Annotated in this window: 41 protein-coding genes, 2 tRNA genes and 2 pseudogenes; 8 read left to right on the forward strand and 37 right to left on the reverse strand. The window is 70.5% G+C overall.

What is annotated here, in order from left to right; translation table 11 throughout:
* Positions 1-338, forward strand: a pseudogene (locus BIV25_RS23130) (UTP--glucose-1-phosphate uridylyltransferase); the annotation flags it as partial.
* Between the two features lie 71 nt (positions 339-409).
* Here the strand turns inward: BIV25_RS23130 and obgE are convergent.
* The 10 genes from obgE to BIV25_RS23180 form a co-directional block, all read right to left on the reverse strand.
* The gene (gene obgE, locus BIV25_RS23135; protein ID WP_071374312.1) at positions 410-1,855 is read right to left on the reverse strand and encodes a GTPase ObgE; all 1,446 of its coding nucleotides are present in this window, start codon (positions 1,853-1,855) and stop codon (positions 410-412) included.
* A 125-nt stretch (positions 1,856-1,980) separates the two neighbouring features.
* Positions 1,981-2,235 carry a 50S ribosomal protein L27 gene (gene rpmA / locus BIV25_RS23140; RefSeq protein WP_071374313.1) on the reverse strand — a complete coding sequence of 85 codons (255 nt, stop codon included), beginning with the start codon at positions 2,233-2,235 and terminating at the stop codon, positions 1,981-1,983.
* A gap of 14 nt (positions 2,236-2,249) precedes the next feature.
* Positions 2,250-2,570, reverse strand: a complete 321-nt coding sequence (gene rplU, locus BIV25_RS23145) for a 50S ribosomal protein L21 (protein WP_030749991.1) — start codon at positions 2,568-2,570, stop codon at positions 2,250-2,252.
* A gap of 189 nt (positions 2,571-2,759) precedes the next feature.
* The gene (locus BIV25_RS23150) at positions 2,760-3,821 is read right to left on the reverse strand and encodes an iron-containing alcohol dehydrogenase family protein (protein WP_071374314.1); all 1,062 of its coding nucleotides are present in this window, start codon (positions 3,819-3,821) and stop codon (positions 2,760-2,762) included.
* 113 nt (positions 3,822-3,934) lie between these two features.
* Positions 3,935-8,041, reverse strand: a complete 4,107-nt coding sequence (locus BIV25_RS23155; protein ID WP_177235389.1) for an Rne/Rng family ribonuclease — start codon at positions 8,039-8,041, stop codon at positions 3,935-3,937.
* A 262-nt stretch (positions 8,042-8,303) separates the two neighbouring features.
* A complete protein-coding gene (locus BIV25_RS23160; RefSeq protein WP_071374315.1) occupies positions 8,304-9,080 on the reverse strand; it encodes a TIGR03936 family radical SAM-associated protein in 777 nt (258 codons plus the stop codon).
* A gap of 46 nt (positions 9,081-9,126) precedes the next feature.
* Entirely contained in the window at positions 9,127-9,996 is an 870-nt protein-coding gene (locus BIV25_RS23165) for a hypothetical protein (protein ID WP_071374316.1), read from the reverse strand.
* A gap of 85 nt (positions 9,997-10,081) precedes the next feature.
* The gene (locus tag BIV25_RS23170; protein ID WP_071374317.1) at positions 10,082-10,609 is read right to left on the reverse strand and encodes a peptidylprolyl isomerase; all 528 of its coding nucleotides are present in this window, start codon (positions 10,607-10,609) and stop codon (positions 10,082-10,084) included.
* A 182-nt stretch (positions 10,610-10,791) separates the two neighbouring features.
* Entirely contained in the window at positions 10,792-11,067 is a 276-nt protein-coding gene (locus BIV25_RS23175) for a hypothetical protein (protein WP_071374318.1), read from the reverse strand.
* Between the two features lie 79 nt (positions 11,068-11,146).
* Entirely contained in the window at positions 11,147-11,683 is a 537-nt protein-coding gene (locus BIV25_RS23180) for a hypothetical protein (RefSeq protein WP_256256022.1), read from the reverse strand.
* 721 nt (positions 11,684-12,404) lie between these two features.
* On the opposite strand from BIV25_RS23180, the gene BIV25_RS23185 reads away from it, so the two are divergent.
* The 3 genes from BIV25_RS23185 to BIV25_RS23195 all read left to right on the forward strand — a co-directional run bounded on the left by BIV25_RS23185 (position 12,405) and on the right by BIV25_RS23195 (position 13,885).
* Positions 12,405-12,872: a hypothetical protein gene (locus tag BIV25_RS23185; protein ID WP_071374320.1), complete on the forward strand. Its 468-nt coding sequence runs from the start codon at positions 12,405-12,407 to the stop codon at positions 12,870-12,872.
* 208 nt (positions 12,873-13,080) lie between these two features.
* A complete protein-coding gene (locus BIV25_RS23190) occupies positions 13,081-13,368 on the forward strand; it encodes a hypothetical protein (protein WP_071374321.1) in 288 nt (95 codons plus the stop codon).
* A 235-nt stretch (positions 13,369-13,603) separates the two neighbouring features.
* On the forward strand, positions 13,604-13,885 hold the full coding sequence (locus tag BIV25_RS23195) for a hypothetical protein (RefSeq protein WP_071374322.1): 282 nt from the start codon (positions 13,604-13,606) through the stop codon (positions 13,883-13,885).
* Positions 13,886-13,996: 111 nt separating this feature from the next.
* On the opposite strand, the gene BIV25_RS23200 is transcribed toward BIV25_RS23195, so the two are convergent.
* The 20 genes from BIV25_RS23200 to BIV25_RS23295 all read right to left on the reverse strand — a co-directional run bounded on the left by BIV25_RS23200 (position 13,997) and on the right by BIV25_RS23295 (position 41,684).
* Entirely contained in the window at positions 13,997-14,341 is a 345-nt protein-coding gene (locus BIV25_RS23200) for a hypothetical protein (RefSeq protein ID WP_079176848.1), read from the reverse strand.
* Positions 14,342-14,675: 334 nt separating this feature from the next.
* Positions 14,676-14,930, reverse strand: coding sequence for a hypothetical protein (locus BIV25_RS23205; RefSeq protein ID WP_071374323.1), 255 nt, complete (start codon positions 14,928-14,930; stop codon positions 14,676-14,678).
* 111 nt (positions 14,931-15,041) lie between these two features.
* The gene (locus BIV25_RS23210) at positions 15,042-15,413 is read right to left on the reverse strand and encodes a hypothetical protein (protein WP_071374324.1); all 372 of its coding nucleotides are present in this window, start codon (positions 15,411-15,413) and stop codon (positions 15,042-15,044) included.
* 28 nt (positions 15,414-15,441) lie between these two features.
* The gene (locus tag BIV25_RS23215) at positions 15,442-15,687 is read right to left on the reverse strand and encodes a hypothetical protein (protein WP_071374325.1); all 246 of its coding nucleotides are present in this window, start codon (positions 15,685-15,687) and stop codon (positions 15,442-15,444) included.
* 259 nt (positions 15,688-15,946) lie between these two features.
* Entirely contained in the window at positions 15,947-17,359 is a 1,413-nt protein-coding gene (locus BIV25_RS23220) for a condensation domain-containing protein (RefSeq protein ID WP_071374326.1), read from the reverse strand.
* A gap of 183 nt (positions 17,360-17,542) precedes the next feature.
* Positions 17,543-18,409 (reverse strand): tyrosinase family protein, encoded by an 867-nt coding sequence (locus BIV25_RS23225; protein WP_071374327.1) that lies wholly within the window; start codon positions 18,407-18,409, stop codon positions 17,543-17,545.
* Positions 18,410-18,608: 199 nt separating this feature from the next.
* Positions 18,609-21,263: an amino acid permease gene (locus BIV25_RS53105; RefSeq protein WP_371273057.1), complete on the reverse strand. Its 2,655-nt coding sequence runs from the start codon at positions 21,261-21,263 to the stop codon at positions 18,609-18,611.
* A gap of 91 nt (positions 21,264-21,354) precedes the next feature.
* Positions 21,355-21,951, reverse strand: coding sequence for a hypothetical protein (locus BIV25_RS51295; protein WP_071374329.1), 597 nt, complete (start codon positions 21,949-21,951; stop codon positions 21,355-21,357).
* Between the two features lie 123 nt (positions 21,952-22,074).
* Positions 22,075-25,113, reverse strand: a complete 3,039-nt coding sequence (locus tag BIV25_RS23240) for a SpoIIE family protein phosphatase (RefSeq protein WP_256256023.1) — start codon at positions 25,111-25,113, stop codon at positions 22,075-22,077.
* Between the two features lie 1,100 nt (positions 25,114-26,213).
* On the reverse strand, positions 26,214-28,175 hold the full coding sequence (locus BIV25_RS23245) for a TIGR03960 family B12-binding radical SAM protein (protein WP_071374330.1): 1,962 nt from the start codon (positions 28,173-28,175) through the stop codon (positions 26,214-26,216).
* Positions 28,176-28,245: 70 nt separating this feature from the next.
* On the reverse strand, positions 28,246-29,769 hold the full coding sequence (locus tag BIV25_RS23250) for a CYTH and CHAD domain-containing protein (RefSeq protein ID WP_071374331.1): 1,524 nt from the start codon (positions 29,767-29,769) through the stop codon (positions 28,246-28,248).
* A 91-nt stretch (positions 29,770-29,860) separates the two neighbouring features.
* Entirely contained in the window at positions 29,861-31,054 is a 1,194-nt protein-coding gene (rodA, locus tag BIV25_RS23255; RefSeq protein ID WP_071374332.1) for a rod shape-determining protein RodA, read from the reverse strand.
* Entirely contained in the window at positions 31,051-33,309 is a 2,259-nt protein-coding gene (mrdA, locus tag BIV25_RS23260; protein ID WP_071374333.1) for a penicillin-binding protein 2, read from the reverse strand. Before mrdA ends, rodA begins: the two co-directional genes overlap by 4 nt.
* 116 nt (positions 33,310-33,425) lie before the next feature.
* A complete protein-coding gene (gene mreD, locus BIV25_RS23265) occupies positions 33,426-34,103 on the reverse strand; it encodes a rod shape-determining protein MreD (protein ID WP_071374334.1) in 678 nt (225 codons plus the stop codon).
* Positions 34,104-34,117: 14 nt separating this feature from the next.
* A complete protein-coding gene (gene mreC, locus BIV25_RS23270; protein ID WP_071374335.1) occupies positions 34,118-35,059 on the reverse strand; it encodes a rod shape-determining protein MreC in 942 nt (313 codons plus the stop codon).
* Positions 35,060-35,221: 162 nt separating this feature from the next.
* Positions 35,222-36,241: a rod shape-determining protein gene (locus tag BIV25_RS23275; protein WP_071374336.1), complete on the reverse strand. Its 1,020-nt coding sequence runs from the start codon at positions 36,239-36,241 to the stop codon at positions 35,222-35,224.
* Positions 36,242-36,577: 336 nt separating this feature from the next.
* On the reverse strand, positions 36,578-36,991 hold the full coding sequence (ndk, locus tag BIV25_RS23280) for a nucleoside-diphosphate kinase (RefSeq protein ID WP_071374337.1): 414 nt from the start codon (positions 36,989-36,991) through the stop codon (positions 36,578-36,580).
* Between the two features lie 63 nt (positions 36,992-37,054).
* Complete coding sequence (locus BIV25_RS23285; protein WP_071374338.1) at positions 37,055-37,417, reverse strand: DUF4233 domain-containing protein; 363 nt, start codon at positions 37,415-37,417, stop codon at positions 37,055-37,057.
* A 10-nt stretch (positions 37,418-37,427) separates the two neighbouring features.
* Complete coding sequence (locus BIV25_RS23290) at positions 37,428-38,942, reverse strand: folylpolyglutamate synthase/dihydrofolate synthase family protein (protein ID WP_071374339.1); 1,515 nt, start codon at positions 38,940-38,942, stop codon at positions 37,428-37,430.
* A gap of 117 nt (positions 38,943-39,059) precedes the next feature.
* Complete coding sequence (locus tag BIV25_RS23295) at positions 39,060-41,684, reverse strand: valine--tRNA ligase (protein WP_071374340.1); 2,625 nt, start codon at positions 41,682-41,684, stop codon at positions 39,060-39,062.
* Between the two features lie 137 nt (positions 41,685-41,821).
* On the opposite strand from BIV25_RS23295, the gene BIV25_RS23300 reads away from it, so the two are divergent.
* Positions 41,822-42,826, forward strand: a complete 1,005-nt coding sequence (locus tag BIV25_RS23300) for a hypothetical protein (protein ID WP_071374341.1) — start codon at positions 41,822-41,824, stop codon at positions 42,824-42,826.
* Between the two features lie 166 nt (positions 42,827-42,992).
* Positions 42,993-43,359: pseudogene (locus BIV25_RS47535) on the forward strand (Uma2 family endonuclease); the annotation flags it as partial.
* A 67-nt stretch (positions 43,360-43,426) separates the two neighbouring features.
* Here BIV25_RS47535 and clpX read toward each other — a convergent pair.
* The 5 genes from clpX to BIV25_RS23330 form a co-directional block, all read right to left on the reverse strand.
* Positions 43,427-44,713 carry an ATP-dependent Clp protease ATP-binding subunit ClpX gene (clpX, locus tag BIV25_RS23310; protein ID WP_071374342.1) on the reverse strand — a complete coding sequence of 429 codons (1,287 nt, stop codon included), beginning with the start codon at positions 44,711-44,713 and terminating at the stop codon, positions 43,427-43,429.
* Positions 44,714-44,883: 170 nt separating this feature from the next.
* Positions 44,884-45,549 (reverse strand): ATP-dependent Clp protease proteolytic subunit, encoded by a 666-nt coding sequence (locus BIV25_RS23315; RefSeq protein WP_071374351.1) that lies wholly within the window; start codon positions 45,547-45,549, stop codon positions 44,884-44,886.
* Positions 45,550-45,616: 67 nt separating this feature from the next.
* Positions 45,617-46,222 (reverse strand): ATP-dependent Clp protease proteolytic subunit, encoded by a 606-nt coding sequence (locus BIV25_RS23320; protein ID WP_071374350.1) that lies wholly within the window; start codon positions 46,220-46,222, stop codon positions 45,617-45,619.
* A 352-nt stretch (positions 46,223-46,574) separates the two neighbouring features.
* Positions 46,575-47,951, reverse strand: a complete 1,377-nt coding sequence (tig, locus tag BIV25_RS23325; RefSeq protein WP_071374343.1) for a trigger factor — start codon at positions 47,949-47,951, stop codon at positions 46,575-46,577.
* Positions 47,952-48,141: 190 nt separating this feature from the next.
* Positions 48,142-48,218 (reverse strand) — tRNA-Pro (locus BIV25_RS23330).
* A gap of 191 nt (positions 48,219-48,409) precedes the next feature.
* On the opposite strand from BIV25_RS23330, the gene BIV25_RS23335 reads away from it, so the two are divergent.
* Positions 48,410-48,480: transfer RNA gene (locus tag BIV25_RS23335), tRNA-Gly, on the forward strand.
* Positions 48,481-48,549: 69 nt separating this feature from the next.
* Here BIV25_RS23335 and BIV25_RS23340 read toward each other — a convergent pair.
* Positions 48,550-48,744, reverse strand: a complete 195-nt coding sequence (locus BIV25_RS23340; RefSeq protein ID WP_071374344.1) for a hypothetical protein — start codon at positions 48,742-48,744, stop codon at positions 48,550-48,552.
* 431 nt (positions 48,745-49,175) lie between these two features.
* Between BIV25_RS23340 and BIV25_RS23345 the strand changes: the two genes are divergently transcribed.
* Positions 49,176-50,369, forward strand: a complete 1,194-nt coding sequence (locus BIV25_RS23345; RefSeq protein WP_177235390.1) for an acyltransferase family protein — start codon at positions 49,176-49,178, stop codon at positions 50,367-50,369.
* Position 50,370: 1 nt separating this feature from the next.
* Here the strand turns inward: BIV25_RS23345 and BIV25_RS23350 are convergent, their stop codons facing one another.
* Positions 50,371-50,844: an HD domain-containing protein gene (locus BIV25_RS23350; protein ID WP_071374352.1), complete on the reverse strand. Its 474-nt coding sequence runs from the start codon at positions 50,842-50,844 to the stop codon at positions 50,371-50,373.
* Positions 50,845-51,119 lie beyond the last annotated feature (275 nt).

Raw genomic sequence — 51,119 nt, forward strand, 5'->3', positions numbered from 1 at the left:
CCCCGTCCCACTACGCGGTCATCGGCCGCTATGTCCTCGACCCGCACATCTTCGACATACTGCGCCGGACCGAGCCGGGCCGCGGCGGCGAGATCCAGCTCACCGACGCCCTCCAGCAGCTCGCCCAGACGCATTCATCAGCGGCTACCGCCGCGGGGAAGGCCGGCGGACCCGTGCACGGCGTCGTCTTCCGGGGCCGCCGCTACGACACCGGTGACCGCAGCGACTATCTGCGTGCCATTGTCAGACTCGCGTGCGAACGTGAAGACCTGGGCCCGGACTTCCGGACCTGGCTTCGCAGTTACGTGGCCGAAGAACTGACGGACGCGGACAGCTGACGCCGGTACGGAACGCGAGAGGGCGGGCCCGGAGGGAAACCTCCGGGCCCGCCCTTCTGTCTGTCCGTCGCCTAGAACGGCTCGAAGTCGTCGAACTCCCGGCCGGCCTCGTCCCGCTCCGCCTGCTTGTCCCTGCGGCGCTGCGCCGCGGGCCGCTGCGCGTCGAAGCGGTGGTCCTCACCGCGGCGGCCCAGCATCTCCGCGCCGGCCATGACCGTCGGCTCCCAGTCGAAGACGACCGCGTTCTCCTCGGGGCCGATGGCGACGCCGTCGCCGTTGCGGGCGCCCGCCTTCATCAACTCCTCCTCCACACCGAGGCGGTTGAGGCGGTCGGCGAGGTAGCCGACGGCCTCGTCGTTGTTGAAGTCGGTCTGACGGACCCAGCGCTCGGGCTTGTCGCCGCGCACCCGGAACAGCAGCTCGCCGCCGACCTCCTCGCGCGTGACGGTGAAGCCGGCGTCGTCCACGGCCTTGGGCCGGATGACGATCCGCGTCGCCTCCTCCTTCGGCTTCGCGGCACGCGCCTGGGCGACCAGCTCGCCGAGCCCGAAGGACAGCTCGCGCAGCCCGATGTGGGCGACGGCCGACACCTCGAAGACGCGGTAGCCGCGGGCCTCCAGGTCGGGGCGGACCATCTCGGCGAGGTCCTTGCCGTCGGGCACGTCGACCTTGTTCAGGACGACGATCCGGGGCCGGTTGTCGAGGCCGCCGTACTGGCGCAGCTCCTCCTCGATGATGTCGAGGTCGGAGACCGGGTCACGGTCGGACTCCAGCGTCGCGGTGTCCAGCACGTGCACCAGCACGCTGCACCGCTCCACGTGCCGCAGGAACTCCAGGCCGAGTCCCTTGCCCTGGCTGGCGCCCGGGATCAGACCGGGCACGTCGGCGATGGTGTAGACGGTCGAACCGGCCGTCACGACACCGAGGTTGGGCACGAGGGTCGTGAAGGGGTAGTCCGCGATCTTCGGCTTGGCCGCGCTGAGCACCGAGATCAGCGAGGACTTGCCGGCGCTCGGGTAGCCGACGAGGGCCACGTCGGCGACGGTCTTCAGCTCCAGGACGACGTCCTGGAGGTCACCGGGCTCGCCGAGCAGCGCGAAGCCGGGGGCCTTGCGGCGGGCAGAGGCCAGCGCCGCGTTCCCGAGCCCGCCGCGGCCGCCCTGCGCGGCGATGTACGACGTCCCGTGCCCGATCAGGTCGGCGAGGACGTTGCCGGCCTTGTCGAGGACGACGGTCCCGTCCGGCACGGGCAGGACCAGGTCCTGGCCGTCCTTGCCGGACCGGTTGCCGCCCTCGCCGGGCTTGCCGTTGGTGGCCTTGCGGTGCGGCGAGTGGTGGTAGTCGAGCAGGGTGGTCACGGACTGGTCGACGGTGAGGATGATGTCACCGCCACGTCCGCCGTTGCCGCCGTCCGGGCCGCCGAGCGGCTTGAACTTCTCGCGGTGGACGGAGGCACAGCCGTGGCCTCCGTTACCCGCGGCGACGTGCAGCTCGACGCGGTCCACGAAGGTGGTCATGGTTCAGTGCCTCCAGAAACTCACGGGTATTACCTATGTCAACACGCGAAAGGCGGACCCGCCTTCCCGACCGGGAAGTGAGGTCCGCCTCGCGAAGTGAAGCGTTCGGCGCTGAATCAGGCGATTCAGGCGACCGGAACGATGTTCACGACCTTGCGGCCGCGGTGGGTACCGAACTCCACCGCACCGGCCTCGAGGGCGAACAGCGTGTCGTCGCCGCCACGGCCGACACCGGCGCCGGGGTGGAAGTGGGTGCCGCGCTGGCGGACCAGGATCTCACCAGCGTTCACGCGCTGACCGCCGAAGCGCTTCACGCCGAGCCGCTGGGCATTGGAGTCGCGACCGTTCCGGGTGGACGATGCGCCCTTCTTGTGTGCCATGTCTCCTCAGTCCCTTACTTCGCAGCCGCGGGGATCGACGTGACCTTGATCGCCGTGTACTGCTGGCGGTGGCCCTGACGACGGCGGTAGCCGGTCTTGTTCTTGTAGCGCAGAATGTCGATCTTCTGGCCCTTGTGGTGGTCCACGACCTCGGCCTGGACCTTGATGCCGGCCAGCACCCACGGGTCGCTGGTCACGGCGTCGCCGTCGACAACGAGCAGGGTCGAGAGCTCGACCGTGTCGCCAACCTTGGCGGTGGAAATCTTGTCAACCTCAACGATGTCGCCGACAGCAACCTTGTGCTGGCGACCACCGCTGCGCACGATGGCGTACACGCGGATCTCTCTTTCGCTCGTTCAGAACCGGCACCCCCGCAGGCCAGCCGCCCGACAACACACGGGCGACCTCTCCCGGCCCGCACTGCGCCCGGGAGGATGAGGTTTACGGGGATGTGGCGTGCTCAGTGACACGCCGACGGTCAAGGTTACGGGGCCGGGCTGTGGGGGTCAAACTGGACGGCTCGATCAGCCCGTGACCGCGGTGACGTACTCGGCGTACACCGTCCTGATGTCGCTCGGCGACAGCGCGAGATGCTCCAGGATCGTGTACCGGCCGGGCCGGGTCTCCGGGGCGAACCCGACGGCCCGGACGAACTCCTCGTCGCTGAAGCCGAGCTCCTGCGCCACCACGGGCAGACCGTGCCGGCGCAGGACACCGGCCATCAGCCGGGCCGTGCCGTGCTCGCCCCGCAGGTACGTCGCGAAGGCGGCGCCGACGCCCACCTGCTCGCCGTGGTTCGCCGCCCGGCGCGGATACAGGTGGTCGAGCGCGTGGCTGATCTCGTGGCAGGCGCCCGAGCAGGGGCGGGTGTGCCCGGCGATCGACATGGCGATTCCCGAGAGCGCCAGCCCTTCGGCCAGCACGGTCAGGAAGCCGTCGGCGCCGCATCCGCCCGGGTGGCGCAGCACCGCTTCACCGGCCTGGCGGGCCATGGCCGCGGCCAGACCGTCGAGCTTCTCGCCGGTGACCCGGTGGGCCAGCTCCCAGTCCGCGATTGCGGAGATGTTGGACAGGGCCTCGCCGATGCCCGAGCGCACGAACCGGGCCGGCGCCTCCCGTATCACCGTGAGGTCGACGAGGAGGGCGATCGGCGTGGGCACCCCGTACGAGCCGCGTCCGGCGTCGTTGTCCAGGTTGGAGACGGGCGAGCAGATGCCGTCGTGCGCGAGGTTCGTCGGCACGGCGACCAGGGGCAGCCCGATGCGCGCCGCGGAGTACTTCGCGCAGTCGATGACCTTGCCGCCGCCGATGCCCACGACCGCGTCGTACGCGCCGGACTTCATCCCGGCGGCCAGCCGGATCGCGTCGTCCAGGGTGCCTCCGCCCACCTCGAACCAGGCGGCGCCGGGCAGCGAGGGGGCGATGCGCTCGCGCAGCCGGGCGCCGGAGCCGGCGCTGACGGCGACGGCGAGCCTGCCGGACTGCGCGATGCGCTCGTCGGCGAGCACGGCCCCCAGGTCGTCCAGGGCACCCGGGCGGATGTCCACGACGACCGGCGAGGGCGTGAGCCGGGTCAGCACGGGCACGCGATCTCCCTCCTTACGTCTCGCGGGACCCGCCGGGAAACAGGCGGGAAGACAGAAAAACAGGTGTGACCCTGTCTGCGAACGGACAGGGCCACACCTGGTACGGCGACTGATCAGTCGTCGGCGGTGGCGACCGTGGTGGTCTTCTTCGCCGTCGACTTCGCGGCGGCCGTCTTGACCGCCTTCTTGGCCGTGGTCTTCTTGGCCGCCGTCTTCTTCGCGGCGGTCTTCTTCGCCGCGGTCTTCTTGGCTGCCGTCTTCTTCGCCGGGGCCTTCTTGGCGGTCTTGCGGGCCGTCTTCTTGGCCGGAGCGGCCTCCTCGACCGGAGCCTCGGCCCCGGCCTCGGGCGCCTCCACGGCCTCCCCGGCCTCCGTCGCCGACGGGACGACCACGACGGCCGTCTCCTCGGACGCGGTCGGCGCGGTGGCCTTGCGCACGGCACGGCGGCGCGGGCGGGCCGGGGCGGCGCTCTCGGCGGGCGCCTCCTCGACCGGGGCCGGCACAGCGGCCTCGGCCTCGACCGCGGTCTCGGACACCGTCACCACGGTCGCCTCCGCCCCCGCCGGGGAACCGGCCGGCGCGGACACCTTCCGGGTCGCACGACGGCGCGTACGGCCCTTGGGCGCGGCTTCCTCGACGGCCTCGACGGCCTCGGCCTGCGGCTCCACGACGACCGGCTCGGCAGCGGGCACCTCGGCGACCGGCGCCGCGGCGGCCACGGGGGCCTCCTCGACCGGCTCGGGCTGCTCGGCCTTGGGGGCCTTCTCGGACCGCTGGGCCTTCTCGGCCTTCGGCGCGCCCGCCGGAGCCGACGCACGGCGGCTCGCCCGGCGCCGCGAACGGCCACGGGTGGCCGCCGCCTCCGCCTCGGCGACGCTGCTGTACAGCTCCTCGTCCGGCGCGAACTCGGGCGCGGGCAGCGCGACCGGCTCGGCGGCCTCGGCAGCGACCTCGGCGGCGGTCTCCGTCTCGGGCTCGACGGCCTCGCCGGTCTCCACGGCCACGGCGGCGGTCTCGTGCACGTGCTCCGCGGCCGCGTGCTCATGCACGTCACCGCCCTTGCCACGCTTCTTGCGCTTGCCGCCACCGCCGCCGGCGGGCACGCTCGGCTGCTCCATGTGCACGATGACACCGCGGCCGTTGCAGTGGACGCAGGTCTCGGAGAAGGACTCCAGCAGGCCCTGGCCGACGCGCTTGCGGGTCATCTGGACCAGCCCCAGCGAGGTCACCTCGGCGACCTGGTGCTTCGTACGGTCCCGGCCCAGGCACTCCAGCAGGCGCCGCAGCACCAGGTCCCGGTTGGACTCCAGCACCATGTCGATGAAGTCGATGACGACGATGCCGCCCAGGTCGCGCAGCCGCAGCTGACGCACGATCTCCTCGGCCGCCTCCAGGTTGTTCCTGGTCACGGTCTCTTCGAGGTTGCCGCCCTGGCCGGTGAACTTGCCGGTGTTGACATCGACCACGACCATGGCCTCGGTCTTGTCGATCACCAGCGAACCACCGCTGGGCAGCCAGACCTTGCGGTCCAGCGCCTTGGCGAGCTGCTCGTCGATCCGGTACGTGGCGAAGACGTCGACCTCGGAGGTCCACTTCGACAGCCGGCCCGCGAGATCCGGCGCGACGTGCGAGACGTACCCGTGGATCGTCTCCCAGGCGTCGGCACCGCTGACGACGACCTTGGAGAAGTCCTCGTTGAAGATGTCGCGCACGACCCGGACGGTCATGTCCGGCTCGCCGTACAGCAGCGTCGGGGCGTTGCCGTTCTTCGCCTTCTTCTGGATGTCCTCCCACTGCGCCTGGAGCCGCTCGACGTCGCGGCGCAGCTCGTCCTCGCTCGCGCCCTCGGCGGCGGTGCGCACGATGACGCCCGCGTCCTCGGGGACGATCTTCTTGAGGATGGTCTTCAGCCGGGCCCGCTCGGTGTCGGGCAGCTTGCGGCTGATGCCGGTCATCGAGCCCTCGGGGACGTACACGAGGTAGCGGCCCGGCAGCGAGACCTGGCTGGTCAGACGCGCGCCCTTGTGCCCGATCGGGTCCTTGGTGACCTGCACGAGGACGGACTGGCCGGACTTGAGGGCGGCCTCGATGCGGCGGGGGCCGCCCGCCATGCCCAGCGCCTCGAAGTTGACCTCACCGGCGTAGAGCACGGCGTTGCGGCCCTTGCCGATGTCGATGAAGGCGGCCTCCATCGACGGCAGCACGTTCTGCACCTTGCCCAGGTACACGTTGCCGACGTACGAGGTCGACTGCTCCTTGTTGACGTAGTGCTCGACGAGCACGCCGTCCTCCAGGACGCCGATCTGCGTGCGCTCGCCGTACTGGCGCACGACCATCACGCGCTCGACGGCCTCGCGGCGGGCCAGGAACTCGGCCTCGGTGATGATCGGAACGCGTCGGCGGCCCTGCTCACGGCCCTCGCGGCGGCGCTGCTTCTTGGCCTCCAGACGCGTCGAGCCCTTGATGGACTGCACCTCGTCGGACGGCTCGCTCGGCTTGCGCGGCTCGCGGACCTTGACGACCGTACGCTCCGGGTCGCCCTCGCCGGGCTCGGCGTCGGTACCGGTGTCACCGGCGCGGCGACGGCGACGGCGGCGACGGCGGCTGCTGGAGCTGGAACCGCCGGACTCGTCGCCACGAGCCTCCTCGACGTCCTCTTCCTCCTGCTCGGCGGTGTCCTCGGCGTCCTGCTCGGCCTGCTCGGCGGCCAGTTCGTCGGCATCGGCCTCGGCGCCCTCGCCGTCGGCGGCCTCACCGCGACGGCGGCGACGGCCGCCCCGACGGCGGCGGCGACGGGAGCCGGCCTCCTCGAAGCCCTCGGTCTCGTCGGTCTCCTCGCCCTCGCCGAGTTCCTCGGCGGACTCGATGGCCTCGGCGGGCTCGGCGGCGGCCTCCGTCTCCTCGACGGTGGCGGCGGCCTCGACAACCTGCGGCTCCTCGGCGGCACCCCGACGGCGGCGGCGACGGCGCGCACCGGCCTCGGGACGCTCCTCGGCGTACTCGTCGGCCTCCTCGGGCTCCTCCGCCCCGGCGGCCTCGGCGGCGGCCTCGGCGGCGGCGCGCTGCGGGGTCTGGAACCTCGGCTCGGCGAACACCGGCGCCTGGAACACGGCGACGGCGGGGCGGGCGGGCTTGCGCGAAGAGCGGCTCGCACCGGCCTCCGCGGGCTCGGCGGCCTCGGCCGCTTCCGTGACCTCGGCCTTCGCGGACCGTGCGGGCGCGGAGAACCCGGACGCGGCGCGCACGGCCCGACGCCGGGCACGCCGCGGAGCGGCTTCCTCGGCCGGAGCCTGCGCGGCTTCCTCGGCAGCGGGGGCGGGAGCTTCCTCGGCCACGACGGCCTCCTCCTGCGCGGGGACACCGGCGGGCGCGGACACCCGACGGGTGGCACGCCGACGGGTACGGCTCGGGGCGGCCTCCTCGGCGGGAGCGGCGGCCGGAGCCTCCTCGCTCACCGGAGCCTCGGCGGCCTCCTCCTGGGCAGGGGCACCGGCGGGCGCCGAGGCGCGGCGCGTGGCGCGACGGCGCGGACGCGCGGCGGCCGGAGCCCCCTCGGCGGCGGGCTCGGCGGCCTCGACCACGGCGATCTCCTGCGGGGCGGGCTCGGTCTCGACGACGGCCGACGTCTCCTCGGCGGCCTGCGGAGCACCAGCGGGCGCGGAGGCGCGGCGGGCGGCGCGACGGCGCGGACCCGCGGCGGCCGGGGCCTCCTCGACCTCGGCGGCAGCGGGCTCGGTGGCCTCGGCGGCGGCGGTCGGTGCGGAAACGGTGCGGGTGGCCCGGCGGCGGGCGCGGCGCGGTGCGGCGTCCTCGCCGACGACGACCTCGCCGCCCTCGGCCACGGCAGCGGCGGGCTGCTCGGTCTCCGCGGCGGCGGGCGCGGCCGGTGCGACGGCCGCGGGTGCCCCGGCGGGGGCGGAGGCGCGGCGCGTGGCCCGCCGGCGCGGACGGCCGGCGGCCGGCGCCTCGGCGGTCTTCTCGGCCTCGACGGCCGCTTCGCCGCCTTCGGTGGCGATCAGTGCCCCGGCGTCCTCGATGTCCCTGGGGTCCTCGGTGTCCTCATCGGCCGGTATGGCCGGCAGGGTCACCTCGGTGGCCGCCCCGGCCGCGGCGGGCGGGCCCGCCGGGCGGGAGGCGGCACGGCGACGCCTGCGCGGCGGCAGGGTGTCGCTCGGAGTGTTCGGTTCGGAGCCCTCGACGGGCTCGGTCGGTTCGAGCATGCGGGCGTTTCTCCCGTCAGGCTCCCGGGCGCCGCGCCTGGTCCGGCGTCGGCCTCGAAGGGCCGTCCGCCGTTGACGTCCGCGGCCCGCGCGATGCGCGATGGCCGCCGTCCGGGGCGCGGGCGCCGCACGGGAGCACTCTGTGTCCTGTCTCGCCGGTTCCGTACGCCTTGTCGGTACGGCCTGGCGAAAGTCTTCTGGTCGGTGCGCTGCCCGACCCAGGTGGCTCCCGAGTACGAGGGCGGCGCTACGACGTCCGTCCCTACGCGGAACCTTCCGGCGTCGGCGCCGTCGCGGCGGCAGCCGGTCTGGCCGTCAGGGCCTCGGCTGCCTCGCGGTCGGGCGCGAGCGGGTCGGTCACCGTGCCGGTCTCTTCATCGAACAGCCCCTGCGCCAGCCTGGTCACCGCTGCGGGGACCGGCGGCGCCAGGTCGGCCACGGCGCGGAGACCGGACAGGACGTCGTCGGGTCGTACGGCAGGCGTCACGTGCCGAACAACCAGCCGCAGTATCGCACAGGGCTGGTCGGTCGGCCTATCAGCCGGTGAACTGTGCGTTTCCAGGCTTACCACGGCCGGGCGGGCGTCGAAGGTGCGGACGCCGTTCTTGGTCGTGCGCTGCACCTCGACGGTCTCGGCCTTGGTGAAGGCCTCGACCGCGCGCTCGGCGTCGACCGGGTCCACGCCGTCCAGCCGCAGCTCCCAGACGGAGGCCGCCAGCCGGTCGGCCAGGCCCGAGGTCCGCGCCTCGACGGCGTCGACGACGTCGAGCCCGGCGGGCAGCGACTCGTCGAGGAGGACGCGCAGCGTCTGCGGGTCACGCGCCTGTGTGAGCGCGATCTCCAGGTACTCCGCCTCGCTGCCCGTGCCGGTGGGTGCGGCATTGGCGTACGACACCTTGGGGTGCGGCGTGAACCCTGCCGAGTACGCCATGGGCACCTCGGCACGGCGCAGCGCACGCTCGAAGGCGCGCTGGAAGTCTCGGTGGCTGGTGAACCTCAGGCGGCCGCGCTTGGTGTAGCGCAGTCGGATGCGCTGCACCGCGGGTGCGGGCGGCGGGCCTTCGGGCTGTCGCTTGCCCAGTGTCCTAGTCCTTCGTGAGAGCGGTCGTACTGCTACCAAGAGTACGTGCAGCGGGCCCCTGAGGTTCCCGCCGGTCCACCGCGACCGGCTGCCGGGGCTCGCCGAACAGCGCCCGCCGTACGTCGGCGCGGACCTGCCGCACCGTGTCCCGCGCGCCGGCCAGCGCCCCGCGGACGGCCCGCGCGGCGGGCCGCAGGACGGCGTCCCGGACGAGACGCCCGACGGGCGCGAGAAGGCTTCGGTACACCCAGCGCACGGGTTCGACGAGGATCCACCGCGCGAGCGTCCCGAGCGCCCGCCCCACGGCCCGTGAGATCCGCCCGGCGACCCGCCACGCGTGCGAGAGTGCTTCCCCCGCCTCCCTCGCCACGACGGCGAGGACGCGGCCGACCGGCGCGAGCACCCAGCGCCACAGGGCGAACGCGGGCAGGACGAACAGCACACGCAGCACCCCGTACGCAGCGAGGCCGGCGGCGGTGGCGACGGGGGCGAGGACCCGGGCGTACAGCCACCGCGCGGGCACGACGAACAGATACCGCCCCAGCAGGGCGAGCCCGTGGCCGAGGGGGGTGAGCACCGACCGGTGGAGCCACCCGGCCGGTACGACGACGAGCGCGCGCCCGAGCCACCCGAGCGCGCCGCCCACCGGCACGAGGACGTACCGCCACAGCCCCCCGGCCACCCAGGCCAGCGCGCGTCCGAGCGGCCGTAGCAGCGTGTCCAGCAGGAACCGTCCGCCGACGACCACCGCGTCCCACACCACCCGCACCGGTGCGACCAGGACGAGGACGACGATCCGGACCGGGACCCGGATCGCGACGACGAGGCACCCTTCGGGCTGCCGGGGCCCGGGCGACGGCTTCTGCGGTTCCATGTCCGTCAGGACGCCCCGGCCCGCCGGCCCGGCTCCCCCTCCCGGATTGCGATGCCGTCACGACTGCTACGGCGGTACGGCCCGGTCAGCGGGTCTCGATGACGACGGACTCGATGACGACGTCGTTCACGGGCCGGTCGGTGCGCGGGTTGGTCTGCGTCGCCGCGATGGTGTCGACCACCTTCTGGCCGGCGTCGCCTGCCACTTCGCCGAAGATGGTGTGCTTGCCGGTGAGCCACGTGGTCGGGCCCACCGTGATGAAGAACTGGGACCCGTTCGTGCCCGGCCCGGCGTTGGCCATGGCCAGCAGGTACGGCTTGGTGAAGGCCAGGTCGGGGTGGCACTCGTCGGCGAACTCGTACCCCGGTCCGCCCGTGCCGTTGCCCAGCGGGTCACCGCCCTGGATCATGAAGCCCTCGATGACCCGGTGGAAGACCGTGCCGTCGTAGAGCCGGTCCGTGGTCTTCGCGCCCGTCTCGGGGTGGACCCACTCCCGCTCGCCCTTCGCCAGCTCGACGAAGTTCTTCACCGTCTTCGGCGCGTGATCCGGAAAGAGCCGGATCTCGATGTCGCCCTGACTGGTCTTCAACGTCGCGTACAGCTGCTCTGCCACCCGTCACACCTCTCTGCCTGGTCGTCACGTGATCGTGACACGCCCCTGTGTGCCGTATGCCCGGTTGACCGCGCGGGCGGCGGCATTACCGCCGAACGAGTGACGGCGGGCGGGACGTGCACAGCGGCGAGCCCCCTCCCGGTCGGGGAAGGGGCTCTGCGCGGTGGCCGGGGTGAGGGCTGTCAGAAGGCCTGGTTGTTGCAGCCCATGTCCGAGCCGAGGTGGCTCTGCTGCGCACCCGGGTTGCCTTCGCCGTTCAGCGCGTTGGCCAGCACGCCGGTGAGGGCGCTGACGTTGCCGAGCACGTTGATGTTCATGTCGTGCGAGCGGCACTCGGTGTTCTGCGTGACGTCGAAGTCACGGTCGAACCCGCCGTGTGCGGAGGCGGAGGCGGCGCCGAACGAGGCGACGCTGCCGAGGACGGCACCCACGAGGACGGCCCTCTGGAACTTGCGCATTTGTTCTCCGTTGGTCGAGCAGATGGGATCTGCGTCAGGGTCGAGAGTCGGGATTGCGGACGGTTTGCGGGGGCGGCGGTCAGCCGAGTTGCGGAAGCCCCAGCTGGCCGACGGGAGGTGCGGCGATCTGCCCGAGGCCGACCGGGGACAGCTGCGGCACGCTCGGCGCCCCGACCAGCGGGTTGACGAGCGGGTTCACCTGCGGGTTCACCTGCGGGTTCACCTGCGGGGTGACGTGCGTCGGGCCGTCCGTCGCGGGGACCCCCTGGGGCATCCCCAACTGCGGAGCGACCTTCGGCATCACCTCGGGCATGACCTGCGGTACGACCTGCGAGGACGGCTGCGCGGGCGCGTACTGCGGCGCAGGCGCGTACTGCTGGGGCGGGGCGTACTGCTGCGGTGGTGCGTACTGCGGCGCGGGCGCGTACTGCGGCGGCGGGGCGTACTGCGGCTGCGGGTACGGCGAGGTGTTGGCCTGCGCCATCCCCTGCGACGAGGCCGAGGCGGAGGCGTAGCCGGTCTGTTGGGGCACCGGCGGGCCGTACTGCGGTGCCGGCGGCGCGTACTGCGGCGCCGGGGCGTACTGCGGGTACTGAGGGGGAGTGACCTGCGCCATTCCCCGCGACGTGCCCGAAGCGGCGGCGTACCCGACCTGTTGGGGCGGCGGAGCGGCGTATTGCGGTGCCGGCTGCGGCGCGTACTGCGGCGGAGGGGCGGCCTGGGGGGCCGGCTGCTCCGGAGCCGGTGCCGGAGCGGGACCGCCATATCCGTATCCGACAGGGGAGTCGGCATGGCTGACGCCGGCACCGATGGCGGACAGACCACCTGCCGCTGCTAGAACGAGCGCGGCCCTGTGAAGCTTGCGCATGAAACCCTCGGCCCTTCGATACCTGAAAAGGGGAAATCCATTGCATTCGATGCGGTCACGCGTGCAGTCGGTGCGCCAGTCACACGGCACCGTCAGCAGCGGTACTCCTGAGTAGCACGCGGACGTCGCATCGAAGCCGGGAGCGAATTCCCTCACCCCACTTCGAAGTCCACGGTCGCTGCCCTCTCCCGGTCGGAACGACGATTCCGGCACCGTGGTCACGGCATCCGAAGACCCGTCACCCATTTGCCAGCCACCGGAACACGCGGCGCAGTACCGGCGCTCTTACGACAAATGGGTGACCACGCTCCCGCACCCGTATCCGGGTTTGCGCGCACCTCGTTCCCCACGGAGCGAGAACGATGGTCCACCGCAGCCGTTCCAGGCAGTTGTCACCGCCACAACTGCGCTGCCCCATCCCGCATTTCACCAGGTTCCGTGCACAGGTCAATGAAGGGCCGAGGATTCCATGCGCAAGCTCCAGCAAGTCGCGCTCGTCATCGCAGCAGCCGGGGGTCTGACCGCCGTCGGTGCCGGCCCCAGCTCCGCCGTCACCCCGGCCTACAACGGAGCTGTGCCGCCGCCCGCTTCACAGCCGGACGCCCAGGCCACCTCGGCCACCTCCGCCGCGGCGACCGCGCAGTCCTACGGCACGCCGCAGCAGGCGCCGTCGCGGGGCACCGATGTCGCCCCGCAGCTCAACCCCCAGCTGAACCCGCAGATCAACCCGCAGATTTCGCCCCAGACGCCGCAGTCGGTGGAGGGCGGCCCGGTCGGCCAGGCCAACCTGTTCCGCCCGTCCCAGGAGTGCAGCCCGCAGACCCTGCTCGGCGCGAACGTCCCGGTCGGCCTGCTCGGCGCCGCCCAGACCCGCGGCATCGACTGCACCCAGGCCAACACCCAGTCGAACGCCCTCGCCAACGCGTTGCACGGCTGACAAACCGTCAACTCCCGTCGCGAACGGGCCTCTTGAGTTTCATGCCCAAGAGGCCCGTTCGCGGGCTTATATGACTTTTTCTGATTTCTGCCGCGTGATCAAGAAAGCGGCGCGTCGTTGCCGGTTTTAGCGTATTTGCTACTAATCTCCCGTAACTGTAGAAAGTCGATCTGCTACAGATCGCATCCACTCACTCCACGGAGATGACATGCGCAAGCTTCGCAACGTTGCCGTTCTGGTCGCCGCACTCGGCAGCATCGGCCTCGTGAGCGGCACGGCCTACGCCGGCGAGGGCGGCGGCCACGGCGAGCACGGGGACAAGTTCAACATCACCCAGAGCTCTCAGTGCAGGTCGCACGACCTGAACCTCGACGTGCTCGGCGAGGTCGGCCTGCTCAACGGCCTGCTGGGCAACGCCCTGAACGGCGAGGGCAACCCGGGCGCCCAGGCCACGAGCATCGGCTCGACGATGGGCTGCAACAACAGCGCCTTCTGAGGCCGCACCCACGGCGCTGAGGCGCCGGTCGGGTAAATGGTCCCGACACCGGGCCGCGGGCCGGGTGTCGGGACCTTTCCTGTGCGCCGACAAATCTCCGCTGCGGTGAAAAGCAAGTGAAAAGCATTCGGTTCGGCGCGTCGCTCGATTCTCTCGGGTATTTCGTATCACCATTCATCACGGCATAGATGGCGATTTCTCGCGCATCACATCCACCTCATTCCACGGAGATCACATGCACAAGGTCCGCACCGCTGCCGTTCTCCTCGCCGCATTCGGGAGCCTCGGCCTCCTGGGTGCCGGCACCGCCCACGCCGGCCAGGGCGGGGGCAAGGGCGACGAATTCAACATCCAGCAGAGCACTACCTGCAGGTCGCACGACCTGAACCTCGACGTCCTCGGTGAGGTCGGCATCCTCAACGGCCTGGGCGGCAACCTGCTGAACGGCGAGGGCAACGCCGGAGCCCAGCAGTCCTCCCTGGGATCGTCCATGGGGTGCAGCAACTCGTTCAAGTAGGCCGGTGAGCAAGGCCGACGAGTAGCGCCGAAAAGAATCCCCGGTATCCCGACCACTGGTTGGGACACCGGGGATTTTCGTTGTGCCGGTGGCACGTTGTGCCGGCGGCGTTCAGATCTCGATGTGCGGCTTCCTGAAGCCCTTGGGCAGCTTTGCCGTGTTGGAGCAGTCCACGACCGGCCCGACGCTGGCGGATCCGCCGTCCATCGGCGGGCCGTCCGGGAACACCACGTGCGGGCGGCCCTCCGCCAAGCAGTCCTGCGCCTGCTGGAGGACGTGCTTGCCGTCCTTGTCCGAGCGGTTCTCGGTCTTGTGCACACAGACGGTGCTGCCCTGCTCAGTGGTCCTGCAGTCGCCTCTGGGGCCCTCTGCGTACGCGTGTCCGGCACCGACGCAGAACACGGCGAGACTTCCGACGAGCCCCGAAACGGTGGCGATCTTCCGCGGACTGAACATGTCTTGTCTTCCTTTCTTCCTTTACGACGAAGGCCCGGGCACACGCGCCAGTGAATGGCGTGCGCCCGGGCCCGAGAGGGTCGAAGCTGAGGATCCCGCGCCTGGACACGCGCTGTGCGCACCCTGTTACGGGAGTGCCACAGCCCGGACGCGCGCCCCCGACGGGGCCGTTGTGCGTCCGGGCTGCCTCTGCCACGGGTGTCACTCAGCAGGCCGGTGAACAGACCGAATCGGTGCGGGTCCGGGATGCCGAGCTCGTGCGATACGCATCAGGCTTCCGAAGAGGATCGATGCGCCCGTGGCGGCGACGAGGGGATGACTCCTCGGTGCGGTCTTACTCGCCGCCCTCGGGGCCCTGCGGGCCGTAGCCCTCGGGGCCCTGCTCGGGGCCCTGCTCCTGCGGCCCGTGACCCTGCGGCGGGGCGTAGAAGTTGCCGCCGGTGGCAACGGCGTTGGCCGTCGAGTTGGCCACGGCGGTGATCTGCGGGGGCGCGTCCTCGCCGCCGGCTGCGGAGCTGACCCCGGCGCCGAGGGCGCACAGCCCCGCAACCGCCGCCGCTACAACTGCAACGCGCTGAAACTTACGCATGGATAGACCCTTCGTTACCCAGGCGGAGCGCCTGGCTTGACTACTTAATGTGAGCATATACAAGCGCTCCGTAGTTATTGAGGATCTACACCACATGTCGCGTCACGCAGTTCAGCGCGGCATGTCGAGCGGCATTCGCCTGCCGTTGAACCCGGCGGGAACTCCCACCGTCTTGGGTGCATTTGCGGGCACTCCGACCGTCTGGGGTGAACACGTCACCTCGGGGCCGAGTCGCTCGATCCCGGTGCCCAGGAACCCGGGCACCGTCACGGGCTGCACCGGCTTGCAGGTCTCCTGGTGCGGAGGGGTCTCACCCTCGGGCACCTCGCCCTGGATCCGCTGCGTACAGGTGAGGTTGCCCAGAAGGTCGCTGCTGCAGCCTCCCGGACCTCCCGCGGCGTGCGCCTGGGCGAGGCCGACGCAGGACACGGCGATGCCGCCGACGAGCCCCGAGACGGCCGCGATCTTCTTCCTGCTGAACATGGGACGCGCCTTCCTTTACAGGTGCCGCTCAGCCGGTGAAGGCCTGGTTGAACTGGCCGCAGTTGCTCTCCAGGGTGTCGGCGAGGCCGAGCACGCCGACCGGGACGTTGGCCACGCCCGCCTCCTGCGGGCTGCACTCCTGGTAGGGACGGAAGAGGTCGACCTGCTGCGGCTGGTCACCGCCGTAGGAGTCGGCGATGGCAGTGCCGGCGCCGATGGCGGACAGGCCACCGGCCGCCAGTGCCGCGATCACGACCTGCTGAAGCTTGCGCATGGAGCCCTCGGTTCTGTGCTGATACAGCGAAGCTGATTGCCTAGAGTGACGACACAAACACTAGCAGTAGCAACACGGAAGGTTCCACAACGGACATCCACCCCGAGGGGGATATAGCCCCACAGAATCACCGGATGGGCGCCAACTGACCGATAAAAGACCTGGATTGCCGGGCCGTACAGGCCGTCGCGGCACACGAACCCGCGTCAGGTGCCGTACGGAACCGGCACCAACACGGGTGAAGCGGGGGAAAGTTGCGTCAGGAGAACGCCGGCTCCGCGACCCGTGGACGATCGCCCGCGGGCACCGAGACGATCATGTCCCGCAACGCCTCGGCATACCGCCGCACGTTCTTGTACGCGAGGTCGGTGTCCGGGTAGCGGCAGGCGAACCACAGCCCCTCGTCCAGCCGGTTGATCCAGGCGCACACCTGGTCGCCGTACGACACCCGGAGCAGCCCGTACGCCTTCTGCTCGGTCCAGCGGGCCGAGCCGGGGATGAGGCGCGCGTCCACGTACGAGATGATCGAGTACATGTCCGGCGAGGTCGGCCGGAAGTCCGCGCCCAGCAGACGCAGCACCCGGGCCAGCGGAATGCGGGCCAGCGACCGGTTGGCCCGCAGTTCGGCGCGGACCGCGCCGAGCGCGCTCGCGAAGTCCGGTGCCGCGGGCACCTCGATCGGTGCGCCGCCGACGTACCAGCCCACGGAGTCCGACCACGCGGACTTCACCCGGGTGTGGAACGGCACGACCGTGCGGTAGACCGGCTGCCCGCCGAGTTCGTGGACGATCAGGCTGGTCGCCGCCAGGATGCCCACGAGGCTGCCGCCGTAGGGCCGGCAGTGCGCCTCGAACGCGGCGGCGGCTTCCGCGTCGACGAGCGGCTCGCACAGCAGCTTCTGTTCGGGCAGCACGCCACCGGGTCGCAGTCCGAGGTCGACGGGGAACTCCGGGAGCCTTCCGTCGCACCGGCTGATGAACTCCCGCCAGCGCGCGACGATCGCGTGCGTGTCGTCGATGCCGTCCGCGTTCGCCCGCTCCAGCTCGCAGAAGTCGACGTAACTGCCCACGGGCGTACCGGTGACGGGCCGGCCCGTGACGCCCGCCGTGTAGAGCGTGTGGACCTCGTCCGGGATGCGCTGGAGGGAGTAGGCGTCGACGTTGGTGTGGTCGAAGGCCAGGTACACGCTGGTGGAGTCGTCGCGTACGACGGCCGCGTAGATGAAGTTCGGCCAGCTCAGCGCATCCGCCGCGGTGTCGAACCGGTCCTGCAGGTAGCGGACCAGCGCCCCCGCGTCGGCGAAGTCGCCGACCACCTCGCGGCGCAGGGTCACGTCGTCCTCGTCGAGCGTGAACCGGTGCATGTCGTCCCCGGCCCATCTGAAGCCGCTGCGCAGCGTCTCGTGGCGCAGCATCCAGTCGCGCAACGCGTGTTCCAGCGCGTCGAGATCGGCGCGGCCCGGCAGGTCGAACGCCGCACCGATCCAGGTCGGCACGAACAGCCCGTCCTCCCGCACCGAACGGGCCGTTCTGATGTGCGACTCCTGGATGTACGCCGGCGGTCGCGGATCCGGCGGCAACGCCGCCGCGGCCGCGATGGTCGCCGGGCTGAGCGTCCACTCGACGAGCCGCCCGGGCCGGACCTCACAGCGCTGAATGTCAGAAACTCGCACAGTGGCGTCTCCTTCGCAGAAGACACCAGCTTGATCAAGGGGGCGCCGTACGCGAGCGGTGGTCGCTGTGTCGTCGGCTTTTCAGCGGGACGTGTGATGCCTCGAACGGAGAAGCGATCCCTCAACGGCCTTTGCCCGCAGGGACTCTGCCCGCGTGGCGGTGTCCGTGGCACCGGAACGCCCTCACTCGTACCGGTAGATCCCGCTCATGTCCTCCAGTTCGGCCGGTGTGACGTCCCACGGCGGCAGCCTCTGGTCCCGGGCCACGACCCGGCCGTGCTCCTTGTCCCGCGCGCCCGGGGGTTCGGCGGGCAGATACCGGCCACCGGAGTGCCGTTGCTGCCAACGGGTCCACTGCAGGTCGACGAAGGCGTGATGCAGCCAGAAGACGGGGTCGTTGGGGGAGGCGGCGCCGAGCATCACGCCGCCGACCCAGTGGTGCACCCGGTTGTGGTTGTGCCAGGACACGCTGCCCCGGCCCTTCCCCCATCCCTCCAGCTTGTTGCGGAAGCCCTCGGTGACCGTCGAGTTCCAGGGCCAGACGTCGTAGACCGGGTCGGCCAGTGCGAAGTCGAGCTCGTCGCCGGTCGGCAGCTGGATCGGGCTGCGGGCGCGGCCGAGGTCGCGGGTGAGGTACTGCACGTCGGTCACGCGCTCGTTGAGCCGCCAGTGCCCCGCCCGGTAGGCGAACGGGCCGGTCATCACCTGCCGGTCCGAGCGCCGTCCGGTGCCGCCGAGCAGGTCGTCGGTCCACGGCAGGGAGTTCGCCGTGCGGTCACGGGTCCAGTCCCAGTACGGCACGGTCACCGACGCGTCCACCCGGCGCAGCGCCCGCTCCAGGTCCAGCAGCAGTTTGCGGTGCCAGGGCAGGAAGGACGGCGTCATGTGGGCGCTACGCAAATGGTGTTCGCCGTCGGGCGAGTTGTGCACGATGTGGATGTGCACGAACTCGTCGTATTCTCCGCGGCGTTTGATCTCCAGCAGAGCGCTCACGAACCGCTGTCGCTCGGAGCGGGTCAGCCTGTTGACGTTCTTACGGGTGTACGCCATGCTCGCCCTCCTCGTGCACCGGGCCCCGAGCGGCAGTGGTCGGCCCTGCGGCAGTCCGGTTCGTCGGCCGAAGCCGTAACTGCCGGACGATCCTCCAGGTCACCGCCGTGCGGCCGGACCGGTGACACAGCAGTGCGGGCGCGCACTTCTCCGATTGGCATTCAGAATTGCTTTTTCTCCGGCCGGTTGGCGGACGCGGTCAGGGGACGTCGCCCGGTCGCAGGTCCTGCTCGGTCCAGATCGTCTTGCCGGTGGAGGTGTAGCGGGTGCCCCAGTGGTGGGTCATCTGGGCGATGATGAACAGGCCCCGGCCGCCCTCGTCGTCGCTCGCGGCGTGCCGCAGATTGGGCGAGGTGTGGCCGGTGTCGGAGACCTCGCAGATCAGGGTCCGGTCGCGGATCAGGCGTACCTGGATCGGACCGCCGACGTAGCGGATGGCGTTGGTGACCAGCTCACTGACGATGAGCTCGGTGGTGAACGCCAGATCGTCCAGCCCCCAGTCGCCGAGCTGCTTGCTGACGGCGGTGCGGATGGTGGCCACCGCCGCCGGTTCCGGGAGCACCGCCCATTCGGCGTGCTGGTTCCGGTCGAGCAGGCGCGTGCGGACCATGAGAAGCGTCGCGTCCACGTCAGCGGGCCCAGGCAGCAGGCGGGCCACCGCCCTGTCGCACTGCTCCTCCAGGGATCCCCGGCCGCCGGCCAGGACGCGGCGCAGCTGGGCGAGCCCGGCGTCACGGCCGTCGGCCGCCTGGAGCAGGCCCTCCGTGAAGAGGGCGAGGAGACTGCCCGGCTCCAGGTCCAGTTCCGTGCTCTGGTACGGCAGGCCGCCGATGCCCAGCGGCGGCCCGAGCGGCAGCTCCGGACAGTCGACGACGCCGGTGGGCGGCGGGACGACGGCCAGCCCCACCGGCTCCCCGGCCCGCGCGACACGGCATGTGCCCGAGACGGGGTCGTACACCGCGTACAGGCAGCTCACGCCCAGGGCCGCGTCGACGTGCGGCATCCGGCGGCCCGGGCCCCGGCGGCCTGCCCCGGCGTCCTGCGCGGTCTGCTCGACCAGGTCGGTCAGGCGGGACAGCAGCTCGTCCGGGCTCAGGTCCAGCCGGGCCAGCACGCGCACCCCCGTCCGCAGCCGGCCCATGGTGGCCGCGGCGCCCAGGCCGTGACCGAGCACGTCCCCGACGACCAGGCCGACCCGGGTGCCCGACAGGGGAATGACGTCGTACCAGTCACCGCCCACCCCGGACCTGTTGTCGGCGGGCACGTAGCGGCTCGCCGACTCGACGGCGGCGTGCCGGGGCAGACGGCGCGGCAGCAGGCCCCGCTGGAGCTTGAGGGCCACGCCGTAGCCACGGGTGACCGCCGGCATCAGCAGGACACCGACCAGCAGGGCGCCCAGACCGAGGACGGTGACCCCGCCCGTCCTGCCGATCAGCGGCAGGTCGACGGCGGTCGTGCCGTACTCGGGGTCCGCGTAGACGACGAAGGCCGCGTACAGGAACAGCAGGGCCATCATCAGGCCGCCGAGCCCGGGCAGTACGCCCTTGAAGACCAGGTCGCGGGCGCTGCGGGCGAGGATCTTGCGGTGGTACCAGAGGCAGGCGAAGCCGGTCACCCCGTACTGGAACGCGATCGCGAGACCGACCGAGTCGATCGAGTCGGCCAGGACGTTCCGGCTGAACGACGACAGCAGCACGAACAGGGCGATCGAGACCGCGCCCATGCCGAGGGTGCCCCAGGTCGGGGTGAGGAACCTGCGGTGGATCCGGGCGAACCGGGAGGGGACCGTCTTGTGGACGGCCATGGAGAAGACGGTCCTGGCCAGGGGCAGGATGGTGGTCTCGGCGGAGGCCAGGGCGGAGGTGAGCACCATGAGGATCAGCAGCCGCGACAGGAGCAGCCCCGTGCCGTGGCTGCCGAACACGGCTTCCCCCAGCCCCGACAGCACGTCGTCCGAGTTGTCGGTGTTGCCGAGCCCGATGCCCGAGGTGCCGACTCCGGCGAACGCCTGCACCGACGTGGACACCAGCCCGTACATGATCAGGAGCAGCACGGTGGACATGACCGCGGCGCGTCCGGGGATGCGCGTGCTGTCGACGGTCTCCTCGTTGACCGAGAACGCGGTGTCCCAGCCCCAGTAGATGAAGACCCCGGCGAGAATGCCCGAGGTGAGGGCCTTCACCGAGGTCACCTCGAAGGGGTTGAACCAGGAGGCCGAGACATGGATCGCCGTCGCGGGCGGAGCGGTGTAGACCCTGACCAGCGCGGCGACGGCGAAGACGATCAGCACCACGACTTCCAGGCACAGCAGCCAGCGCTGGACGGCCGCCGAGAACTCGATGCCGACGTAGCAGATCACGGTCAGTACGGCGATCCAGACGATCCCCGCCACGGTGGTCCACAGCCGGTTGTCCGCCAGGCCGTGCAGGCCCACCAGCCGGAAGCCGTAGGCGGCGGCGATCTGGGCGAGGTTCGCCATGACGATGACGTCGGCGACGACGATGCCCCAGCCGCCCATCCAGCCGACGCGTGGTCCGAAGGCCCGGGTGGCCCAGGTGAAGGTGGTGCCACAGTCGGCGTTGCTCGCGTTGAGCTCCCGGAAGGCGTACGCGACCAGCAGCATCGGTATGAACGCCAGCATCGTGACGATCGGGGCCTGCAGTCCGACCCCGGCCACGATGACGCCCAGCGTGGCGGCCAGGCTGTACGCGGGACCGGTCGAGGCGAGCCCCATGGCCACGGAGGAGAACATGCCGAGGGCGTCGTTCTTGAGCCCCTTGCGGCCGGGCCCTGTCCCGGGAGCGGGTCGGTCGGCCGGCACGGCGCCGCCGAAGTGCCTCACACTTGATTGCACCGCCGGGCGGCTCCCCTCCGCAACAGCTGCCCGTGCCGCTCAGGCCGGGCTCACCTCGCTGCGCGTCACCACACGCCGCACGGGCGTGTCGTCACCACTCGCCGTGGTGACCGACCACCCGGAAGCTGCCCACCACCCCGTCCTCGCCGAACACCCCCCCGGCGCCGAAGACGCCCCCGCGGCCGAACAGGCCCTCGTCACCGAAGACGCCTCCGTGGTCGCCGCGGGTCACCTCGCCGTAGGTCTCGCCGTGGGGACCCACGGTGGTGACCGGAGCACCGCCGTCACAGGTATAGCCGCGGAAGACCTCGACGGTCCGGCGGCTGTCGTTGAAGATGCTGAAGCTGCTGGAGCCGCTCACGGTGATGCAGCCCTCGGCAAGGGCGGAGTACGTACGTTCGTTGAAGAAGATCTTTCCGCCTCGCTCACGGCCGCGATCGCCTCCGTCACGGCCGTGGTCGCGTCCTCCGCCGTCGCGGCCCTCGCCCTTCTCTCCGCCTGCTCCCCTGCCGCCTGCGAGAACCGCGGGAGCCGCGGGAGGGGCGGCCCGGTGCACGGACCGGACCGCGTGGTGGGCGGCAGAGGCCCTCGGGGCGGTTCCGTCGGCCGAGGCGTAGGGGATGCCGGCGGCCACGAGGACGGTCACGCCCACTCCGGTGCCGACCACAGCAAAGGTACGCGGAGACATGTCACTTCTCTCTGTCGCACGGACGTCGGCCGGGCGACCGATCTGCGACGAACGTACCGACAGCCCCGATAACCGGCATTTCAGGTGAATCACCGGTGTGACGGCAGGGGTCCGAACGGGTCGTCAGGCCGGAGCCGCGGGGAGCGGCTGTTCGGTCCAGATGGACTTGCCGGTCCGGGTGTGCCGGGTGCCCCAGCGCCGGCAGAGTGCGGAGATGAGCTGCAGGCCCCGGCCGCCCTCGTCGGTGGCGGAGGTGTGGCGGATGTGCGGCGTGGTCAGGCTGGCGTCGGAGACCTCGCAGATCAGTGCGCGGCTGCGGAGCATGCGCAGCCGGACGGGGCCGCAGGCGTGCCGGACGACGTTCCCGACCAGCTCGCTGACCAGGAGTTCGGTGGTCATGATCAGGTCCTCGTCGGCCAGGCCCCAGTCGGCGAGCTGGGCGCGGACCAGCTCACGGGCCTGGCCCGCCGCCATCGGGTCCTCCGGCAACGGCCACTCCGCGACGTTCTCCGCGTCCAGCGGGTGGGTGCGGGCCAGCAGCAGGGCGGCGTCGTCCACCAGCGCGCCCTGGGCGGGGAGGAGAGCGGAGGTGAGGGAGGCACAGAGGGCGTCCAGGGCGGACGCGTCCGCCCGTGAGGCCGGCAGGGCGTGCACGGACTGGGAGAGGAGCTCGGCGAGCCGGCCCATGCCGGTCGTGAGGTCCCGGTCCTTGCTCTCGACCAGGCCGTCGCTGTAGAGGGCGAGCAGGCTGTCGGCGGGCAGCAGGGTCTCGTGGGTCTCGAAGGGCGGAGCGGCCACCCCCAGCGGCGGGTCCGGGGTCATGGGCAGGAAGGTGACGGAGCCGTCGGGGTGGGCCACCGCCGGGGGCGGATGACCGGCACCGGCGTACGACAGCCGCCGGCTCACCGGGTCGTAGATGCCGTACAGGCAGGTCGCGAAGGCGTCGTTGCCCAGGTCGCCGACGATGTCGTTGAGGTGACCGAGGATCTCGTCGGGCGGCAGCTCCAGCTCCGAAAGGGTGCGCACGGCCGTACGGAGCCCGCCCATCGTGGCGGCCTCGGCCATGCCGTGGCCCATGACATCGCCGATCACGAGCGCCACCCGGGCCGCGGACAGCGGGATCACGTCGTACCAGTCGCCGCCGACGTCGGCCCCCTGTTTGGCCGGCTGGTAGCGCGCCGCCGTCGTCACCTCGGGCAGCTCGGGCAGTGCCCGCGGCAGCAGGCTGCGCTGGAGGGTACGGGCCCGGGTCGTCGCCTCGTCATAGAGCCCGGCCCGCTCCAGGGACTGCGCGATCAGCCCGCTGAGCGCGGTCAGCAGCGTCCGCTCGTCGTCGTCCAGCACCCGCGGCCGGCTGAAGGAGAGCACCGCCGCGCCGATCTCGCGCCCCGACACCGCCAGCGGCAGAAAGGCCCACGCCTGCTTGCCGCCCTCCCGGATCAGCATCTCGGTCTTCGGGTATCGCTTCAGGAGCTCCTCCGGGGAGGAGACGAAGAGGGTGGTGCGGGTGCGCAGGGCGTCCCCCACCGGACCGGTGGTGTCCCGCACCGCCCACAGCCCGTCCAGCCGTCGGGTGAAGCGCTCGGGATATCCCCGGGAGCCGACCACGGTCAGCCGGTCGCCGACCACGCCCAGCATGACGAGTCCGGTGGCCCCGAGGGGTGTCATCACGCCGTCGGCCACCGCCGCCATCACGTCCTGGGCCGTCACGGCCTCGGCCAGCTCCCGGGTGAGCCCCTGCACCAGGGCCGCCCGCTCCGCCGCCGCCCGCTCCGCCGCCGCCCGCTCGATCTCCCGCAGGTGCCGCTCGGTGGTGTCGGTGATGTAGAGCGTCAGGCCCTGCGGCACCGGCACCAGCCGCAGGTGGTACCAGGACGCCCCGTCCGGCCCCGGTACGTCGAATCCGGCCGGCCGGCTTTCGGCAGCCGTGGCCCGGCACCGTCGCTCCAGCCCCGGCACGGCGTGCAGCGCGGGAATGTCCCAGAGCAGGGCTCCGGCCACGTCTCCCGCGGCGCCGAAGAGCCGCTCGGCGGCCTGGTTGAGAAATCCGACGCGCCAGTCCGTGTCCAGCGAGACGAAGCCGTCGCTCATGTGCCGCAGCGCCCGCCCCACCGACTCGGCGGCGGTGTGCGTCGCGCTGGTGTCCCGGAGGGTGCCGATCACCTTCACCGGTGTCCCCTCGTCGTCCGTGAGCGTCCGGGCGCGGGCCTCGATCCAGAGGTACGTGCCGTCCTGACGCCGGATGCGGTACTCGTCCTGGAAGCCGCCGCGGAACTGGATGCCCCTGTCGAAGCCGCTGACGGCCCCCGGCAGGTCGTCCGGGTGGATCAGCTCCGCCCACGCCTCGATGCCACCGGCCATCACCTCCGGATCGATGCCGGGCAGCACCTCCACGACGGGTCGGTCGGAGGTCAGCCTGCCGGTGCGCAAGTCCCAGGTGTACGTGAGGGACTGCATCCCTTCCGCGTCCCACGGGGGTGCCTCCCGCCCGGTGTCCCACGGGGAGGCCTCCCCTTCGGCGCCCCACGGGGAGGTCTCCGGCAGTCCCGCCCCGCCCTCCAGGGCGCGCAACACGGTGGAGGACGGAGTGAGGATCCCGGACGACCGGAGCCTCTCGGACATCCATGCCGCCACCTCGCCCAGAAAGGCGCACTCCGCCGCGCCGGGCCCGTCGCCCGGGGCGAAGAGGACCGAGAGCGCACCCCGTCGTCGGCTGCCCGGAACGGGAACGGCCAGGTGAGCGATGCCGGCGGGGACGTGGGAAGGCCACAGGGCGGCGGGGTCCCGGCCCGGCACCGGGTCGGGCGGGGCCAGGTCGGGCTGCCAGGCGGTGGTGTCCTCGCGGGCGGCCCTGCTGGGCGGCGCCGTGCCCCGTGCCGGGATGATCAGCCAGGGCCGGACCATCGACTCCGGCAGGCCGCTGTCGGCGACCAGGTAGAGGATGCCGCTCATGCCGCCGCCCGGGAGATGGACCATGCCACCCAGGCCGCGCACCTCGGCCACCGCCTGCTGGAGCGAGGTCAGCAGCACATCGGCATCGCGCCGGTCCTTGTCCACGGCGTCGAGCAGCCGCATCCGCAGCAGGGGCCGCTCAGCGGGGCGTACGGCCTGCACGGTCCCCGGGCCCTGCGGCTGGTGCGACGGGCGGGAGGAGCCGGGCATGGACGGGACGGTGTCATGCGCATCGCCGCCTCTGGAATCGACCACGGTCGACAGTCACCTCCGCTCGCCCGCTGGGCCGCATGGGTCTCGGATGCGCACCTACGGCGATCCGTCTCCGTAAATCATCCTAATCGGGACAACTTACGCGATTTCACCCACTCGGGGGAACCGCTCACCTCGATCCGGGCCCTGGAACGCGGTCCTGGTCGCGCCGTGGCCGCCCACGACCGCCGAGGGCCGGATCCGCTTCGCGGCGGAGGCCGCCGCAGCCGTGGCCGAGGCAATCGGCAGCGAGCGTGCCGGCCCCTCCGCGGCTGTTCCTCGCCGTCTCCGGCGCCCTGGGGCTCCCTCGCGGGCCCCAGCTGCCGAAATGGCTGAGCGCGACCGACCGCCGCACTCCGGTCAAGGTGTCCGGACCCGGAACGGCCCTTGCCGCGCTCGACGCCTGGACCACCCCGCCGGCCGTCGCCGCGGTGTCACGCTCGGTTCGGCGGGACTGCCGACGGGTCGGGAGAGCGCTTCACTGGTGGTGTCTCCGCCGTGATCGCCGCCCTCGGCCTCCTGAGCCCGCGCGGCGGAGATCGGACCAGGACCACGCTCGGCACGCAGCGAGCCCTCCCCCTCGATCAGACCGACCAGGGAAGAGGGCGCGACCGATCACGCAGTCGCGCCTCAGTGCACGTGCCCGCTCGCCGCCGGCGTCGGGCCGATCTGGATGTGGGTGTCCGTCTGCGGGCATTCACCAACGGACCCAAACCCTACGGTGCCGGTCATGGCGAAGCGAACGAGGAAGAAGTCAGCAACTGACCGCATCCAGTACGCAGTTGAGGCCGAGTGGACGGAGGCCGACTCAGCCCTCTTACAGCTTGCCCCTCGTCCCACCCAGCGCCCTCGCGGCGAGGTGTTCAGCAGGTTCACGTCCACTCCACCTCGGAGACGATCTGTGAGGCGCCTCCAGGGCGGGGCAGTGGCGTCCGGAGGGAAGTCGACGGCGCCAGCAGGCGGGGGCGCGAGGCAGCAACCGCAGCCAACGCCGCAGCCACCTCCTCCTCGCTCACTTCCGCCAGCGCCTCATCACCCGATCGAGTGCCTCGCCCACCTCAGTGCGCGTGACCACTCGCCGTCGGTGTCGGACCCGCGTTCTTGACCGTCAGAGGCAGCAGCTTCTTGCCCGTCGGGCCGATCTGGATGTGGGTGTCCATCTGCGGGCAGACGCCGCAGTCGAAGCACGGGGTCCAGCGGCAGTCGTCGACCTCTGTCTCGTCGAGGGCGTCCTGCCAGTCCTCCCAGAGCCAGTCCTTGTCCAGGCCGGAGTCGAGGTGGTCCCAGGGGAGGACTTCCTCGTAGGAGCGCTCGCGCGTCGTGTACCAGTCGACGTCGACGCCGAAGGGGACCAGGGCCTTGTCGGCGCAGGCCATCCAGCGGTCGTAGGAGAAGTGCTCGCGCCAGCCGTCGAAGCGGCCGCCGTCGTCGTAGACCGCGCGGATCACGGCGCCGATGCGGCGGTCACCGCGGGACAGGAGGCCTTCGACGATGCCCGGCTTGCCGTCGTGGTAGCGGAAGCCGATCGAGCGGCCGTACTTCTTGTCGCCGCGGATCTTGTCGCGGAGCTTGGCCAGGCGGGCGTCCGTCTCCTCCGCGGAGAGCTGCGGGGCCCACTGGAACGGCGTGTGGGGCTTGGGGACGAAGCCGCCGATCGAGACCGTGCAGCGGATGTCGTTCGAGCCCGAGACCTCGCGGCCCTTCTGGATGACGTGCGTCGCCATGTCGGCGATCTGGAGGACGTCGTCGTCGGTCTCGGTGGGCAGGCCGCACATGAAGTAGAGCTTCACCTGGCGCCAGCCGTTGCCGTAGGCCGTCGCGACCGTCCGGATGAGGTCCTCTTCCGAGACCATCTTGTTGATGACCTTGCGCATGCGCTCCGAGCCGCCCTCGGGGGCGAAGGTCAGGCCGGAGCGGCGGCCGTTGCGGGTCAGCTCGTTCGCCAGGTCGACGTTGAAGGCGTCGACCCGGGTGGAGGGGAGCGAGAGGCCGATCTTGTCGTCCGTGTAGCGGTCCGCCAGGCCCTTGGCGATGTCGCCGATCTCCGAGTGGTCCGCGGAGGAGAGGGAGAGGAGCCCCACCTCCTCGAAGCCCGTCGCCTTCAGGCCCTTGTCGACCATGTCGCCGATGCCCGTGATCGAGCGCTCGCGCACCGGGCGGGTGATCATGCCCGCCTGGCAGAAGCGGCAGCCGCGCGTGCAGCCGCGGAAGATCTCGACCGACATGCGCTCGTGGACCGTCTCGGCCAGGGGGACGAGGGGCTGCTTGGGGTACGGCCACTCGTCGAGGTCCATGACGGTGTGCTTCGACACGCGCCAGGGGACACCGCTCCTGTTCGGGACCACGCGGGCGATGCGGCCGTCCGGGAGGTACTCGACGTCGTAGAACGCCGGGATGTAGACCGCTCCGGTCTTCGCGAGGCGGAAGAGGACCTCCTCGCGGCCGCCCGGGCGGCCCTCCGCCTTCCACTGACGGATGATCTTCGTCATGTCGAGGACGGCCTGCTCGCCGTCGCCGATGATCGCCGCGTCGATGAAGTCCGCGATCGGCTCGGGGTTGAAGGCCGCGTGGCCGCCCGCGAGGACGATCGGGTCGTCGACGGTGCGGTCCTTGGACTCCAGCGGGATGCCCGCCAGGTCCAGCGCCGTCAGCATGTTGGTGTAGCCCAGCTCCGTGGAGAAGGACAGGCCGAACACGTCGAAGGCCTTCACCGGCCGGTGGCTGTCGACCGTGAACTGCGGGACGCGGTGCTCGCGCATCAGCGCCTCCAGGTCCGGCCACACGCTGTACGTGCGCTCGGCGAGGACGCCGTCCTGCTCGTTGAGGACCTCGTAGAGGATCATGACGCCCTGGTTGGGCAGACCGACCTCGTACGCGTCCGGGTACATGAGCGCCCAGCGGACGTCGCAGCTGTCCCACTCCTTGACGGTGGAGTTCAGCTCGCCGCCCACGTACTGGATCGGCTTCTGCACATGCGGGAGCAGGGCTTCGAGCTGCGGGAACACCGACTCGACAGACATCGGGGGAACCTTTGTGAGCTGACAGGGGTGACCATCAAGCGTAACCCGGCCGGTCGGCCTCCCCGAACGCTCAGCCGGAGACTCCGTACGTGATCTCGCCCCACAGGCCGGGCAGCTCCGCCTCCGCGGCCGCCGCCCGCGCCTCCTCCCTGCCGTACAGCAGCCCGTACGTGAACCCGCTCTCCCCCGCTCCGTGCGCCGCCGCGGCCAGCTCGCGCAGCGTCCGGCGGGCCATGACGCTGTCCTGGTGCTCGCCGAGGAGGGTCGTGAGGGACTTCATGTCCCTGGTGAGGGCGCGGGCCGGCGTGCCGAGGGCCTCGGTGGCCGCCTCGGCCGCGTACCGGGTGCGCTTGGCCTTCTTGCGGGCCTCGTGCACGGCGATGTCGCGCGCCTCGCCGGGCGGGGCGTCGAGCGCCTGCCCGATCAGGTCCGACAGGGTCGCGAGATCCTTGCGTACGGCCTTGTCGAGCACCTTCTGCGGCGGCTTGCCGGCTGCGGGGCGCAGGGGTGGGGTGGCGAGGAGGGTGTCCAGGCTGTCCAGCAGGGTCAGGTGGCGGCGGGAGTCCAGGACGCCGGTGAGATGGCCGTGCGCGCTGCCGTGCCGGGCCTCGGCCCAGGAGGCGAGGCGGGCGCGGACCGGGCCGGTGACGAGCTCGGGCGGGAGGGCGTCGAGGGCGGTCGTCAGGCGGTCGGCCAGCACCTCCTGGTCGCGGTCGACGCCCAGTTCGCCCGCGAGCCATTTCAGCTCCACGCCAATGGTGTCGGTGATGCTCCGGTCGAGGACCGAGCGGAAGCTGCGCAGGGTGCTGCGGGCACGGCGGGTGGCGACCCGCATACGGTGCACCGAGTCGGGCACGTCACGGCGGACGGCGGGGTCCAGCTCGACCAGTACGTCCCGCTGGGCGCGGAGGTAGGCGAGGACGTGGTCGCCGGCCGTCACCGGCGATCGTGCGGCCTTGCTCCGCTGTCCGGCCCGGCTCTTCCTGTGGTGCTTCCGGCCCGAGGTCTGTTCCAGGGCGCGGGCGAGCTTCGACGGTGACGTCGAGGGGTGTACGCCGGCCCTGCGCAGCCGCTTCTCCACCAGGTCCAGGAAGGCGGGGTCGCCGTCGTCGGCCAGCTCCACCTCGATCTCGGTCCACTGGGCGGCCCCGCCCTTGCCGGTGAGCCGCTGTGCGGTCACGGAGTCGACGCTCGCCTCGGCCAGCAGGAGGCCGTCGGCGTCGAGCAGATGCCGGACGTCGCGTGCGGAGCGGAGGCGGACCAGGGGGATCAGCTCGGCGTCCCTGACCCGGGAACGGACCAGGGCGGCCAGCTCCTCCGGGACGGTGTCGGAGAGCGGGGCGCGGATCTCGTCGCGGACCCCGGGAGCGACCGGGAGCTTCAGATGCCAGCCGGCATCCGAGCCGCCGGTGCGGCGGCGCAGGGTGAGGGAGGCGGCGGCCAGGCGTTCGTCGACGGTGTCGTAGTAGGTGGCGTCGAGGTCGACCACGCCTTTGTCGAGCACGGCAGCCACCCCGCCGACGCCGGTCAGGTCGGGCAGCCCGCTGTCGTCGGATTCGTACTTGCGCTCGATCTCGCGTTTCGCATCCGCCATGGACCGAATCTAGTGCGGCACGGGCCGAAGCGGCAGGGGCCGCCCCGGGTGAATGGCGGGAAAACTCCCGTCATCCACCCGGAAAACGACCTCACGCCGACATGGGTCTCTGCACCTTGATCGACTGGAGCAGCCCGACAGCCACCCAGACGGCGAACATCGACGAGCCGCCGTACGACACGAACGGCAGCGGCAGGCCGGTGACCGGCATGATGCCGAGGGTCATGCCGATGTTCTCGAAGGACTGGAAGGCGAACCAGGCGACGATCCCGGCGGCCACCACCGTGCCGTACAGCTCCGTCGAGTCGCGGGCGATGCGGCAGGCCCGCCACAGGATCAGCCCCACCAGGGCGATGATCAGGCCCGCGCCGAGGAAGCCCAGCTCCTCCCCCGCGACCGTGAAGACGAAGTCCGTCTGCTGCTCGGGCACGAACTGGCCGGTGGTCTGCGAGCCGTGGAAGAGACCCTGCCCGGTCAGACCGCCCGAACCGATGGCGATCCGCGCCTGGTTGGTGTTGTAGCCCACGCCCGCCGGGTCCAGGTTCGGGTTGGCGAAGGCCGCGAAGCGGTTGATCTGGTACTGGTCCAGGATGTGCAGCTGCCAGATGGCGACGCAGCCCACCACGCCGACGGTGAGCAGGCCGAACACCCAGCGGTTCGAGGCGCCGGAGGCCAGCAGGATGCCCAGGATGATGGCCACCATGGCCAGCACCGAGCCGAGGTCCGGCATCAGCAGCAGAATCATGCACGGCACGGCGGCGAGGCCCAGGGACTGGGCCACGGTGCGGTGGTCCGGGTACGGCTTGTCGCCCGCGTCCACCCGCGTGGCCAGCATCATCGCCATGCCGAGGATGATCGCGACCTTGAGGAACTCGGCGGGCTGGATCGAGAAGCCGCCGACCACGATCCAGTTGCGCTGGCCGTTGATGGTGGCGCCGAGCGGGGTGAGCACCACGAGCGCCAGCAGGACCGACAGGCCGTAGAGGACCGGCACGGCGTTGCGCAGGGCGCGGTGGCCCAGCCAGATCGTGCCGGTCATCAGGGCGAACCCGATGCCGAGGTTCATCAGATGCCGGACCAGGAAGTAGTACGGGTCGCCCTGGTTGATCTCCGTGCGGTTGCGGGTCGCCGAGAACACCAGCAGAGAGCCCAGCAGGGACAGCGCGAGCGCGGCGAGGAGTATCGGCCAGTCCAGCCGGCGGGCCAGCGAGTCGCGGGCGAAGAGCCTGGTCCAGCCGGCCCGCGCCGGGCCGTACCCGGAGACGGAGAAGCTGTTGACGGTCATGCGGGCATCCTCCGGCTTCCCCGCTTCGGTACCCGTCGTGGCCGCCTGCGGGTGTTGCGGTTGCCCGTGGTGGGCGAGGGCGAGGTGGCGGGCTGCTGGTCGGTGCCGTTGCTCGGGTTGTTCTGCTGCGAGGCCTCGGCGTCCTTGCCCGGGTCGCCGGTGACCTTCGGGGCGGCGATCGTGCCGTCCGGGCGCACCTTCGGCAGGGTCGTCTGCGGCTGGGGCAGCAGCGCCTTCTTGGTGTCGATGGAACCGTCGCCCTGGACGCCGTAGAGCGCGCTGTAGATGTTGCGCACGGCCTCACCGGCGGCTCCCGAACCCGTGCCGGCCTGGGAGATCGTCATGATCACCGTGTAGTCCTTGGAGTACGTGGCCAGCCAGCCGGTGGTCTGCTTGCCGTAGACCTCGGCGGTACCGGTCTTGCCGTGCAGCTGGATCTTGTTCTGCGGCCAGCCGTTGAACTTCCACGCCGCCGTACCGCGCGTGATGACGCCCGCGAAGGCGTCGTTCATGCCCTTGAGCGTGGCCTGGGAGACCGGGAGCTTGCGGGCCACCTTGGGCTTGATCTCCTGGACGGTCTTGCCGTCGGGGCTGATGACCGCCTTGCCGATGGTCGGGACGTACTCGGTGCCGCCGTTGGCGACGGCGCCGTAGATCATCGCCTCCTGGATCGGCGTGACGAGCGTGTCGCCCTGGCCGATGGAGTAGTTGATCTCGTCGCCCTCGCGCATCTTGTTGCCCTCGAGGCAGTTCTCGTAATAGATCCTCTGGACGTAACTGCCGTCTTTCTTGCCGTACTTGCACCAGGTGTCCTTGTTGGCCTTCCAGTAGTCGAGCTTCCACTGGCGGTCGGGGACACGGCCGGTGACCTCGTTGGGCAGGTCGACGCCGGTCTGCTTGCCGAGGCCGAACTGGTGGGCCGTCTTGAAGAACCAGTCCTTCGGCTGGCCCTTCTTGGGGTTGATGCCGCCGTCCTTCTTCCACTCGTTGTCGCCGAGGCCGTAGAAGACGGTGTCGCAGGAGACCTCCAGGGCGCGGCCGAGGGAGATCGGGCCGAAGTTCTCGCCCTCGAAGTTCTTGAAGACCTGGCCGCCGACCGAGTAGGAGCTGGTGCAGGGGTAGCCGCCGTCCCAGGCATAGCCGGCCTGGACCGCGGCGGCCGTGGAGACCACCTTGAACGTAGAACCGGGGGCCGCCTGGCCCTGTATGGCCCGGTTGAGCAGCGGGTAGTCGGAGTCCTTGCCGGTGAGGGCCTTGTAGTCCTTTGCGGAGATGCCGCCCACCCACACGTTCGGGTCGTACGTCGGCGCCGAGGCCATGGCGACGATCCGGCCGGTCTTGGCTTCCATGACGACGACGGCGCCGGAGTCGGCCTTGTAGTTCTCGCCGGTGTTCTTGTCGAACTGCTGGCGGGCGGCCTTCATGGCATTGTCCAGCTCGTACTCGGCGACGCGCTGCACCCGGGAGTCGACGCTGGTGACCAGGTTGGAACCCGACTCGGCGGGCGTGGCCTTGGCCTTGCCGATGACCCGGCCGAGGTTGTCCACCTCGTAGCGGGTCACGCCTGCCTTGCCGCGCAGTTCCTTGTCGTACTCCCGCTCCAGGCCGGAGCGGCCGACCATGTCGGAGCGCAGGTAGGGCGATTCGCTGTTCTTGGCCTGCTGGATCTCGGCGTCGGTGACGGGCGAGAGATAGCCGAGCACCTGGGCGGTGTTGGAGTTGCCCGGGCCGGGGTAGCTGCGCACGGCCTCGGGTTCGGCGCTGATGCCGGGGTAGTCCTCGGAGGCCTCGCGGATCTGCAGGGCCTGCCGGGGCGTGGCCTTGTCGGTGATCGGGATCGGCTGGTACGGCGAGCCGTTCCAGCACGGCTGGGGGGTCTTGGCGTCGCACAGCCGGACCTTCTGCATGACCTCCTCGGGCTTCATGCCGAGGACGCCGGCCAGCTTGGTGAGGACGGCCTTGCCGTCGTGCGGCTGCTTGAGCAGGTCGGTGCGGGAGGCGGAGACGACCAGGCGGGTCTCGTTGTCGGCGAGGGGCACGCCCCGGGCGTCCAGGATGTCGCCGCGCACGGCGGGGTCCACGACCTGCTGGACGTGGTTGCCGGACGCCTCCTTCTGGTACTGGGCGCCCTCGCGGATCTGGAGGTACCACAGGCGGCCGCCGAGCGTGCCGAGGAGGGAGAGGACAAGGATCTGGATCACGACGAGCCGGATCTGGACCCGTGGGGTCCGACCGGTCTCGGGGATGTTGGTCACTGCGGCTGCCTCCCCCTCTCAGAGCACAAATGCGGGTACGCGTACGAATGATGAACGATCAGTCTGTGAACGCACGTTCCGCGAAAGCTGACTCGTTCGGGTGAACCCGGCGCCGCTCACAGCCGCTTGACCCCCTTGATCCGGCCGACCCGGGTCGTGCGGGTGCGGGCCTTGGCCTTGAGCACGCCGAGGCCGCCGCGCTGGTTGCCGATGCGCAGCCCGGTGCCGGACGAGAGCCAGCCCGAGGTGACGTCCCCGGCCTTGGCGGCGGGGCCGCTCTCGGTCAGCGGGTCGTTGTCGGCGCGGCGGGCGAGCCACATGATGGCGGGGACCACGAACGGGGCGAGCAGCAGGTCGTACAGGGCGGCCGAGATCAGCAGGCCGGGCAGGCCGACGTGGCGCGCGGCGGTGTCGCCGACCAGGGCGCCCACGCCCGCGTACAGCAGCGTGGAACCGACGGCGGCGGCGACCACGACGGCCATCGGGCCGGTCGCCGACTTCAGCCGGCCGTTCTCCGGCCTGATCAGCCCGGCGAAGTAGCCGGTGACGCACAGGACGAGCGCGTAGCGGCCGGCGGCGTGGTCGGCGGGCGGGGCGAGGTCGGCGAGCAGGCCGGCGCCGAAGCCGACGAGGGCGCCGCCGACATGGCCGTACACCATGGCGAGGCCGAGGACGGTGAGCAGCAGCAGGTCGGGGACGGCACCCGGCAGATGCAGGCGGGCGAGGACGCTCACCTGGATCACCAGGGCCACGACGACCAGCGCGCTGGAGAGCAGGATCCGGTTGAAGCGCATGGCGAAGTCAGCTCCTAGTGCTGCTGGCCGGTCGAGTCGGACGCGTTGGCCGAGGGGGTCACCGTGACGGTGACCGTCGGCGTCGGAACCGGCTTGGGCTGGGCCGGGAGCACGGTGTCCCGCGGGTCCTTCTTCGGGGCCTCGACGACCACACCGACGATGTCGAGCTTGGTGAAGCCGACGTACGGGGTGACGTAGATCGTGCGGGTCAGGCCGCCGTTGGACGGGTCGACCCGGGAGACCACGCCGACCGGCACGCCCGGCACGAACGGGCGGTCGTTCTGCGAGCCGAAGGTGACGAGGCGGTCGCCCTTGTGCACCTCCGCCTTGCCGTCGAGCAGTTCGACGCGCAGCGGGCGGTCGCCCTGCCCGGAGGCGAAGCCGAGTTCGTCGCTGCCCTCCATCCGCGTGCCCACGGTGAAGTCGGGGTCGTTGGCGAGCAGGACGGTGGAGGTGTCCGGGCCGACGGTGGTGACCCGGCCGACCAGTCCGTCGCCGTTGAGGACGGTCATGTCCCGCCTGATGCCGTCGTTGGCGCCGGCGTCGATCGTGACGGTCCAGGAGAAGCCCTGGGCCGACCCTATGGCGATGACCTGGGCGCCCTTGATGCCGTACTGGCCCTCGCCGGCGATCTTCAGCATCTTGTCGAGCTGGTTCAGCCGGCTGCGGTTGCGGTCGTCGCTGCCCAGCTTCGCCTTGAGGGCCGCGTTCTCCTTCTCCAGGGCGGCCAGGCGGCTGTGGCGGGTGCCGGAGTCACGGATCGCGGAGACGGCGTTGCCGACGGGATCGACGGCCGAGGACAGGCCGTTCTCGACGGGGCCGAACACCGTGGCCGCGGCCTGCCGGGCACCGTCGACGGGGGAATTCCGCCCCCCTCGGATGTCCACCGTGATCAGCGCGAACGCGATGGCGACCAGCAGGACCAGGAGCAGCCGGCTCTCTTTCGTGTCCCTCACGTGCTGCGGCCGTGCCCTTCCTCGATAGGAATTCGGAAGCCCCTTTGCGGCGGTGTGCGAAACGCAAACCGAAGGGGCCCGTTCAGGGGAGCTTATGCCTCTATATCAACGATCCGCCGTACGAGAGGAGTATGTCTCGTACGGCGGAATCGAAGAGTTACGTCATCTGCGCGGCTGGGCGTCCAGCACCTGCTGGAGCGCCTCGAACTCCTCGACACACTTGCCGGAACCGAGCGCGACGCTGTCCAGCGGGTCCTCGGCGATGTGGATGGGCATGCCGGTCTCCCGGCGCAGCCGCTCGTCGAGGCCGCGCAGCAGGGCTCCGCCGCCGGTCAGAACGATTCCTCGGTCCATGATGTCGCCGGACAGCTCCGGCGGGCACTTGTCGAGGGTCGTCTTGACCGCGTCCACGATCGCGTTGACCGGTTCCTCGATCGCCTTGCGGACCTCGGCGGCCGAGATGACGACGGTCTTGGGCAGCCCGGACACCAGGTCCCGGCCGCGCACTTCGGTGTGCTCGTCGGCGTCGAGGTCGTACGCCGAACCGATCGTGATCTTGATCTGCTCGGCCGTGCGCTCACCCAGCAGAAGGCTGTACTCCTTCTTGATGTACTGGATGATCGCGTTGTCCAGCTCGTCGCCCGCGACGCGGATGGACTGGGCGGTGACGATGCCGCCGAGCGAGATGACCGCGACCTCCGTGGTGCCGCCGCCGATGTCCACCACCATGTTGCCGGTGGCCTCGTGGACCGGCAGGCCGGAGCCGATGGCCGCGGCCATGGGCTCCTCGATGATGTGCACCTGGCGGGCGCCGGCCTGGGTGGACGCCTCGATCACGGCGCGGCGCTCGACGCCCGTGATGCCCGAGGGCACACAGACGACGACCCGCGGCCTGGCGAGATACCGCCGCTTGTGGATCTTCAGGATGAAGTAGCGGAGCATCCGCTCGGTGATCTCGAAGTCGGCGATCACGCCGTCCTTCAGCGGGCGGACGGCCACGATGTTGCCCGGCGTCCGGCCGATCATCTTCTTCGCTTCGGCACCGACCGCGAGGATCCCACCCGTGTTGGTGTTGATCGCGACGACGGACGGCTCGTTCAGTACGATCCCGCGACCCCTGACGTACACCAGCGTGTTGGCGGTCCCGAGGTCGACAGCCATGTCACGGCCGATGAACGACATTGAGTTCCCCATCCGGATTCATCTGGCCTTCCTGTGCTTTTGAGGGCATATCAGGTCGGCGAGGCGGGTGCTGTGACGTGAAGGCTTCCATCGTAAACGCGCCTGCACGGCCACTGCGCGAGGGTCTCCGCCATTGTCACCAGATGGCGGGCCGCCTCGCCTGTGGAGACGGTCCATCGGAGGCACGCGTTCCCCCGATCGGCAAGGCATATGCCAAGGGACGGCCGGAAATGTACGGCCGCCCCTGGTCGGGTGTCGTCGAATCGGTCCGGAATCGAGCTGACACACCGTCAGAAAAATTAGCGAAAACTCCTCGCGACGTTCAGGCGCGGCCTGTCACGCCCGGCCCGGGAAGAAGATCTTCACCTCGCGCTCGGCGGACTCCTCGGAGTCGGACGCGTGGATCAGGTTCTCCCGGACGATCACACCGTAGTCACCGCGGATGGAGCCCGGCGCGGCGGCGATCGGGTCGGTCGGACCGGCGAGCGCGCGCACGCCCTCGATGACCCGCTCGCCCTCGACGATCAGCGCGACGACCGGACCGGAGGACATGAACGCGACCAGCGGCTCGTAGAAGGGCTTGCCCTTGTGCTCGCCGTAGTGCTGCTCCAGCGTCTCCTGGTCCAGGGTCCGCAGCTCCAGCGCGGTGATCTGCCAGCCGGCCTTGCGCTCGATGCGGCTGATGATCTCGCCGGTCAGGCCACGACGGACGGCGTCGGGCTTGAGCAGGACGAGGGTGCGCTGGGTCACGAGGTGCTCCTTACGACTGACGTGTGCGGTGGGACGAGGCTACAGGGCGTGTCCGTGCACCCGTCACACAGCGTCAGGTGTAGAGGAGGCGGACTCCGCCCGGGCGGCGAACACGGCCTTCGCCTCGTCCACCTTTCGGCCGAAGTGCACCGACGCCCACCACAGGGCCGCGAACACCGCGCCCATGAAGTACATGGTCGGGACGAAGATGCCGGAGGCGATCAGCGCGATCTGAAGCACCCAGCCGAGGGCCACCCCGCCCGGCCGGGTCACCATGGCGCACATCAGCACGCACAGCACCATGGCGATACCGCTGACCAGCCACACCGTCGACACCGACAGGCTCGGGTCCTTCATCGCGACGAGCCCGGCGAAGCCGATGATGAAGAACTCGCCGATCAAGGTCGAGGAGCACAGCGTACGCATCGTTTGAGCCTCAGCCCTTCCCCAGCAGCAGCCGGGCCTCGCCGACCGTGATGACAGAACCCGTGACCAGCACGCCACCGCCCGCGAACTCGCCCTCCTCCTCGGCCAGCGTGATCGCGGCCTCCAGGGCGTCCGGCAGCCGCGGCTCGACCTGGACGCGCTCCTCGCCGAACACCTCGACGGCGATCGCGGCCAGCTCGTCCGCGTCCATGGCCCGCGGGGTGGAGTTCTGCGTGACGACGACCTCGGCGAAGATCGGCTCGAAGGCCTCCAGCAGGCCGCGCACGTTCTTGTCGGCGCTCGCGCCCACGACACCGATCAGCCGCGTGAAGTCGAACGCCTCCCGCACGGCCTCCGCCGTGGCCTCGGCGCCCGCCGGGTTGTGCGCGGCGTCCAGCACGACGGTCGGAGAGCGCCGTACGACCTCCAGACGGCCCGGGGAGGACACGGCCGCGAAGGCCTTGCGGACGGTGTCGATGTCGAGCGGCTGCGCGCGCTGGGCGCCGACACCGAAGAACGCCTCGACGGCGGCGAGCGCGACGGCCGCGTTGTGCGCCTGGTACGCGCCGTGCAGCGGGAGGTACACCTCGGGGTACTCGCCGCCGAGGCCGCGCAGCGTGAGCAGCTGCCCGCCGACGGCGACCTGCCGCGCCACGACCCCGAACTCCAGCCCCTCGCGGGCCACGGTGGCGTCCACCTCGACGGCCTTCTTCAGCAGCACCTGCGCCGCGTCGACCGGCTGCTGGGCCAGGATCACCGTCGCGCCCTGCTTGATGATCCCGCTCTTCTCACCGGCGATCTCGGCGGGCGTCCCGCCCAGCCGGTCCGTGTGGTCCAGGGCGATGGGCGTGATCACGGCGACGTCGCCGTCGATGACGTTGGTGGCGTCCCAGGAGCCGCCCATGCCGACCTCGACGACCGCCACGTCGACGGGCGCGTCCGCGAAGGCGGCGTACGCCATGCCGGTGAGCACCTCGAAGAAGGACAGCCGGTACTCCTGCGCGGCGTCGACCATCTCGACGTACGGCGTGATGTCCCGGTACGTCTCGATGAACCCCTCGGCGGAGATCGGGGCGCCGTCCAGGCTGATCCGCTCGGTGATCGACTGCACGTGAGGACTCGTGTAGCGGCCGGTGCGCAGCTCGAAGGCGCCGAGGAGGGCCTCGATCATGCGGGCCGTGGAGGTCTTGCCGTTCGTGCCCGTGATGTGGATCGAGGGGTACGCGCGCTGCGGCTCGCCGAGCAGGTCCATCAGCGCGGAGATACGGCTGACCGAGGGCTCCAGCTTGGTCTCGCCCCAGCGGCCGGCCAGCTCCGTCTCGACCTCGCGCAGCGCCCGGTCGGCCTCCGGGTCCTCGGGCCGCCCGGGCACCTCGGCCTGCGGCTGCCCGCCCTGGGTGCGCAGGGTGCGGCTGCCGGCCTCGATCACCGCGAGGTCGGGGTCGCGCGTGGTCTCGGCCTCGACGAGTTCGTCGAAGCCGTCGAGGGGGTCGGGCCGGTCGTCTTCGTGCGGGTGGTCGCTCACGGGGCCAGTCTACGGAGGGGGACCGACAAAGGGTGCGGCGGCCGGTACGGCCGCGGGCCCGGCGTCTGCTCGACACCGGGCCCGCGTCCCTCCGCAGCGGCGGAGTCAGTCACTCGTTCAAGCTGCCGGGAGCTTCTCCAGCTGGGCCGTGATCCGCGTGATGTCCTCCTCCGCCTTGGCCAGGCGGGTGCGGATCTTGTCCACCACGTGGTCCGGCGCCTTGCCCAGGAAGGCCTCGTTGCCGAGCTTGGCGTTCGCCTGGGCCTTCTCCTTCTCGGCCGCGGCCAGGTCCTTCGCGAGGCGCTTGCGCTCGGCCGCCACGTCGATCGTGCCGGACAGGTCCAGCGCGACCTCGGCGCCGGCGACCGGGAGGGTGGCCGTCGCGGTGAAGGAGTCGCCCTCGGGCTGGAGGCGCAGGAGCTGGCGGATGGCGGCCTCGTGCGGCGCCAGGGCCGTACCGTCCAGGGTCAGGCGGGCCGGGACGCGCTGGCCGGGCTGGAGGCCCTGGTCGGCGCGGAAGCGGCGGACCTCGGTGATGACCGACTGGAGCGACTCGATCTCCTGCTCGGCCGCCCGGTCGCGGAAGCCGCTGTCTTGCGGCCAGTCGGCGATCACGATCGACTCGCCGCCGGTGAGGGTCGTCCAGAGGGTCTCCGTGACGAAGGGGACCACCGGGTGCAGAAGCCTCAGGGTGACGTCCAGGACTTCACCCAGGACGCGCTTGCTGACCTCGGCCGGGGCGCCGCCCGCCATGAAGACGGTCTTGGACAGCTCGACGTACCAGTCGAAGACCTCGTCCCACGCGAAGTGGAAGAGGGCGTCGGAGAGCTTGGCGAACTGGAAGTCCTCGTAGAACGCGTCGACTTCGGCGACGACCGAGTTGAGGCGGGAGAGGATCCAGCGGTCCGTGGCGGACATCGCGGAGGCGTCCGGCAGCGGGCCTTCCACCGTGGCGCCGTTCATCAGCGCGAAGCGGGTGGCGTTCCAGATCTTGTTGGCGAAGTTGCGGGAGCCCTGGACCCAGTCCTCGCCGATCGGGACGTCGACACCGGGGTTGGCACCGCGCGCGAGCGTGAAGCGGAGCGCGTCGGAGCCGTACTTGTCCATCCAGTCCAGCGGGTTGACCGCGTTGCCGAAGGACTTCGACATCTTCTTGCCGAACTGGTCGCGGACCATGCCGTGCAGGGCGATGGTGTGGAACGGCGGGGTGCCGTCCATCGCGTACAGGCCGAACATCATCATCCGGGCGACCCAGAAGAAGAGGATGTCGTAGCCGGTGACCAGGACGGAGTTCGGGTAGAACTTCGCGAGCGACTCGGTCTGTTCGGGCCAGCCCAGGGTGGAGAAGGGCCACAGGCCGGAGGAGAACCAGGTGTCGAGGACGTCGGTGTCCTGGTGCCAGCCCTCGCCGCTCGGCGCCTCCTCGTTCGGGCCGACGCAGACGACCTCACCGCTCGGCCCGTACCAGACCGGGATCCGGTGCCCCCACCACAACTGCCGCGAGATGCACCAGTCGTGGAGGTTGTCGACCCAGTCGAAGTACCGCTTCTCCATCTCCTGCGGGTGGATCTTGACCTTGCCCTCGCGGACGGCGTCGCCGGCCGCCTTGGCGAGCGGGCCGACCTTGACCCACCACTGCATCGACAGGCGCGGCTCGATGGTGGTCTTGCAGCGCGAGCAGTGGCCGACGGAGTGGGCGTACGGCCGCTTCTCGGCGACGATCCGGCCCTCGGCGCGCAGCGCGGCGACGATCGCCGAGCGGGCCTCCAGGCGGTCCATGCCCTGGAAGGGGCCGTGGACCGTGATGACGGCGTGCTCGTCCATCACGGCGAGGGACGGCAGGTTGTGCCGCTGGCCGATCTCGAAGTCGTTCGGGTCGTGCGCCGGGGTCACCTTGACGGCGCCGGTGCCGAACTCGGGGTCGACGTGCTCGTCGGCGACGACCGGGATGGACCGGTCGGTCAGCGGGAGCCGGATGAGCTTGCCGACGAGGTGCTTGTACCGCTCGTCCTCCGGGTGGACGGCGACGGCCGTGTCACCCAGCATCGTCTCGGCACGGGTCGTGGCGACGACGATGGTGTCGTCCCCCTCGCCGTACGTCATGGAGACCAGCTCGCCATCGTCGTCCTGGTACTCCACCTCGATGTCCGAGATGGCCGTCAGACAGCGCGGGCACCAGTTGATGATGCGCTCGGCGCGGTAGATCAGCTCGTCGTCGTAGAGCCGCTTGAAGATGGTCTGGACGGCCTGCGAGAGCCCCTCGTCCATCGTGAAGCGCTCGCGCGACCACGCGACGCCGTCGCCGAGGCGGCGCATCTGCCCGCTGATCTGGCCGCCGGACTCGCCCTTCCACTGCCAGACGCGCTCGACGAAGGCCTCCCGTCCCAGGTCGTGCCGGGACTTCCCTTCCTTGCCCAGCTCGCGCTCGACGACGTTCTGCGTGGCGATGCCGGCGTGGTCCATGCCCGGCTGCCACAGCGTCTCGTAGCCCTGCATGCGCTTGCGGCGCGTCAGCGCGTCGATGAGCGTGTGCTCGAAGGCGTGGCCCAGGTGGAGGCTGCCGGTGACGTTGGGCGGCGGGATGACGACGGTGAACGGCGGCTTCTCGCTCTTCTCGTCCGCCTCGAAGTAACCGCGCTCTACCCAGCGCTCGTACAGCGGCCCCTCTACGTCGGCCGGCGCGTACTGGGTCGGCAGTTCGGGGTCGGGCGCGGGTGGCTGCTGCTGAGCGTTCTCGGTCACGGGGGTCAGTTTAGAGGTGTCACGGGGTGGTCCCGAAACGCGTTTGTTCTGTAACGGTGCACACCCCGGTGCCGCGCGTTTCCTTTGGCTGGTCCAGGATGTCTGGAACACATAAGCGTCTTAGGGGGAACCCAGCCATGAGCAACAACCAGCCGGGCCCGTACGGCCAGCCGCCCCAGCAGCCGGGCCCGTACGGCCAGCCGGGGCAGCCGGGTCCGTACGGTCAGCCTGGGCCCTACGGCCAGCCGGGCCAGCCGGGCCCGTACGGCCAGCAGCCACAGGCTCCGCAGCCCGGCTACGGCTACCCCCAGCAGGCCCCGCCGGCGGCTCCGCCGCAGCCCGGTTACGGCTACCCGCAGCAGGGCGGCGTGCAGCCGCAGCCCAACCCGTACGGCCAGCAGCCGGGCCCCTACGGGCAGCAGCCGTACGGCGTGCCGCAGCCTCCGGCCGCCGGGGGCGGCGGCAAGAAGACGGCCGTCATCATCGGCGCGGTGGCGGTCGTGGCGGCCATCGCGGTCGGGGCGTACCTCGTGATCGGCGGGGGTGGCGGCGGTTCCGTCGCGGACGACGGTGCCCACAAGCTGATCACGCCCGCGACGGTGATCAACGGGACCTACACGAAGTCCGCCGACGGGAGTGACTCTTCTGTGAGCGCGGACGACATGAACGACTTCAAGCAGGCCGGCGTCCAGAACGCACAGGGTGTCCAGGCCAGCTACAAGGCGGGGAGTGGCTTCACCGCCCAGAGCCTGATGTTCGAGGGCGCGTACGGCACCATCAAAGATCCCGAGGCGGCGGTCGACGCGATGTTCGCCTCGGCGAAGGCCAAGTCCGCCAAGCAGAACAGCACCGGGAGCAGCGACAGCAAGGGCAAGCTCGTCGGCTCCCCGCAGCAGTTCACGCCGTCCGGCTTCAGCAACGGCATCATGAAGTGCCAGGAAAGCCAGATCTCGACCGAGGGCGCCACGTCCGCGGCGCCGAAGACCGTGACTGTGCCGGTCTGCATCTGGGGCGACCACAGCACCATGGCCATCATCATGTCGATCGACCTGGCCGGTCTGGCCAGTGGCAAGGGATCCAGCATGCAGGATGTGGCGGACATCGCTGCGAAGCTGCGCAACGATGTCCGCGTCAAGGCTTGACGACGCCTGCGGTACAACGGCGAAGGGCCCCGGTCGAGCGGCGAATTCGGGGGCCGTTGCGACACAGTGTGTGTTGATCAAACGGCGATCAGCTTAGCGAGGCGCTCGGTTGGGGTTTCCCAGCCGAGCGTTTTGCGTGGGCGGCTGTTCAGCTCGGCGGCCAAGGCGAGCGTACGGTCCCGACATCCACGCCGCACACCGAAAGACCCCTGACAGCAAGCAATCGTCTGGACGGCGACGGTCTCTCCTTCGTCGCCGAACTCACCTCGCCCTCCACTCGCGACGACAACCTCACCGACAAAGTCGAGCGCTACGGGAAGTCAGGTGTGCCGGTCTACCTCCTGCTCGACATGCAGGAGGAGCTCGCCACTGTCTACTGGTCGCCGACCGCCAAGGGATATGCGTCCCATCTCACCGTTCCGTTCGGCGAGAAGCTCCGCATTCCGGCGCCGTTCGACTGCACCCTCGACACGACCGGATTCCAGGCGCCCGCCGAAGATGGCGAAGACCCCGACCCACGAGGGGAACGGTAGACGCGGAGACAGAAGAGGGGCTCCCGGCGTAGTTCTCGCCGGGAGCCCCTCGTACGCGTAGTACGGCCTACGCCGACTTCTGCTCCCCCGATCCCCGCCCCCGCGAATCCCGCGGGATCAGGGTCGGGTTGACGTTGGAGAGGACCACGTCGGCGGTGATGACGACGCGGGCGACGTCCTTGCGGGACGGGACCTCGTACATCACGCCCTGAAGGACTTCCTCCATGATGGCGCGCAGGCCGCGGGCGCCGGTCTGGCGGAGGATGGCCTGGTCGGCGATGGCCTCCAGGGCCTCGCGCTCGAAGTCCAGCTCCACGCCGTCGAGTTCGAAGAGGCGCTGGTACTGCTTGACCAGCGCGTTGCGGGGCTCGACGAGGATCTTCAGGAGCGCTTCGCGGTCGAGGTTGTGGACCGAGGTGATCACCGGAAGACGGCCGATGAACTCCGGGATCATGCCGAACTTGACCAGGTCCTCCGGCATGACGTCCTCGAAGACGTCCTTGGACTCCAGCTCGCGCTTGGAGAGGATCGTGGCGCCGAAGCCGATGCCCTTGGCGCCGGCGCGGGCCTCGATGATCTTCTCCAGTCCGGCGAAGGCACCGCCCACGATGAACAGCACGTTCGTCGTGTCGATCTGGATGAACTCCTGGTGCGGGTGCTTGCGGCCGCCCTGGGGCGGGACCGAGGCCGTGGTGCCTTCCAGGATCTTGAGCAGCGCCTGCTGGACGCCTTCGCCCGACACGTCGCGCGTGATCGACGGGTTCTCGCTCTTGCGGGCGACCTTGTCGATCTCGTCGATGTAGATGATCCCGGTCTCGGCCTTCTTGACGTCGTAGTCGGCCGCCTGGATCAGCTTCAGCAGGATGTTCTCGACGTCTTCGCCCACGTAGCCCGCCTCGGTCAGCGCCGTGGCGTCGGCGATCGCGAAGGGGACGTTGAGCATGCGCGCCAGGGTCTGCGCGAGGAGGGTCTTGCCGGAGCCCGTCGGGCCCAGCAGGAGGATGTTGGACTTCGCCAGCTCGATGGCGTCGTCACGGCCGCTCGCGCCGCCGTTCTCGCCCGCCTGGACCCGCTTGTAGTGGTTGTACACCGCGACGGAGAGGGCCTTCTTCGCGGCCTCCTGGCCGACGACGTAGCCCTCCAGGAACTCGTAGATCTCGCGGGGCTTGGGCAGCTCCTCCCAGCGCACCTCGCTGGTCTCCGCGAGCTCCTCCTCGATGATCTCGTTGCAGAGATCGATGCACTCGTCGCAGATGTACACACCGGGCCCTGCGATGAGCTTCTTGACCTGCTTCTGGCTCTTGCCGCAGAACGAGCACTTGAGCAGATCGCCGCCGTCACCGATGCGTGCCACGGTGTGCTTCCCCTTCGCCTGGGAGACGACCGGACGCTTTCGAGTCCAGCGGCTCCTGGTGCTGCCTTATGTCGACGGTACCTTGCCGGGCCCCGTGTTCGGGCCCCCCTTGGCAGGGTTCACTTTGACGTGCACGGTGCCAAGAGGGGCTCAGAGTATGCCGCTCCGCGTCAGCGGACCGCGGCGTTGTTCAGCTTGCGGGTGGAGATGATCTGGTCGACGAGGCCGTATTCCAGCGCCTCCTCGGCCGTGAGGATCTTGTCGCGCTCGATGTCCTCGCGGATCTTCTCGATCGGCTGGTTCGAGTGCTTGGCCAGCATGTTCTCCAGCTGCTCACGCATCCGGGTGAACTCGTTGGCGATGATCTCCAGGTCGGAGAGCTGGCCGCGGCCGGTCGAGCCCGCCGGCTGGTGGATCAGCACGCGCGAGTTCGGCAGCGCCATGCGCTTGCCGGGCGTTCCGGCGGCGAGCAGGATGGCCGCGGCGGAGGCCGCCTGGCCCATGCAGACCGTCTGGATGTCGGGCTTCACGAACTGCATCGTGTCGTAGATCGCCGTGAGGGCGGTCATGTCGCCGCCGGGGCTGTTGATGTAGATCGAGATGTCCCGGTCCGGGTCCATCGACTCCAGGCACAGCAGCTGCGCCATGACGTCGTTGGCGGAGGCGTCGTCGATCTGGACGCCCAGGAAGATCACGCGCTCCTCGAAGAGCTTCGCGTACGGGTCGTACTCGCGGATGCCCTGGGAGGTGCGCTCGACGAAGCGCGGGACAACGTAGCGGCTGTCGGGGCGGGGCCCTTCGTACATGCCGCTGGCGGCTCCGGGGAAGTTGCTCATGGGGTTCACCGTCCTGGTGGCGTTCTGGGGGCTGGGGTCTCGGCGGTGCGTGGCGTGGCCGGGCCGGTCAGGCACCGGTGCCGCCGCCTCCCGGAACACCCGAGGCGTTCCTGATGATCTCGTCAATGAGACCGTACTCCTTGGCCTCTTCCGGGGTGAACCAGCGGTCGCGGTCGGCGTCGCGGAGGATGGTCTCGACGCTCTGTCCGGAGTGGAACGCGGTCAGATCCGTCATGGTCTTCTTGGTGCGCAGCAGGTACTGGGCCTGGATCTTGATGTCCGAGACCGTACCGCCCAGGCCCGCGGAGCCCTGGTGCATCATGATGTCCGTGTGCGGCAGGGCGAAGCGCTTGCCGGCGGTGCCGCCGGTGAGCAGGAACTGGCCCATCGAGGCCGCCATGCCCATCCCGATCGTCACCACGTCGTTCGGGATGAACTGCATGGTGTCGTAGATCGCCATGCCGGCCGTCACCGAGCCGCCGGGGCTGTTGATGTACAGGTAGATGTCCTTGTCGGGGTCGGCGGCAAGGAGCAGCAGCTGTGCGGTGATCTTGTTGGCGATGTCGTCGTCAACCTGCTGGCCGAGGAAGATGATCCGCTCGTTGAGCAGCCGGTTGTAGACCTGGTCGCCGAGGCCACCACCGATGGAAGGCTCGCCGGCGGCGGAGGGCATCAGATTCGTCACGTATCCACCTGCTCGTCTTACGACGGCGCCGGGCCGTCTCATTGTTCTGCCTTTCATGGACCCTAACGCGATGCTCCCTCCCGGGAATCCCGCAGATGACGGTGTTCGCCGGGGGCGTAGCGGCTCCGGCGGGTGCCGGGTGCCTTCTCGCCGTGGGATGTGCGGTGCGTCGGCGGCTGCGGGTCCGTTGTGGCTTGTCGCGCCCGCGCGGCGGAGCAGCGTATCGACACAGCCCCGCGCCCCTTGAGGTTGGTCAGTCCCCAGGTACGACGAACGGGCCCCCGGGGCGGAAGTGTCCCAGGGGCCCGTCGTACGCGCTTCAGAGGCGCCGCGGGGCTGCTCAGCCCTCGGCGTTCTCCTCGGAGGTCTCCGACGCCTCGGCGGCCTCGGTCTCCGTCTCCTCGTCCTCGTCGTCCAGGTCGACGATCTCGCCGTTGGTGTCCTTCACCGTGGCGGCCTCGACCACGACGGCCAGGGCCTTGCCGCGGGCGACCTCGCCGACCAGGAGCGGCACCTGGCCACCCTCGACGACGGCCTGGGCGAACTGGTCGGGGGACATGCCGGAGGAGGCGGCGCGCCGCATGAGGTGCTCGGTGAGCTCCTCCTGGTTGACGTTCAGCTGCTCCTTCTTGACCAGCTCGTCGAGGACGAACTGGGTCTTGATGCCCTTGACCGCGGCCTCACGGGTCTCGGTCTCGAACTCCTCGGCGGTCTTGCCCTGGATCTCCAGGTACTTCGCCAGGTCGAGGCCCATCTGGCCGAGCTGGTGGTGCTCCAGGTTGTGCTTGCGGGTGTTGACCTCGTCCTCGAGCAGCTTCTCGGGGACCGGGACCTCGACCAGTTCGAGGAGCTTCTCCAGGACGCGCTCCTGGGCCTGGGTGGCCTGGTCGAACTGCTTCATGTTGGCCAGGCGCTTGCGGCTGTCGGCCTTCAGCTCGTCCAGGGTGTCGAACTCGGAGGCGAGCTGCGCGAAGTCGTCGTCCAGCTCGGGGAGTTCGCGGGCGGCGACCTGGGTGACCTTGACGGTGACCTCGGACTCCTTGCCGGCCGCGGAGCCGCCCTTCAGCTCGGAGGTGAAGGTGGCCTCGCCACCGGCCTCCAGGCCCTTCACGGCGTCGTCGATGCCGTCGAGCAGCTCGCCGGAGCCGATGGTGTAGGAGACGCCGTTCGCAATGCCGTCCTCCAGCACCTCGCCGTCGACCTTGGCTTCCAGGTCGATGGTGACGACGTCGCCGTCCTCGGCGGCGCGCTCGACCGGGGAGGTGGAGGCGAAGCGCTCGCGGAGCTGCTCGACCGACTTCTCGACGTCCTCGTCGGTGACCTCGACGGCGTCGACCTCGACCTCGATGCCGGAGTAGTCCGGGATCTCCAGGGCGGGGCGGACGTCGACCTCGGCGGTGAAGTTCAGCGTCTCGCCGTCCTTCAGCTCCGTGATGTCGACCTCGGGCTGGCCCAGCGGGTCCAGCTCGGCCTCGTTGACCGCCTCGGTGTAGAACTTCGGGAGCGCGTCGTTGACGGCCTCCTCCAGCACCGCACCGCGGCCGAACCGCTGGTCGATGACCCGGGCCGGGATCTTGCCCTTGCGGAAGCCCTTCACCGTGACCTGCTGGTTGATCTTCTTGTACGCCGCGTCGAGGCTGTCCTTGAGCTCCTCGAAGGGCACCTCGACAGTGAGCCGAACCCGGGTCGGGTTCAGGGTCTCCACGGCGCTCTTCACGGTTCGGTCTCCTTGTGGCTGACTTCTTGGTTTCTGCCGGAGCCAGACAGGTCCGGCGGATTCGCCGCCCGGAGGAGTACGTAGGCCATGGGGCCGGGACACACGGGCGCGCAGCTTGCATAGTAACCGCAGCCGGTCAGCGCCCCAAAAGGCGATCATCGCGACCGATCGTCACGACGTCGTGAGCCGGTGGTCGGGGTGGCGGGATTTGAACCCACGGCCTTCCGCTCCCAAAGCGGACGCGCTACCAAGCTGCGCCACACCCCGTCTGGTGCGACACGTAGGGTACATGCCCCAGCCGCCCGCGTCGGCCGCATTCTCCGGGGCGGCGCACGGGAGGGCCTGAGGGGGCTCGCGAGGGCCCGCCGGAGCGCCGGAGCGGAAGCCGTTGGCCTCGGCGCCCGGCGACCCGCTACGATGCCTCCAGTGCCGAGGTCACCGACCTGCGGCGCACGCTTGCGGGCGTAGCTCAATGGTAGAGCCCTAGTCTTCCAAACTAGCTACGCGGGTTCGATTCCCGTCGCCCGCTCTGTATGCCGAAGGCCCAGGTGAGAGGACATTCTCCTCTTCCCTGGGCCTTCGCTCGTCCCGGGGCCGCTCAGAACTTGATCGAGTTGATGGACTGCGCTATCGAGTCCAGGAACCGCGTGATGGAGGGGGCCATGCCGGTGGAGGCCAGGAAGAAGCCGAACAGTATGGCGACGATGGCAGGGCCCGCCTTGATGTTGCCCCCGCGGATCAGCACCACCAGGATGACCGCCAACAGCAACACCACAGACAGTGAAATGGCCACAACTGATCACACCTTAGGTCGGTCCGCTCTCCCGGCCCGGAGGTACGGCCCGCACCCCCGCCAGGACCATCGTGCCACCAACAGGGGCACCCTATGCGGCCCATGACGGAACGTAGGGGATACATCAGGGGCGGGGCGCCGGATACCGGACGGGTTCGAGCGACGCGGCACCCGGTAATTCGGCCACCGCGACCGGCCCGACTCCGCCCGTCATTACGCCACTCCGTTTCCACCCCCACACATCCTGTGCGCAGGTAATTCGAATTGATCGCACAGAGCTGCAATATGCCCCATTTAGTGGGTATGAATTGGGACATCTCGGGTGAACCGACGATCCAAGTGCATGTAAATCAGGGGACATTCAAAGACATTGACGAGGAATGACTGGGCGGGTTTCACGTAATTCCACAGCCGAGGCTAGGGTGCCTCAGATGTTCGACGCCGCTTCGCCTCTCGGTCACTTCCGCAGGGCACTTCCTCCGTCGCGCGTGCCGACGGACGGGGTGCCCGGTCCGCGTACCCCGGCCGGTGCGCAGGAGCGGCGGCCTCCGGCGGGGAGACCGGGCGCATCGCGCGACGCGTTCTTCGACAACGTCAAGTACCTGGCGATCGTGCTGGTCGCCGCGGGCCACTGCTGGGCACCGCTCAAGAGCGACAGCCGCGTCCTCGAAGGCCTCTACAACGTCGTGTACACCTTCCACATGCCGGCGTTCGTCATCATCTCCGGCTACTTCTCGCGCAGCTTCGACATGCGCCCCGACCGGCTGAAGCGCCTGGTCACCGGGATCGCCGTCCCGTATGTCGTGTTCCAGACGGCGTATCTGCTGTTCCGGCGTTTCGTCGGCCACTCCCCCGAGCCGTTCGACCTCGTCTCCCCCTGGTACCTGACGTGGTTCCTGTGCGCGCTGTTCGTCTGGCGCCTGAGCAGCCCCCTGTGGAAACTGGTGCGCCGGCCGGTGCCGGTCGCGCTCGGGATCGCCATGGTCGGCTCGGTCTCCGTGGGCACCGGGGGCGCGCTGGACCTGGGGCGCGTCCTGCAGTTCCTGCCCTTCTTCGTGCTGGGCCTGAAGCTGGAACCCGAGCACTTCACCGCGCTGCGCCGCAGGTGGGTGCGGATCGCGTCGGTGCCGGTGGCGGCGGTGGCACTGGCGGTCGGCTGGTGGACCGCGCCGCGGCTGGACGACAACTGGTTCTACCGGGAGAGCGCCGCGCAGAAGCTGGGCGCGCCGTGGTGGACCGGCCCGCTCATGACGCTGGCGCTGTTCGCCTGTGCGCTGCTGCTGACCGCCGTCTTCTTCGCGTGGGTGCCACGGCGAAGGACGTGGTTCACCGCGCTCGGCGCGGGCACGCTGTACGGCTATCTGCTGCACGGCTTCGTCGTGAAGACCGCGACGTACGGCGGCTGGTTCGACCACGCCTGGCTGCACGGCCCGCTCGGCGAGATCCTCGTGACGCTGCTGGCGGGCACCGTCGTCACGCTCCTGTGCACCAAGCCGGTCCAGCGGGTCTTCCGCTTCGCGATGGAGCCGAGGATGGCGTGGGCGTTCCGCCGGGACGCGGCCGGACTCGCCCGCGAGCGGGAGAAGAGGGAGACGGCTGCGGCCCGGGAGTCGGTCACCGCCTAGCTCACTCTCCGGCTCGCGCCTCGCCGAGACCGAGAAGCGCGCGCATCCCCGCGTACTTCTCGGTCAGCCGGCCGCGGGTCGGTTCGGCCAGGACCGCGAGGCGTTCCGGGTCGGCGTTGTGCGCCAGGTCGGCCTCCTTGACCAGGCGTGCGCCCGGGGTGGCGAGAATCCGCCGCGCGTACGCCGTCGGCTCCTCCCCCGCCCGCTTGGTGAGGGCGTCCACGATGGCCTTGGTGCGCTCGGTCAGGGCGGCGGCCGTCAGCCACTCCCGGCTGAGCGCGTCGTCCTCGACGGCGTCGTGCAGCCAGGCCGCCGCGATCTGCTCCGCATCCCCGCCGCGGACCCGCACGCCTTCGGCGACGGCGGCGAGGTGCCCGGTGTACGGCCGTCCCGCCTTGTCGGTCTGCCCCGCGTGAGCGGCCCGCGCCAGGGCCTCCACCTCGGCGAGCGTCAGCAGGGTCGCGGGAGCGGGCATCGGCTCGGGCACGGGCTCGGGCGACGACGCGGGCGTGGACTGTGTCATCGCCCCAGTGTGCCGCGTACTCGACGCGCCCGGTCCGACCGGTGTGCCGCGTACTCGATGCGCCCGGCCCGCCCGGTGTCCAGCACGCCCGCCGAACGCAGCACCCGGTCACCCACACGTCCGGCAGAACCGCCCCCGGCCCCTCCCCCCCATGAGGCCGCCCGCCCGACGCCCCGCATGCCTCACACCCGCCCAGAGAAGTCAGCGCCACGTCCCCACCATCCATC

The sequence above is a fragment of the Streptomyces sp. MUSC 14 genome (genome assembly GCF_001866675.1).
Classification (GTDB): Bacteria; Actinomycetota; Actinomycetes; order Streptomycetales; family Streptomycetaceae; genus Streptomyces.

Coding starts and splice junctions, on each gene's coding strand:
- obgE (WP_071374312.1), bottom strand. CDS start 1,855: ATGACCACCTTCGTGGACCGCGTCGAGCTGCACGTCGCCGCGGGTAAC.
- rpmA (WP_071374313.1), bottom strand. CDS start 2,235: ATGGCACACAAGAAGGGCGCATCGTCCACCCGGAACGGTCGCGACTCC.
- BIV25_RS23155 (WP_177235389.1), bottom strand. CDS start 8,041: ATGCTCGAACCGACCGAGCCCGTCGAGGGCTCCGAACCGAACACTCCG.
- BIV25_RS23165 (WP_071374316.1), bottom strand. CDS start 9,996: ATGGAACCGCAGAAGCCGTCGCCCGGGCCCCGGCAGCCCGAAGGGTGC.
- BIV25_RS23175 (WP_071374318.1), bottom strand. CDS start 11,067: ATGCGCAAGTTCCAGAGGGCCGTCCTCGTGGGTGCCGTCCTCGGCAGC.
- BIV25_RS23180 (WP_256256022.1), bottom strand. CDS start 11,683: ATGGCGCAGGTCACTCCCCCTCAGTACCCGCAGTACGCCCCGGCGCCG.
- BIV25_RS23185 (WP_071374320.1), top strand. CDS start 12,405: ATGCGCAAGCTCCAGCAAGTCGCGCTCGTCATCGCAGCAGCCGGGGGT.
- BIV25_RS23190 (WP_071374321.1), top strand. CDS start 13,081: ATGCGCAAGCTTCGCAACGTTGCCGTTCTGGTCGCCGCACTCGGCAGC.
- BIV25_RS23195 (WP_071374322.1), top strand. CDS start 13,604: ATGCACAAGGTCCGCACCGCTGCCGTTCTCCTCGCCGCATTCGGGAGC.
- BIV25_RS23200 (WP_079176848.1), bottom strand. CDS start 14,341: ATGTTCAGTCCGCGGAAGATCGCCACCGTTTCGGGGCTCGTCGGAAGT.
- BIV25_RS23205 (WP_071374323.1), bottom strand. CDS start 14,930: ATGCGTAAGTTTCAGCGCGTTGCAGTTGTAGCGGCGGCGGTTGCGGGG.
- BIV25_RS23210 (WP_071374324.1), bottom strand. CDS start 15,413: ATGTTCAGCAGGAAGAAGATCGCGGCCGTCTCGGGGCTCGTCGGCGGC.
- BIV25_RS23215 (WP_071374325.1), bottom strand. CDS start 15,687: ATGCGCAAGCTTCAGCAGGTCGTGATCGCGGCACTGGCGGCCGGTGGC.
- BIV25_RS23225 (WP_071374327.1), bottom strand. CDS start 18,409: ATGGCGTACACCCGTAAGAACGTCAACAGGCTGACCCGCTCCGAGCGA.
- BIV25_RS51295 (WP_071374329.1), bottom strand. CDS start 21,951: ATGTCTCCGCGTACCTTTGCTGTGGTCGGCACCGGAGTGGGCGTGACC.
- BIV25_RS23240 (WP_256256023.1), bottom strand. CDS start 25,113: ATGCCCGGCTCCTCCCGCCCGTCGCACCAGCCGCAGGGCCCGGGGACC.
- BIV25_RS23245 (WP_071374330.1), bottom strand. CDS start 28,175: ATGTCTGTCGAGTCGGTGTTCCCGCAGCTCGAAGCCCTGCTCCCGCAT.
- BIV25_RS23250 (WP_071374331.1), bottom strand. CDS start 29,769: ATGGCGGATGCGAAACGCGAGATCGAGCGCAAGTACGAATCCGACGAC.
- rodA (WP_071374332.1), bottom strand. CDS start 31,054: ATGACCGTCAACAGCTTCTCCGTCTCCGGGTACGGCCCGGCGCGGGCC.
- mreD (WP_071374334.1), bottom strand. CDS start 34,103: ATGCGCTTCAACCGGATCCTGCTCTCCAGCGCGCTGGTCGTCGTGGCC.
- BIV25_RS23275 (WP_071374336.1), bottom strand. CDS start 36,241: ATGTCGTTCATCGGCCGTGACATGGCTGTCGACCTCGGGACCGCCAAC.
- BIV25_RS23285 (WP_071374338.1), bottom strand. CDS start 37,417: ATGCGTACGCTGTGCTCCTCGACCTTGATCGGCGAGTTCTTCATCATC.
- BIV25_RS23300 (WP_071374341.1), top strand. CDS start 41,822: ATGAGCAACAACCAGCCGGGCCCGTACGGCCAGCCGCCCCAGCAGCCG.
- BIV25_RS23315 (WP_071374351.1), bottom strand. CDS start 45,549: ATGAGCAACTTCCCCGGAGCCGCCAGCGGCATGTACGAAGGGCCCCGC.
- BIV25_RS23320 (WP_071374350.1), bottom strand. CDS start 46,222: ATGCCCTCCGCCGCCGGCGAGCCTTCCATCGGTGGTGGCCTCGGCGAC.
- BIV25_RS23345 (WP_177235390.1), top strand. CDS start 49,176: ATGTTCGACGCCGCTTCGCCTCTCGGTCACTTCCGCAGGGCACTTCCT.
- BIV25_RS23350 (WP_071374352.1), bottom strand. CDS start 50,844: ATGCCCGCTCCCGCGACCCTGCTGACGCTCGCCGAGGTGGAGGCCCTG.